This window comes from Streptomyces sp. Q2, assembly GCF_056820935.1.
On the sequence record NZ_JBXEJE010000056.1, the window covers coordinates 1 to 56168 of the forward strand.

General features: G+C 70.4%; 42 protein-coding genes, 2 tRNA genes and 3 pseudogenes. 39 read left to right on the plus strand and 8 right to left on the minus strand.

Annotation, left to right across the window (positions count from 1 at the left end; genetic code table 11):
- The 6 genes and pseudogenes from ACWBNA_RS41600 to ACWBNA_RS41625 form a co-directional block, all read left to right on the plus strand.
- A pseudogene (locus tag ACWBNA_RS41600) lies at positions 1 to 777 on the plus strand (Rne/Rng family ribonuclease); the annotation flags it as partial.
- 217 nt (positions 778 to 994) lie between these two features.
- Positions 995 to 2062: a glucose-1-phosphate thymidylyltransferase gene (locus ACWBNA_RS41605; protein ID WP_482709789.1), complete on the plus strand. Its 1068-nt coding sequence runs from the start codon at positions 995 to 997 to the stop codon at positions 2060 to 2062.
- On the plus strand, positions 2059 to 3054 hold the full coding sequence (gene rfbB, locus ACWBNA_RS41610) for a dTDP-glucose 4,6-dehydratase (protein WP_482709790.1): 996 nt from the start codon (positions 2059 to 2061) through the stop codon (positions 3052 to 3054). The genes ACWBNA_RS41605 and rfbB overlap by 4 nt, the downstream gene beginning before the upstream one ends.
- Positions 3051 to 3941: a dTDP-4-dehydrorhamnose reductase gene (rfbD, locus tag ACWBNA_RS41615; RefSeq protein WP_482709791.1), complete on the plus strand. Its 891-nt coding sequence runs from the start codon at positions 3051 to 3053 to the stop codon at positions 3939 to 3941. Before rfbB ends, rfbD begins: the two co-directional genes overlap by 4 nt.
- 114 nt (positions 3942 to 4055) lie before the next feature.
- On the plus strand, positions 4056 to 5465 hold the full coding sequence (locus ACWBNA_RS41620) for an FG-GAP repeat domain-containing protein (RefSeq protein ID WP_482709792.1): 1410 nt from the start codon (positions 4056 to 4058) through the stop codon (positions 5463 to 5465).
- A 126-nt stretch (positions 5466 to 5591) separates the two neighbouring features.
- A complete protein-coding gene (locus tag ACWBNA_RS41625; RefSeq protein WP_217239946.1) occupies positions 5592 to 6386 on the plus strand; it encodes a class I SAM-dependent methyltransferase in 795 nt (264 codons plus the stop codon).
- A gap of 63 nt (positions 6387 to 6449) precedes the next feature.
- Here ACWBNA_RS41625 and rfbC read toward each other — a convergent pair whose 3' ends face one another.
- Both rfbC and ACWBNA_RS41635 read right to left on the minus strand, forming a co-directional pair.
- The gene (gene rfbC, locus ACWBNA_RS41630; protein ID WP_482709793.1) at positions 6450 to 7043 is read right to left on the minus strand and encodes a dTDP-4-dehydrorhamnose 3,5-epimerase; all 594 of its coding nucleotides are present in this window, start codon (positions 7041 to 7043) and stop codon (positions 6450 to 6452) included.
- 70 nt (positions 7044 to 7113) lie between these two features.
- A complete protein-coding gene (locus ACWBNA_RS41635) occupies positions 7114 to 9144 on the minus strand; it encodes a glycosyltransferase family 2 protein (RefSeq protein WP_482709794.1) in 2031 nt (676 codons plus the stop codon).
- A 358-nt stretch (positions 9145 to 9502) separates the two neighbouring features.
- Here ACWBNA_RS41635 and rplU point away from each other — a divergent pair, with 358 nt between their 5' ends.
- The 9 genes from rplU (at position 9503) to ACWBNA_RS41680 (ending at position 21717) form a co-directional block, all read left to right on the plus strand.
- Positions 9503 to 9823 (plus strand): 50S ribosomal protein L21, encoded by a 321-nt coding sequence (rplU, locus tag ACWBNA_RS41640; protein WP_006374708.1) that lies wholly within the window; start codon positions 9503 to 9505, stop codon positions 9821 to 9823.
- Positions 9824 to 9837: 14 nt separating this feature from the next.
- A complete protein-coding gene (gene rpmA, locus ACWBNA_RS41645) occupies positions 9838 to 10092 on the plus strand; it encodes a 50S ribosomal protein L27 (protein ID WP_482709795.1) in 255 nt (84 codons plus the stop codon).
- Positions 10093 to 10205: 113 nt separating this feature from the next.
- Positions 10206 to 11642 (plus strand): GTPase ObgE, encoded by a 1437-nt coding sequence (gene obgE, locus ACWBNA_RS41650; protein ID WP_482709796.1) that lies wholly within the window; start codon positions 10206 to 10208, stop codon positions 11640 to 11642.
- 156 nt (positions 11643 to 11798) lie between these two features.
- Positions 11799 to 13283, plus strand: coding sequence for an FG-GAP-like repeat-containing protein (locus tag ACWBNA_RS41655; RefSeq protein ID WP_482709797.1), 1485 nt, complete (start codon positions 11799 to 11801; stop codon positions 13281 to 13283).
- Between the two features lie 137 nt (positions 13284 to 13420).
- Positions 13421 to 14971 carry an alkaline phosphatase D family protein gene (locus ACWBNA_RS41660; protein ID WP_482709798.1) on the plus strand — a complete coding sequence of 517 codons (1551 nt, stop codon included), beginning with the start codon at positions 13421 to 13423 and terminating at the stop codon, positions 14969 to 14971.
- 113 nt (positions 14972 to 15084) lie between these two features.
- Complete coding sequence (locus tag ACWBNA_RS41665; protein WP_482709799.1) at positions 15085 to 16275, plus strand: hypothetical protein; 1191 nt, start codon at positions 15085 to 15087, stop codon at positions 16273 to 16275.
- A gap of 183 nt (positions 16276 to 16458) precedes the next feature.
- Positions 16459 to 17958: an SDR family NAD(P)-dependent oxidoreductase gene (locus tag ACWBNA_RS41670; RefSeq protein ID WP_482709800.1), complete on the plus strand. Its 1500-nt coding sequence runs from the start codon at positions 16459 to 16461 to the stop codon at positions 17956 to 17958.
- A 191-nt stretch (positions 17959 to 18149) separates the two neighbouring features.
- A complete protein-coding gene (locus ACWBNA_RS41675) occupies positions 18150 to 20264 on the plus strand; it encodes a hypothetical protein (RefSeq protein ID WP_482709820.1) in 2115 nt (704 codons plus the stop codon).
- A gap of 226 nt (positions 20265 to 20490) precedes the next feature.
- A complete protein-coding gene (locus ACWBNA_RS41680) occupies positions 20491 to 21717 on the plus strand; it encodes a glycosyltransferase family 2 protein (RefSeq protein ID WP_482709801.1) in 1227 nt (408 codons plus the stop codon).
- A gap of 13 nt (positions 21718 to 21730) precedes the next feature.
- Here ACWBNA_RS41680 and ACWBNA_RS41685 read toward each other — a convergent pair whose 3' ends face one another.
- Positions 21731 to 23719 carry a hypothetical protein gene (locus ACWBNA_RS41685; RefSeq protein ID WP_482709821.1) on the minus strand — a complete coding sequence of 663 codons (1989 nt, stop codon included), beginning with the start codon at positions 23717 to 23719 and terminating at the stop codon, positions 21731 to 21733.
- A 271-nt stretch (positions 23720 to 23990) separates the two neighbouring features.
- On the minus strand, positions 23991 to 25397 hold the full coding sequence (locus ACWBNA_RS41690; RefSeq protein ID WP_482709802.1) for a polysaccharide pyruvyl transferase family protein: 1407 nt from the start codon (positions 25395 to 25397) through the stop codon (positions 23991 to 23993).
- A 206-nt stretch (positions 25398 to 25603) separates the two neighbouring features.
- On the opposite strand from ACWBNA_RS41690, the gene proB reads away from it, so the two are divergent.
- The 6 genes and pseudogenes from proB to ACWBNA_RS41720 all read left to right on the plus strand — a co-directional run bounded on the left by proB (position 25604) and on the right by ACWBNA_RS41720 (position 30921).
- Positions 25604 to 26710 (plus strand): glutamate 5-kinase, encoded by a 1107-nt coding sequence (proB, locus tag ACWBNA_RS41695; RefSeq protein WP_482709803.1) that lies wholly within the window; start codon positions 25604 to 25606, stop codon positions 26708 to 26710.
- A gap of 364 nt (positions 26711 to 27074) precedes the next feature.
- Positions 27075 to 27536, plus strand: coding sequence for a hypothetical protein (locus ACWBNA_RS41700; protein WP_482709822.1), 462 nt, complete (start codon positions 27075 to 27077; stop codon positions 27534 to 27536).
- Positions 27537 to 27597: 61 nt separating this feature from the next.
- On the plus strand, positions 27598 to 28884 hold the full coding sequence (locus tag ACWBNA_RS41705; protein ID WP_482709804.1) for a glutamate-5-semialdehyde dehydrogenase: 1287 nt from the start codon (positions 27598 to 27600) through the stop codon (positions 28882 to 28884).
- A 145-nt stretch (positions 28885 to 29029) separates the two neighbouring features.
- Positions 29030 to 29158 (plus strand): annotated as a pseudogene (locus ACWBNA_RS41710) (SCO2584 family spore wall biosynthesis protein); the annotation flags it as partial.
- Positions 29159 to 29174: 16 nt separating this feature from the next.
- Positions 29175 to 29750 carry an SCO2584 family spore wall biosynthesis protein gene (locus tag ACWBNA_RS41715; RefSeq protein WP_482709805.1) on the plus strand — a complete coding sequence of 192 codons (576 nt, stop codon included), beginning with the start codon at positions 29175 to 29177 and terminating at the stop codon, positions 29748 to 29750.
- A 100-nt stretch (positions 29751 to 29850) separates the two neighbouring features.
- Positions 29851 to 30921 (plus strand): SCO2583 family membrane protein, encoded by a 1071-nt coding sequence (locus ACWBNA_RS41720; RefSeq protein ID WP_482709806.1) that lies wholly within the window; start codon positions 29851 to 29853, stop codon positions 30919 to 30921.
- A 96-nt stretch (positions 30922 to 31017) separates the two neighbouring features.
- Here the strand turns inward: ACWBNA_RS41720 and ACWBNA_RS41725 are convergent, their stop codons facing one another.
- The gene (locus ACWBNA_RS41725) at positions 31018 to 32154 is read right to left on the minus strand and encodes a M48 family metallopeptidase (RefSeq protein ID WP_482709807.1); all 1137 of its coding nucleotides are present in this window, start codon (positions 32152 to 32154) and stop codon (positions 31018 to 31020) included.
- A gap of 80 nt (positions 32155 to 32234) precedes the next feature.
- On the opposite strand from ACWBNA_RS41725, the gene ACWBNA_RS41730 reads away from it, so the two are divergent.
- The 7 genes from ACWBNA_RS41730 (at position 32235) to ACWBNA_RS41760 (ending at position 36635) form a co-directional block, all read left to right on the plus strand.
- Positions 32235 to 32432: a hypothetical protein gene (locus tag ACWBNA_RS41730; RefSeq protein ID WP_482709825.1), complete on the plus strand. Its 198-nt coding sequence runs from the start codon at positions 32235 to 32237 to the stop codon at positions 32430 to 32432.
- Positions 32433 to 32541: 109 nt separating this feature from the next.
- Complete coding sequence (locus ACWBNA_RS41735) at positions 32542 to 32706, plus strand: hypothetical protein (protein ID WP_031051387.1); 165 nt, start codon at positions 32542 to 32544, stop codon at positions 32704 to 32706.
- 79 nt (positions 32707 to 32785) lie between these two features.
- Entirely contained in the window at positions 32786 to 33496 is a 711-nt protein-coding gene (nadD, locus tag ACWBNA_RS41740) for a nicotinate-nucleotide adenylyltransferase (RefSeq protein WP_482709808.1), read from the plus strand.
- 16 nt (positions 33497 to 33512) lie between these two features.
- The gene (locus ACWBNA_RS41745; protein ID WP_482709809.1) at positions 33513 to 35255 is read left to right on the plus strand and encodes an LCP family protein; all 1743 of its coding nucleotides are present in this window, start codon (positions 33513 to 33515) and stop codon (positions 35253 to 35255) included.
- A gap of 106 nt (positions 35256 to 35361) precedes the next feature.
- On the plus strand, positions 35362 to 35805 hold the full coding sequence (gene rsfS / locus ACWBNA_RS41750; protein ID WP_217239929.1) for a ribosome silencing factor: 444 nt from the start codon (positions 35362 to 35364) through the stop codon (positions 35803 to 35805).
- Positions 35802 to 36470: a histidine phosphatase family protein gene (locus tag ACWBNA_RS41755; RefSeq protein ID WP_482709810.1), complete on the plus strand. Its 669-nt coding sequence runs from the start codon at positions 35802 to 35804 to the stop codon at positions 36468 to 36470. The genes rsfS and ACWBNA_RS41755 overlap by 4 nt, the downstream gene beginning before the upstream one ends.
- A gap of 92 nt (positions 36471 to 36562) precedes the next feature.
- Positions 36563 to 36635, plus strand: a tRNA-Ala gene (locus ACWBNA_RS41760).
- Between the two features lie 99 nt (positions 36636 to 36734).
- On the opposite strand, the gene ACWBNA_RS41765 is transcribed toward ACWBNA_RS41760, so the two are convergent.
- Positions 36735 to 37565, minus strand: coding sequence for a helix-turn-helix transcriptional regulator (locus ACWBNA_RS41765; RefSeq protein ID WP_482709823.1), 831 nt, complete (start codon positions 37563 to 37565; stop codon positions 36735 to 36737).
- A gap of 109 nt (positions 37566 to 37674) precedes the next feature.
- Between ACWBNA_RS41765 and ACWBNA_RS41770 the strand changes: the two genes are divergently transcribed.
- The 3 genes from ACWBNA_RS41770 (at position 37675) to ACWBNA_RS41780 (ending at position 39894) form a co-directional block, all read left to right on the plus strand.
- On the plus strand, positions 37675 to 39147 hold the full coding sequence (locus tag ACWBNA_RS41770; RefSeq protein WP_482709811.1) for an MFS transporter: 1473 nt from the start codon (positions 37675 to 37677) through the stop codon (positions 39145 to 39147).
- Between the two features lie 246 nt (positions 39148 to 39393).
- Entirely contained in the window at positions 39394 to 39627 is a 234-nt protein-coding gene (locus ACWBNA_RS41775) for a hypothetical protein (protein ID WP_007492859.1), read from the plus strand.
- Between the two features lie 194 nt (positions 39628 to 39821).
- Positions 39822 to 39894, plus strand: a tRNA-Ala gene (locus ACWBNA_RS41780).
- Positions 39895 to 40010: 116 nt separating this feature from the next.
- Here the strand turns inward: ACWBNA_RS41780 and ACWBNA_RS41785 are convergent.
- Positions 40011 to 41624 (minus strand): NADH-ubiquinone oxidoreductase-F iron-sulfur binding region domain-containing protein, encoded by a 1614-nt coding sequence (locus ACWBNA_RS41785; protein ID WP_482709812.1) that lies wholly within the window; start codon positions 41622 to 41624, stop codon positions 40011 to 40013.
- Positions 41621 to 42910: a ferric reductase-like transmembrane domain-containing protein gene (locus tag ACWBNA_RS41790; RefSeq protein ID WP_482709813.1), complete on the minus strand. Its 1290-nt coding sequence runs from the start codon at positions 42908 to 42910 to the stop codon at positions 41621 to 41623. Before ACWBNA_RS41790 ends, ACWBNA_RS41785 begins: the two co-directional genes overlap by 4 nt.
- Before the next feature lie 450 nt (positions 42911 to 43360).
- On the opposite strand from ACWBNA_RS41790, the gene leuS reads away from it, so the two are divergent.
- The 8 genes and pseudogenes from leuS (at position 43361) to ACWBNA_RS41830 (ending at position 56158) form a co-directional block, all read left to right on the plus strand.
- Positions 43361 to 46249, plus strand: a complete 2889-nt coding sequence (gene leuS / locus ACWBNA_RS41795; protein ID WP_482709814.1) for a leucine--tRNA ligase — start codon at positions 43361 to 43363, stop codon at positions 46247 to 46249.
- A 136-nt stretch (positions 46250 to 46385) separates the two neighbouring features.
- Positions 46386 to 47138, plus strand: a complete 753-nt coding sequence (locus ACWBNA_RS41800) for a hypothetical protein (RefSeq protein ID WP_482709815.1) — start codon at positions 46386 to 46388, stop codon at positions 47136 to 47138.
- A 71-nt stretch (positions 47139 to 47209) separates the two neighbouring features.
- Positions 47210 to 48055, plus strand: a complete 846-nt coding sequence (locus ACWBNA_RS41805) for a DegV family protein (RefSeq protein WP_482709816.1) — start codon at positions 47210 to 47212, stop codon at positions 48053 to 48055.
- A gap of 1129 nt (positions 48056 to 49184) precedes the next feature.
- Positions 49185 to 49898, plus strand: a complete 714-nt coding sequence (locus tag ACWBNA_RS41810) for a ComEA family DNA-binding protein (RefSeq protein ID WP_482709824.1) — start codon at positions 49185 to 49187, stop codon at positions 49896 to 49898.
- Positions 49895 to 51937: pseudogene (locus ACWBNA_RS41815) on the plus strand (ComEC/Rec2 family competence protein); the annotation flags it as partial. The gene ACWBNA_RS41810 and the pseudogene ACWBNA_RS41815, both read left to right, overlap by 4 nt.
- Positions 51938 to 52056: 119 nt before the next feature.
- Positions 52057 to 53520, plus strand: a complete 1464-nt coding sequence (locus ACWBNA_RS41820) for a hypothetical protein (RefSeq protein WP_482709817.1) — start codon at positions 52057 to 52059, stop codon at positions 53518 to 53520.
- Positions 53520 to 55457 carry a hypothetical protein gene (locus ACWBNA_RS41825; RefSeq protein WP_482709818.1) on the plus strand — a complete coding sequence of 646 codons (1938 nt, stop codon included), beginning with the start codon at positions 53520 to 53522 and terminating at the stop codon, positions 55455 to 55457. The genes ACWBNA_RS41820 and ACWBNA_RS41825 overlap by 1 nt, the downstream gene beginning before the upstream one ends.
- Positions 55454 to 56158: a hypothetical protein gene (locus tag ACWBNA_RS41830; RefSeq protein ID WP_482709819.1), complete on the plus strand. Its 705-nt coding sequence runs from the start codon at positions 55454 to 55456 to the stop codon at positions 56156 to 56158. Before ACWBNA_RS41825 ends, ACWBNA_RS41830 begins: the two co-directional genes overlap by 4 nt.
- Positions 56159 to 56168 lie beyond the last annotated feature (10 nt).

A 56168-nucleotide genomic window follows, 5' to 3' on the forward strand; every position in this document is an offset into this window, starting at 1 on the left:
CGGGCGAGCCGGCGGGCGTCGGCTCCGGCGGGCGCGCCGAGGCGGGACGACCGGCGCGGTGAGCAGCGGGACGGGGCCGGGGCCGAGGCTCCCACGGCTCAGGACGTGACGGCCGAGGAAGAGGTCGAGCGTCCGGTGCAGCCGGAGCAGGCCACCGTCGCGCAGACCGTGCCCGTCGCCGCCGAGGACCCGGTCGTCGAGGCTCCGGCCGCTGAGCCGGTCGCCGAGGAGGCCGCGCCCAAGGGCCGTGTCCGTCGCCGGGCGACCCGCAAGGTGTCCGCGCCTGCCGGTTCGCCGGCGGGGGCCGAGGCGGCCGTGGTGACGGTCGCCGAGACCGCGCCGACGGCTGAGGAGGCTGTGGCCGCACCGGCGGCCGAGGCCGCTGCCGAGGCGCCCGTCGAGAGCGCCGCTCCGGCCCGTCCGCGGCGCCGTGCCGTGCGCAAGGCCACCGCGCCCACCGCGTCCGAGGAGGCGGCCGTCGTGGTCGTCCCGTCGGCCACGGAGGAACCGGTGGACGCTCCTGCCGAGGCCGAGCCCGACGTAGAGGCCGCCGCCGCTGCCGAGGAAACGGCGGCTCCGGCCAAGAAGACGGCCCGTAAGACGGCCAAGAAGGCCACGGCGAAGAAGGCCGCCACCAAGAAGACGGTGGCCAAGAAGACGGCCGCTAAGAAGACCGTCGCCAAGAAGACGACCGCCAAGAAGGCGACGTCGAAGAAGACGGCGGCGGCCGAGCAGCAGTCGCTCCGGTCCGTCTCGGCACCTGCCGACGAGGCCTGACAGCCCGCTGTACGAAGAAAGTGATCCGCCCCCGGCCCGACCGGGGGCGGATCACTTTTTTTGCCGCGTCGTGAGCCCTCACGTAAGAATCGGGTATGTGAATGGAAGGTGAATCACCCATCTGGCCGCAGGGTTATGATGTGAGCCGAGATTGACGCTAAATTCAGACAAATTGGGATTTTACTTCCTGTATGGCCACAGTATTGGGGCGCAATTCGTGAAGGCTCTCGTGCTCTCCGGGGGAGCGGGCACCCGCCTCCGCCCGATCACCCACACCTCGGCCAAGCAACTGGTACCGGTCGCCAACAAGCCGGTCCTCTTCTACGGCTTGGAGGCGATCGCCGAAGCCGGTATCAGCGAGGTCGGCATCGTCGTCGGCGACACCGCGGACGAGATCCGCGAGGCGGTCGGTGACGGCTCCCAGTTCGGGATCAAGATCACCTACATCCCCCAGGAAGCGCCGCTGGGCCTGGCCCATGCCGTGCTCATCGCCCAGGACTTCCTCGGGGACGACGACTTCGTCATGTACCTCGGCGACAACTTCATCGTCGGTGGCATCACCGGTCTGGTGGAGGGCTTCCAGGCCGAACGGCCCGACGCGCAGATCCTGCTGACCAAGGTCCCCAACCCCACCTCCTTCGGTGTCGCGGAACTCGGCGGCGACGGCCGGGTGGTGGGCCTGGAGGAGAAGCCGAAGAAGCCGAAGAGCGATCTGGCGCTCGTCGGCGTCTACCTGTTCACCCCGGCCATCCACGAGGCCGTCCGCTCCATCGTGCCCTCCTGGCGCGGCGAGCTGGAGATCACGCACGCCATCCAGTGGCTGATCGACGAGAAGCGTGACGTCCGCTCCACCACCATCTCCGGCTACTGGAAGGACACCGGCAACGTCACCGACATGCTGGAGGTCAACCGGTCCGTCCTGGAGACCGTGGAGCCGCTCGACGCCGGCACGGTCGACGAGACCAGCGAGATCATCGGCCGCGTGCGCATCGAGCAGGGCGCCCGAGTCAGTGGCAGCCGGATCGTCGGACCTGCCATCATCGGTGCCGGCACGGTGGTCAACGACGCGTACATCGGCCCGTTCACGTCCGTCTCCGAGGACTGCCGGATCGAGGACAGCGAAATCGAGTACTCCATCGTGCTGCGCGGTTCCTCCGTGACCGGCGTGCGCCGGGTGGAGGCCTCGCTCATCGGGCGCGACGTCGAGGTGACGCCCGCCCCCCGTAACCCCAAGGCCCACCGGCTCGTGCTCGGTGATCACAGCAAGGTGCAGATCTCTTCATGACGACCCCCGTTACCCGGATCCTGGTGACCGGCGGTGCCGGTTTCATCGGCTCGCACTACGTCCGTACGCTGCTCGGCCCCCAGGGCCCAGGTGATGTCGCGGTCACCGTCCTGGACAAGCTGACGTACGCGGGCAACCCGGCCAACCTCGACGAGGTGCGCGCGCACCCCGGATTCGCCTTCGTGCAGGGCGACATCTGCGACCCGGAGCTGGTCGGCAAGCTGATGGCCGAGCACGACCAGGTGGTGCACTTCGCCGCCGAGTCGCACGTCGACCGTTCCATCGACGGCGGCGCGGAGTTCGTCCGCACGAACGTGGTCGGCACGCACACGCTGATCGACGCGGCGCACCGGGCCGGCATCAAGACCTTCGTGCACATCTCCACCGACGAGGTCTACGGCTCGATCGACGAGGGCTCCTGGCCCGAGACGCACCCGCTGGAGCCCAACTCGCCCTACTCCTCGGCGAAGGCCTCCAGCGACCTGATCGCGCTGTCCTACCACCGCACCCACGGTCTGGACGTCCGCGTCACCCGCTGCTCCAACAACTACGGGCACCACCACTTCCCCGAGAAGGTCATCCCGCTCTTCGTGACCAACCTCCTCGACGGCAAGAAGGTCCCGCTGTACGGCGACGGCGGCAACGTCCGCGACTGGCTGCACATCGACGACCACGTCCAGGGCATCGAGCTGGTCCGCACCAAGGGCCGCGCGGGCGAGGTCTACAACATCGGCGGCGGCACCGAGCTCTCCAACAAGGAGCTCACCGGGCTGCTGCTCAAGGCGTGCGGCGCCGACTGGGAGACCAGCGTCGAGTACGTCGAGGACCGCAAGGGCCACGACCGCCGCTACTCCGTCGACTGCACGAAGATCCGCGAGGAGCTCGGTTACGAGCCCCGCAAGAGCTTCGAGCAGGGCCTGGCGGAGACGGTCCAGTGGTACCGCGAGAACCGCGCCTGGTGGGAGCCGCTGAAGGAGCGGGCGGCGCTGTGACCGACAACCGGACCTGGCTGGTCACCGGCGCGGGCGGGATGCTCGCGCAGGACGTCCTCGCGCGGCTCGCCGCCGCGGGACTCCCGGCCGTCGCGGCCACCCGTGCCGAGCTGGACATCACCGATCCGGCCTCGGTGGGCGCGGCGGTGGCCGCACACCGTCCGGCAGTGGTCGTCAACTGCGCCGCCTGGACGGCCGTGGACGACGCCGAGTCCCGTGAGGACGAGGCGCTGCGGATCAACGGCGACGGCCCGCGCCACCTCGCCGAGGCGTGCGCGGAGACCGGGGCCGTACTCCTGCAGGTGTCCACGGACTACGTGTTCGCCGGTGACGCCGAGAAGCCGTACGCCGAGGACGCGCCCACCGGGCCGCGCGGCGCGTACGGGCGGACCAAGCTGGCGGGCGAGGAGGCGGTCCTCACCGTGCTCCCGGAGAGCGGCTACGTGGTGCGCACGGCCTGGCTGTACGGCGCGGGCGGCGGCAACTTCGTCCGGACGATGATCAAGCTGGAGGGCGTCAAGGACACCCTCGACGTGGTCGACGACCAGCGTGGCCAGCCCACCTGGACCGCGGACCTCGCCGACCGTCTGGTCCGCCTCGGGCAGGGCGCCCTCGCGGGCACCGCACCGGCCGGCGTCTACCACGGCACCAGCGGCGGCGAGACGACCTGGTTCGGCTTCACGCGGGCCATCTTCGAGCGGCTGGGCGCCGATCCGGAGCGGGTCCGTCCCACCACCAGCGCGGCCTTCGTACGGCCGGCGCCCCGGCCCGCGTACAGCGTGCTGGGCCACGACCGCTGGGCGGCGGCGGGCATCGAGCCGATCCGGGACTGGCGCGAGGCGCTGACCGAGGCGTTTCCCGCGCTGCTCGCGGCGGAGCGCGGCTGACCGGAGCCGACCGGACGACCGCGGTGGCCGGGTCCTGCCTTCGGGCGGGGCCCGGCCACCGGCTTTCCCGGAAGTCGCGTGCAACCGAACGCGAGGTCGGGTGGTCCAACTCCCATGAGGAAAAGGCTCGGCGTCGGCGTGGTCCTGGTTCTCCTGCTGTCCGCCTGTGGCTCGAGCGGGTCGGACGCGGACGGGAAGGACAAGGAGACGCACACGCCCGCCGTCCCGTCGGACTCCCCGGAGAGAGGGACGGGACGACCTGCCGTCCGGTCGGACTTCGACGGGGACGGGTACGGGGACTTCGTCTTCAGCGACAGCACCGCGACCGTCAACGGGAAGTACGCCGCCGGGTACGCGGCCGTGATCCGCGGCTCCTCGAAGGGCCCGGTACCTGAAGGGCAGCAGGTCGTGACCCAGGACGACCTGGGGCTCGGCAAGGCGGGCGAGGGGGGCGGATTCGGAAGCCGGGGCGTGACGGCCGACCTCGACGGTGACGGGCGGGCCGACTTCGTCACCCAGGCGGGCAGGAGCACGGTCTTCGTCGTCTGGGGAAGCGCCGAGGGGCTGTCCGAGGCGGCCCGGCTGACGGGTACCGCCCCGCTCTCCGGTGACTTCGACGGTGACGGACGGGCCGACCTCGTCGTCACCGGGACCGAGGACAGCACCGCACGCGTCCTCCTGGGGCCGTTCAGCCGCGACGGCGCACCCCGCCGCACGGTCCCGCTGGATCTGACGCCGAGCGCCCCGGGGTACTCCGTCGCGATCCCGTCCGCCGCCGGTGACGTCACGGGGGACGGCAAGGACGACCTGCTGGTCACCTGGGCGCTCCTCGCGGACGGGTCGCCCGTCGCCCGCGCCACCCTCGTGTACCGCGGGGCCGCCGAAGGGAAGCTGGTCAAGGGCCCGCGCCTGAAGGACGACCAGGGCGAGGACTTCCACGGCGCGCCGCTGCGGACCGGGGACCTGAACAAGGACGGTTTCGCCGACGTCGTCGCGGGACTCGCCTGCGAGATGCTCGGCGATCCCATGATCCCGGCCGGCGGCAGTCGCGTGGCCGTCCTGTACGGCGGCCCCTCGGGGACGAGCGAGAAGCAGGGGCCCTCGCGCATCACGGCGAAAACACCGGGGCTGCCTGTACAAGGACCCTTCTCCTACTGCACCTTCGGCTACGAACCCGCGGTCGGCGACATCGACGGCGACGGATACGCCGATGTGGCGTTCTCGGTCGTGGCCGGTACGGCACGGGACGGCGCGGGCAGTCTCGTCCTGCTGAGGGGGAGCGCCCGGGGCCTCACGTTCGAAGGAGCGCAGTCCCTGCCCGGCGGCCGTGCCGCGATGCTGGACACGAACGGGGACCGAGCGGCCGAGATCGCCGTCGCAGGCCCGGGACAGGGCGAGATCCGGGTGCTGCGCGGTGGGCGGGAGGGGGTCTCACTCACTCCGGCGCTGGTCGTCACCGAGGCCGATCTCGACCTGGGACCGGAGATATCGAGCGCGGGGCGCGGCTTCGGGGTGGTCGGATGACACCCGGTTTCCTACCGGCGAGTACGTAAACCTCCAATGAACTTCCGAGAAAGCTTACGCCAGAGCCTTTGAATGAGTAACTTCGCCGGAAACAACGAAAGCCGAACCCCTCGAAAGGCCGCTTCAGTGGACCGTCATGAACTCCTGCGTGGACTGCACCGTATCTACCGGCCGCGAAACTACCTGGAGATCGGCGTCAACGACGGCCGCAGCCTGGCACTTTCGCGCGTCGCGTCCGTCGCGATCGACCCCGCCTTCAAGGTCGTGACGTCGATCAGCTGCGACGTCCACCTGGTCCAGTCGACCAGTGACGACTTCTTCGCCCGCAAGGACCCGCTGGTGCACCTGCGCCGGGGCCGCAACCCCTTCCGCGCCCTCGCCCGCCGCGACCCGCTGGGGATGCTCGGCGGCGACCCCACGCTGGAGCTGTCCTTCATCGACGGCATGCACCTCTTCGAGTACGCGCTGCGCGACTTCATGAACGTGGAGCGCCACTCGCGCTGGTCGAGCGTGATCGTGCTCGACGACATGCTGCCGCGCGACGTCGACGAGGCGGCCCGCGACCGGCACACCAAGTTCTGGACGGGCGACGTCTACAAGCTGGTGACCGTCCTGCGGAAGTACCGTCCCGACCTGACGGTGCTCGAGATCGACACCGCGCCGACCGGTGTCGCCGTGGTCTTCGGGGCCGACCCGCAGAACACGGTGCTCAAGCAGAACTACGACGACATCATCAAGGAGTACGTCGTCCCGGACCCGCAGGCGGTTCCCGAAGAGGTCCTCGTGCGCAAGCACGCCGTGCAGCCCGAGGCGCTGCTCGGGGCCGACTTCTGGCCGGCCCTGGTCAAGGCCCGGAACCTGCGCCGCCCGCGCGCGGGCTTCGAGAAGCTGCGCGGCCAGATCGCGGCGCTGGGCGGCTGACCTTTCCGCACGACAGCGAGAGGGGCCCCGCGGACAGATCCGCGGGGCCCCTCTTCGTCGCTCTCAGGCGCGCAGCTGCGCCGCGTACGCCTGGCATGCCTCGTACGACGGCAGCAGGCCCTGGGCCTCGGCCTCGGCGAGGGTCGGCGCCGCGGAGTCCTTCTCGGACAGCACCGGCGTCAGGCCCGACGGCCACTCGATGCCCAGCTCGGGGTCGAGCGGGTGGATGCCGTGTTCGCGCTGCGGGGCGTACCCCTCGGAGCACAGGTAGACCACGGTCGCGTCGTCGGTCAGCGCCATGAAGGCGTGCCCGAGCCCCTCGGAGAGATAGACGGAGTGGTGGTCCACGTCGTCCAGTCGCACCGCTTCCCACTGCTTGTACGTGGGGGAGCCGGTGCGGATGTCGACGATGACGTCCAGCACCGCGCCGCGTACGCACTTGACGTACTTGGCCTGGCTGGGCGGCACGTCGGCGAAGTGGATGCCGCGCAGGGTGCCGCGGCTGGAGATCGAACAGTTGGCCTGGGCGAGGCTCAGGCCGTGGCCGGTGGACTCCTCGAAGTCCGCCCCCTTGAACCACTCGTGGAAGCTCCCGCGAGCGTCGGGGAAGACCTTCGGTTCGTGCACCCAGGCGCCCGCGATGCTGAGCTCCCGCATGGTGATCACATCCTTACTGTGGTGCTGTTGTGCCGTGTGCCTGCGATGTGTGTCCGTGGTGGGGGGCCGGTCAGCCGATCAGCTTCGCCGCGAGCCGGCGGAGCTTCTTGCGGGCCGGGGACGGAAGCCTGCGGACGACCGGCCCGCCGACGGCGCGCAGCCTGCGCCGGACGGCCGCCTTGCGCCGCCTGGCCAGTTCCGTCTGCACGAGCCCGGCATCCACCATGGCGACATCATCGCCGAGACGCAGCCGTCCGCTGCCGTCGACCGTAGCTTCGCAGAGCGCGAGGGCCGGGCTCTCCTCCCCGTCCAGTCGCGCCGAAAGGTTCCAGCGGCCGGAGGGCACCGATGTCGCGCGCTCGGAGAAGGAGATGTGGGCGCGCCCGGCGACGTGGCGGACCTCGGCGGGCAGCGCGAACGTACGGCCGTCCTCGGAGGTCAGGACCAGCTCGGTCTTCATCGGCGCGGTCTTCGGCCGGGTGAAGACGTCGAGCCGGAGTTCCGGCCGGCTGCCGGGCATCCGCCGCACGGGGCGGTTCTCGAGGTACGGCACCAGCTTCTTGCTGCGGCGGCCGACATCGAGGGTGAGATTGCCGTGCGGGTCGGTGAAGTACGGAATGACCGGGCGGGCGGGCGAACCGAGCAGCGCGGGGCGGCAGTCGGCGTCGACGTGCGCCGCGCGGTCGGCACCCAGGCGGGCCTTGCGGACCACGCCGAGACCGCGGACCGGAACCCAGATGTCCCAGAACCCGCGGGAGACGGGGCCGCGCCCCTTGGCGCCCTGCGTGCCGACCTTGCCGGTGCCGCGCAGAACGACCTCGCAGGCACCGTCACCCAGGTCCTCGACGGTGGAGGTGTACTCCGAGGGGCAGGGCCACTCGACGGCCGTCTCGCGGTTGCGCAGGGACATCTCGGCCTTGAAGCCGTTCAGCTCGTCCGTGACGTCGACCAGCTCGCCGTCCTCCAGCACGCCCTCGGTGAACTCCGGGTGCAGGAAGAGGCGGCCGTCGCGGCGCAGCAGCTTGAGCGGCTCGCCCGTCTCTCCCTGGACCAGCCGGGCGGTGACGGTGACGGCCAGCTTGCCGTCGGACTGCCAGGCGACGTCCTCGAGCCGGGCCACGCCCTTGATGGAGGCGGCGAAGCGGGCGATCCGCACCAGGCCCTGCCGGTCGTCGCGGCGCAGCAGCGTGGAGCGGACGCGGCTGAGCGCCCCGAGCCCGTCGTGTACGCCGTCCCCCATGAAGTCCTCGGCCAGCGGCTTCACCGCGTCGCACATCTCGTCCAGGTAGGCGGCGTCGTACTTGAGGACGGAGGGCTCGCTGAGCCGGCCGAGCATCTCCACCCGGTAGAAGCGGCGGAGGAGCAGGTCCCGGAATTCCCCGGGCTCGGTGTTGTCGACGACGACGTCGAGTACCTCGCGGAGGTTTCCGTAGTAGCCGGACGGGACGATTTTGGCGGATCCCGCGTTGTTCCCGTCGTCGCGCTTCGAGTAGTAGTAGCAGGTGTAGCTGCCGAGGATGGAGACGACCTTGGCGGGGAAGTACGCCTGCATCATGTACAGCTGGTCCTCCAGGCGCCGCTTGCCCTCGGGATAGGCGATGCTGTTCTCGCGGAGGAATTCCGCGCGGAACATCTTGTGCGGCGTGAGGCTGTCGTACAGCGGCGCGTCCCGCAGGTCGCACTTCTCCCGGTCCACGCGGAAGACGCCGTGCGGAACGCCGCGGAAGTTGCTGGCCACCTTGCCGATGACGATGTCGGAGCCGTTGCGGTGGCCCATGTCGTACATCCGGCGCAGCGCGTCGGAGGCGAGGTAGTCGTCCTGGTCGAGGAACTGGACGTACTCACCGGCGGCCTCGCCCACGCCGATGTTCCTGGGTTTTCCGGGCCAACCGGAATTCGGTATGTGAATCACCCGGAAATGCGGGTGCTCCTTGGCCAGGGCGTCCAGCTCGGCGGGCGTGTCGTCGGTCGAGCCGTCATTCACGAAGAGAACTTCGAATTCGTCGGACGGCAGGGTCTGCCTCAACAGCGAGTCAATGCAAGGCTTGATGTACTTACCTGGGTTGTACACCGGGATGATGACGCTCACCTTGGTCGGCATCTGTTGAACCTGTCTCCTGTCGAGAAGCCCTGTGGGGAGTGACCGGCGTGTGTACGGCCAGTGGCCGTAGTGTGTATGGCCGGGCTCACAGAGTATCCGCAGGGGTTTCGGGTACACGTAAGGGTTTCGTGACGTCGGGGCGTCGCCCGTCACGGAGCCGGGCGGGCCCGGTTTGACCAGGCCTGGGGCGGCCCGTAACCTTGACCCTCGGTGTGTCTTGGTACCCACCCACCCCTGAGCACCCACCTCCTGCTCACCGAGCAGGGGAGGCCGCTCGTCCGAATCCGGATCATCGGGCCCTCGGGTCCGTGTGAACGGCTGGCATCAGGGGTCCGTCCCGAGTGAGAGAGAGATCCGCGTGTACGCCATCGTGCGCAGCGGTGGTCGCCAGCACAAGGTTGCTGTCGGCGACATCGTTGAGGTTGACAAGATTTCCACTGCCAAGGTTGGCGACACCGTAGAGCTCTCTACGCTGCTCGTTGTCGACGGTGACGCTGTGACCAGCGACCCGTGGGTGCTGGCCGGCATCAAGGTCCAGGCCGAGATCGTGGACCACCACAAGGGTGTGAAGATCGACATCCTTCGCTACAAGAACAAGACCGGTTACCGCCGTCGTCAGGGCCACCGCCAGCAGTACACGGCGATCAAGGTCACTGAGATCCCCGCGGCTGCGAAGTAAGGGACTGAGGAGAGATGGCACACAAGAAGGGCGCATCGTCCACCCGGAACGGTCGCGACTCCAATGCCCAGCGGCTCGGCGTGAAGCGCTTCGGCGGTCAGGTCGTCAACGCGGGTGAGATCCTGGTCCGCCAGCGTGGCACCCACTTCCACCCCGGCGCGGGCGTCGGCCGTGGCGGCGACGACACGCTGTTCTCGCTGCAGCCCGGCGCGGTGGAGTTCGGTACCTACCGTGGCCGCAAGGTCGTGAACATCGTTCCGGTCGCCTGATCGGAAGCTTTCGCGAGGCGGACCTCACTTCCCTCACGGGAAGCGGGTCCGCCTTTCGCGTGTTACCCAGAGACAGACTCTTACGTATTTCCCAAGTGCTGGAGGCACCCCCCATGACCACCTTCGTGGACCGCGTCGAGCTGCACGTCGCCGCGGGTAACGGAGGCCACGGCTGTGCCTCCGTACACCGGGAGAAGTTCAAGCCCCTCGGCGGCCCGGACGGCGGCAACGGCGGCCGTGGCGGCGACGTCATCCTGACCGTCGACCAGTCCGTCACCACGCTGCTCGACTACCACCACTCCCCGCATCGCAAGGCCACCAGCGGCAAGCCCGGTGAGGGCGGCAACCGCTCCGGCAAGGACGGGCAGGACCTGGTCCTGCCCGTGCCGGACGGCACCGTCGTCCTCGACAGGGCGGGCAACGTGCTCGCCGACCTGGTCGGGCACGGCACGTCGTACGTCGCGGCCCAGGGCGGCCGGGGCGGCCTCGGCAACGCGGCGCTGGCGTCCGCGCGGCGCAAGGCCCCGGGCTTCGCGCTGCTCGGCGTGCCGGGGGGTACGCAGGACATCGTCCTGGAGCTGAAGACCGTCGCCGACGTGGCGCTGGTCGGTTACCCGAGCGCCGGAAAGTCCTCGCTGATCTCCGTGATGTCGGCCGCCAAGCCGAAGATCGCGGACTACCCCTTCACCACGCTGGTGCCGAACCTGGGCGTGGTCACGGCCGGCTCGACCGTCTACACGGTCGCCGACGTGCCGGGCCTCATTCCGGGCGCCAGCCAGGGCAAGGGCCTCGGCCTGGAGTTCCTGCGGCACGTGGAGCGGTGCAGCGTGCTGGTGCACGTGCTGGACACGGCGACGCTGGAGTCCGACCGCGACCCGCTGTCCGACCTCGACATCATCGAGGCGGAGCTGCGGGAGTACGGCGGGCTCGACAACCGGCCGCGGATCGTCGTCCTCAACAAGATCGACGTACCGGACGGCAAGGACCTCGCCGAGATGGTGCGGCCGGACCTGGAGGCTCGGGGCTACCGGGTCTTCGCGGTGTCGGCGGTGGCGCACACCGGGCTGAAGGAACTGTCCTTCGGGCTGGCGGAGATGGTCGGCGCGGCCCGGGCGGCGAAGCCGAAGGAAGAGGCCACGCGGATCGTGATCCGGCCGAAGGCCGTCGACGACGCGGGCTTCACCGTGACGCCCGAGGCGGACGGTCTGTTCCGGGTGCGCGGCGAGAAGCCCGAGCGCTGGGTACGGCAGACCGACTTCAGCAACGACGAGGCCGTGGGCTATCTCGCGGACCGCCTCAACCGCCTCGGGGTGGAAGAGGAGTTGATGAAGGCGGGAGCCCGTTCCGGTGACGGCGTCGCCATCGGACCCGAGGACAACGCGGTCGTCTTCGACTGGGAGCCCACGGTCATGGCCGGCGCCGAGATGCTCGGCCGACGGGGCGAGGACCACCGCTTCGAGGCACCGCGGCCCGCGGCGCAGCGGCGTCGGGACAAGCAGGCGGAGCAGGACGAGGCGGCCCAGGAGTTCAACGACTTCGAGCCGTTCTAGCCGCTCCGGCCGTTTCAGCAGGACCCGCTCCAACAGGCCGCGCTCCCGCGGCCTGGGGGAACCACGGGCGAAGACGTGGCGGACGCGGGGCAACCCACAGCTGCTCCGGCGAGTCGTACCGGGTAATCAACACCCCGTTCGATTCCCGGAGTAGCCGTGCCCCAGCCCATGCCGCGCAGCCTGCGTCGTACCGTTGTCGTCGCGCTCGCCCTGCTCGCCGCCACCGGCACCGCACTCCCGACGGCCCAGGCCGGCCCCGCCACCACCGGGTCGCGGGACGACTTCAACGGCGACGGCTACGCGGACCTCGCGGTGGCCGCGCCCGAGGCCACCGTCGGAGGGAAGACGAAGGCCGGTTACGTGGCCGTGCTGTACGGCTCGGCGAAGGGCCTCGCCACCTCCTCCAGGCAGGTCTTCAGCCAGAACACCGCCGACATCCCGGGCGCCGCCGAGACCGGCGACGAGTTCGGCAGCGCGCTCGCCACCGCTGACCTCGACCGGGACGGCTACGCGGACCTGGTCGTCGGCGTGGCAGGCGAGGACACGGCCGCCGGGGGCGTCGACTCCGGGTACGTCCAGGTCGTCTGGGGCGGTCCCCAGGGGCTGTCGGGAGGCTCCTCGCTGGTCACGGCCGGCGATGCCGCGTACGGCAGGCTCGGCGGCCGGGGGAGGCTGACGGTCGGCGATGTCGACGGCGACGGGGCGTTCGACGTGGTGGCCACGGCGAGCGACTGGAGGCTCCGGGTCGCCAAGGGCCCCTTCGGGCGGGACGGCGCCTCGCACGGCGGGGAGCAGTTCGTCGGGATCGACGACTCCGACCCCCGCGTGCTGGACCTGGCCGTCGGTGACGTGAACGGCGACGGCGTCGACGACATCGTGGGCACCATGAACGACGGCGACGAGTACGACTTCCGCCGCATCGCGTACTGGCAGGGCACCCCGGACGGGCTCGCGCGGCGGACGGTGGTCCTCGGCGCCGACGGCCACCGGCTGCAGGGCGGCGAGTCCGTCGACCTCGGCGACGTGAACGGCGACGGGTACGAGGACATCGTCGTGGGCCGTCTCGACGGCTACGACAGCGACACCGTGACCCCGCTCGCCAAGGGCGGCCGGGTCGCCGTGGTCCCCGGCACCGCGTCCGGTCCCGACGGGACGCGGCCGACGTACCTCAACCAGGACAGCGCCGGGGTGCCGGGCGCCGCCGAACCCGGCGACGTCTTCGGCTCCGACGTCTCGGTCGCCGACGTCGACGGCGACGGCTACGACGACGTCGCGGCGGGCGTGCCCGGCGAGGACTTCGGCAGGCTGACCGGCGCCGGAAGCGTGGTCGTGCTGCGCGGTGGCGCCAAGGGCCTGACCGGTACCGGCGCCCAGGTGTTCAGCCAGGACACCGCGGGCGTGCCGGGCGCGGCGGAGAACTCCGACGCCTTCGGCCGGACGGCCCGTCTGCTCGACGCGAACCACGACGGCCGGGCCGAGCTCGCGGTGGGCGCGCCGGGCGAGAACGCCAATGCCGGATCGGTGTGGGTGTTCCGGTCGACGTCCTCCGGCATCACACCGACCGGTTCGTTCTCCTTCGGGGCCGGCACGCTCGGCGCGGTGGCGGCCGGCGCCCGGCTCGGGGCCGGGTTCGCGTACTGAACCACCGTGCGTCGTCACGGGTCTCCTGTTGTCCCTCATCTGTCATGCACGCGATGGCCCCCGTTCAGCGGGCGGACCGACCGAAGGCGTGAGCTTCCCCGTGTCCAAGAGACAAGCGAGGCAGGGGAGTTCGCCCGATGACCGGAGCAGTTACGTCCGACCGACGCCGTTTTCTGACGGCCGGCGCCGCCGTGCTCGGCGCCGCGGCCTCCGCCCAGCTGTGGCTGCCGCACACCGCCCGGGCAGCCGAAACCCCTCTGCCCGACGGCGTGTTCAGCCTCGGCGTGGCGTCCGGCGACCCGCTGCCGGACGGCGTCGTGCTGTGGACGCGGCTCGCCCCGGACCCGCTGAACGGCGGCGGCATGCCCAACGCGGTGGTGCCGGTGCGGTGGGAACTCGCCGAGGACGAGCGGTTCACCAAGGTCGTCCGGCGGGGCACCGCCCAGGCGCAGCCCGCATACGGGCACAGCGTTCACGTCGATGTACGGGGACTGCGCGCGGGCCGCACGTACTGGTACCGCTTCCGCACCGGCGGACAGCTCTCCCGCACCGGCCGCACCCGCACCGCGCCCGCCCGGCACAGCTCCGGCGGCGACCTGAGGATCGCGCTCGCCTCCTGCCAGAACTGGCAGCACGGCTACTTCACGCCGTACGCCGACATGCTGGCCCAGGACCCCGACGTGGTCCTCTTCGTCGGCGACTACATCTACGAGTCGACGCCGTCGGCGACTGCCGTACGACGTCACGAGGGCACCGGCGAGCCGTACAGCCTCACCCAGTACCGCAACCGGTACGCCCAGTACCGCACCGACCCCGACCTCGCGGCGATGCACGCGAACGCCCCCTTCGTGGTCACCTTCGACGACCACGAGGTCGACAACGACTTCGCCGGCGAGATCCCCCAGGACCCGGACAAGCAGACCCACGACGCGTTCGTGGCCCGGCTGACCGCGGCCTACCAGGCGTACTACGAGCACATGCCGGTGCGGGCGACGGCGGTCCCGAGCGGCCCGCACATCCGGATGCACCGCCGCCTGGAGTTCGGCCGGCTGGCCCGGCTCAACGTGCTGGACACCCGGCAGTTCCGCAGCGACCAGGCCACCAGCCAGGCCGGCGCCCAGGACCCGTCGCTGACCATGCTCGGCGCCGGCCAGAAGCAGTGGCTGCTCGACGGACTGCGCGACTCGCCCGCCCGCTGGAACCTGATCGCCTCTCAGATCATGATGGCCGAGACCGACCTCAAGGCCGGCGAGGGCAAACTCTGGTTCTACGACGCCTGGGACGGCTACCAGGCCGAACGCAACGCGTTCCTGAAGGAGTTCCGGACCGTGCGCAACCCGGTCGTGCTCACCGGCGACCGGCACCTGACGATGGTCAGCGACCTCAAGGAGGACTTCGCCGACCCGGACTCCGCCGTCGTCGGCGCCGAGTTCGTCGGCACCTCCGTCTCCAGCAACGGCGACCAGGACCAGGCCGCCTTCCACCAGGAGTGGGACCCGCGCCTGCCGGACAACCCGCACTGGAAGCTGCTCGACGCCCACCGCGGCTACCACCTGCTCGACGTCCGCCGCGACGGCATCGACGCGCGGGTGAGGATCGTGGACACCGTGGTGAAGCCGCAGGCCACGCCGAGCACGCTGGCCCGGCTGCGGGTCGACGCGGGCCGGCCCGGCGTCCGGCTGGTGTGACAGCCACGTGTGACCAGGCCGTAGGAAGCCTGTGTGACGGGAGCCCGGGACTCATCCGTGTCCCAGGTCTCTCTCAGCGCGGTCTCAGGAAGCGCTCTTACCGTCCTCTGACTATGGAGACGGACTGTACGAGACACGACGATCCGGTGAACACCGCGACCCTCCCGCTGCCCACCGGCACCCGGCTGCTGCACATAGGCCCGCACAAGACCGGCACGACCTCGATCCAGGGCGCGCTGTTCGCGGCGAAGGACGCGCTGCCCGAGCACGGCGTCGTCTTCCCGGCCTCCACCAGACACCCCATGGAAGCGGCCCTGGCCGCCTGCGCCCTCCCCGGCATGATGGGCAACACCAAGCCCACCGAGCGGCACTGGCGGCGCCTGGTGGACCAGGTGCACGCCACCGGCAGGCACACCGCGGTGATCAGCAGCGAGTTCTTCGCCGACGCCCCCGACGGCGAGACCGTCGCCCGGGTCGTCGAGGAACTCGGCGGCGACCCGGTGCACGTCCTGATCACCCTGCGCCCGCTGACGCGGATCATGCCCTCGCAGTGGCAGCAGTACGTGCAGAACGGCCTGCGCATGGGCTACGAGGACTGGCTGGAGCACATGCTCAGGAAGGCCCCGTACGAGAAGCCCAACCCCAGCTTCTGGCGCCGCCACCGGCACGACCGGCTGGTGGAGCGCTGGGCCCGGGTGACCGGCCCGGAGCGGGTCACCGTGGTCGTCGTCGACGACCGCGACCGGGACGGCCTGCTGCGCACCTTCGAACGGCTCCTCGGACTGCCGGCGAATCTCCTGCGGCCGGTTCCGGACGCGGTCAACCGTTCTCTTACCCTCGCCGAGACCGAAATGCTGCGGAATCTTAATGTGGAATTCCGCGGCAATGGGCTCCCGGACGAGCTCTATTCACAACTCGTCCGATACGGCGCCGTGATGCACATGAAGAACTCGTGCACCCCCGGTCCCGAAGACGTGAAGATCAGAACTCCCCGGTGGGCCGTCGAGGCCGCCGCCGGGATCGGCGCGGAGATGGCGGAGCGGATCGTTGGGGCGGGCGTACGCGTCCTCGGCGATCCGGCGCTGCTCTTCGCCGTGCCCGAGCCCGCCGGGCAGACGCCCGCTCAGCCTCTGCTCGGGCCCGAGGTGGCGGCCCAGGCGCTCTACGGCGTACTCGCGGCGGCCGCCGCGGCACCGGTCGGGCACACCGCGCCGGCGAAGGCGCGCACGGTTCACCAGACGTCCACGAAGGAGCTCGTGAGAGTGCTCGGGCACCGCTGTCTGAAGAAGCTGCGGCGCCGCTGAGTCCCTGTGCAGTTACTCACAGCAATTCCGTGGAGTCCATGGAAAGGTGCCTCTCAATCACCAGGAGTGCGAGGTGAATGACAGGTTGCGCGCACATATGCGGTGGACGGCGCTCACCTTGCACTGCGGTAACCCGAAGTGGGACCATTTCCACGTTCCCTGTCGTCCCGAGGTAGGTCACCTGTGTCCCAGCACTTCGCCAAGCCCCGTACCACCGCAGTGATCCTGGCCGGTGGCACCGGCCAGCGTGTGGGTCTTTCGATCCCCAAGCAGCTGCTGAAGATCGCCGGCAAGGCAGTCATCGAGCACACCCTGACCACTTTCGAGAAGGCCGACTCGATCGACGACATCATCGTGCTGATGGCACCGGGTTACGTGCCCGACATCGAGAAGATCGTCGCCAAGGCCGGGTTCCAGAAGGTCAAGAAGATCATCGAGGGTGGCGCCACCCGGAACGAGACCACCGAGCGCGCCATCGCCGCCCTGGGCGAGGGCCTGGCCGACGGCGAGGACGTGAACGTCCTGTTCCACGACGCCGTACGCCCCCTGCTGTCGCGGCGCGTCATCGACGACTGCGTCACGGCGCTCGAGCGCTTCCAGGCCGTCGACGTCGCCATCCCCTCCGCGGACACCATCATCGTCACGCGCACGCACGGCGACGACGGCGAGTTCATCACCGAGATCCCGGACCGCTCCCGCCTGCGCCGCGGCCAGACCCCGCAGGCCTTCAAGCTGTCCACGATCCGCCGCGCCTACGAGGTCGCCGCCGGCGACCCCAACTTCCAGGCCACGGACGACTGCTCGGTCGTGCTCAAGTACCTGCCGGACGTGCCGATCCACGTCGTCGCGGGCGACGAGTACAACATGAAGGTCACTCAGCCCGTCGACGTCTTCATCGCCGACAAGCTCTTCCAGCTGGCCTCCACAGCGACGCCCGAGCAGAAGAGCGAGGAGCTGTACCGCGAGCTCCTCACCGGCAAGACCGTCGTCGTCTTCGGCGGCTCGTACGGCATCGGCAAGGACATCGCCGAACTCGCCGAGTCCTACGGCTCCAAGGTGTACGCGCTCGGCCGCTCCACCACCGGCACCCACGTCGAGAACCCGGAGGAGGTCGACGACGCCCTCTCCAAGGCGTACGCCGAGACCGGACGCATCGACTACGTGGTGAACACCGCGGGCGTGCTGCGCATCGGCAAGCTGGCCGAGACCGACAACGCGACCATCGAGGAAGCGCTGAAGGTCAACTACCTGGCCCCGGTACAGATCGCCCGCTCGTCGTACAAGTACCTCGCCGAGACCAAGGGCCAGCTGCTGCTGTACACCTCCAGCAGCTACACCCGCGGCCGCGCCGAGTACAGCCTCTACTCCTCGACCAAGGCGGCCATGGTGAACCTCACCCAGGCCCTGTCCGACGAGTGGGCCGGCGACGGCGTCCGCGTCAACTGCGTCAACCCCGAGCGCACCGCCACGCCGATGCGCACCAAGGCGTTCGGCCAGGAGCCGGCGGGCAGCCTGCTCTCCTCCGAGGCCGTCGCCCGCACCTCGCTCGACGTGCTCCTGTCGGAACTGACCGGGCACGTCATCGACGTCCGCCAGCAGGACCCGACCGCGTCCGCCGGACAGGCGACCGGTTTCGAGCAGGCGCTGGCCAGTGTCCTGGATCGTCAGGACGGCGTGGCATAATCAACATCAATTAGTCGTCTGTCATTCAGGCCTCTGTGGCTGCCCGTTCGCGGAGCATTCGCAGGGGCCTGAATCCGTAAAATTCCCGGACCGTGCACAAGCTTTTTTCCGGATTTTTTCGACTTTCACAAACCGGCCCCCCTCCAAGAGCAGGTTCCTCCGTGATAAGCACCGCTATTCGCGTCGCCCGGGTGGGCAGCGCGGCAGAGCTGGCCGCGGCGGCCCTCATGATCCTGGGCTACCCCGCCCTCATGCTGGCCGCACTCGTTCCGAGCGTCCCCGCCTTCGCGGCCGCGACCGCCGTGACGTACCTGGCGGACCACTATCTGCACCGCAAGGGCAGCTATCTCATCAACCGCCTCAGCAAGGTGCGAGCCGGCCTGTCGATCCGCTTCCTGATCAGACAGCTCCTGCTGATCCTGCTGCTGGCCCGCCTCTCCCTCTCGGACGGCCTGGTCTTCTACGGAGCGACCGCCTGCTTCATCGCCTTCTACGGTCTCCAGGCCCCGCACGGCGCGCTGGTCACCCTGATCCGCAACCGCCGCCGGATGCCGGTCGCCACCCGCAACGTCGACCTCGCCTCGCGCGTGCGCATCCCGGACGCCCCGCCGCAGCGACTGCTGAACCGCTCGGCCGAGAAGATGCTCCACCTCGACCTCGCCGCCGTGATCGGCATACTCGTCTCCGCCGCCCTGGACTCCGCCCTCGCCGGTTTCATCGGCATCGGCGTCACCCTGGTCCTGGGCTCCCTGTACGTGGCGGCGCTGCTGCCCTACGTGCGCGGCCGGAAGATCCCGCCCACCGCCGAGAAGGTGCTGGACGCGGTCGACGACTGGCTGCGCGAGTACCGGCCGGAGACGGTGCTGTACTTCTCCGGCTCCAAGGACTCGGCGTACCAGGTCAACATGTGGCTGGAGACCATGGAGCAGCTGGACTCCAAGCCGCTGATCATCCTGCGCGAGCGGGTCATCCTGGCCAACCTGGCGCCCACCACGGTCCCCGTCATCTGCGTGCCCGGAGGGGTGCACCTGATGAACATGGACCTGTCCAACGTGCGGGTCGCGCTGTACGCGGCGAACGTCGGAAAGAACATCCACCTGCTGCGCGTGCCGACCATGAAGCACGTCTTCATCGGCCACGGTGACAGCGACAAGCTGGCCAGCGTGAACCCGTTCAGCAAGGTGTACGACGAGGTGTGGACCGCCGGCCGCGCGGGCCGCGACCGCTACGCCATCGCCGACGTCGGTGTCCGCGACGAGGACATCGTCGAGGTCGGCCGCCCGCAGCTGGCCCCGATCCGGACCTGGCAGGGCACACCGGACGGCGCTCGCGGCGCGGCCGCCGACGGAGACTGCCCCACGGTGCTCTACGCCCCCACCTGGGAGGGCTGGGACGGCAATCCGGGCAACACCTCGCTCGTCCTCGCCGGCGAGAACATCGTGAAGAAGCTGGTGAAGGCCGACCCGCCGGTCCGCGTCCTGTACAAGCCGCACCCCTTCACGGGCACCGTCAGCGCCGAGGCCGGTGCCGCGCACCGGCGGATCACCTCCCTGGTCAAGAAGGCCGCCGCCGCGCGCGCCGCCGACCCCCGCTTCACGACCGACGCCGCCACCCAGGCCCAGGCCAAGGCGGATCTGGTCCGGATCGAGGCCCGGATCGCCGAGCTGGTTGGCAACGGCGGCGAGAAGGGCGACGAGGCCGAAGCCACCCGCGACGGCCTGGTCGACGTCAAGAAGCACGAGGAGATCGCCCGGCTGCGGGGCGAGTGGAACGACGCGTACTGGCGTTCCTTCCCCACCTGGGAGCACCGGGTGGTCACGGGCGCCGAGCCGCGCCTGTACGACTGCTTCAACGTCTCCGACGCGATGGTCTCCGACATCTCCAGCGTGGTCTCCGACTTCATCGCGAGCGGCAAGCCGTACGCGGTCACGGACTCCGCCGAGCTCGGCGTGGAGGAGTTCAAGCGGCAGAACACCGCCGTGCGCGCCGCGGTGATCCTGTCCAACAGCGCGGCCGAGCTGGGCGCGCTGCTCGACGCGGTCCGCGACCCGGCGGCCGACCCGCTGGCCGAGGACCGCGGCGAGCTGAAGCAGTACCTGCTGGGTCCGGACGAGCCGACGTCCATCGAGCAGTTCAACACCGCGGTGGCCAACCTCGCGATCAAGGCCGAGACGCGCAATGTCGGCCAGGAGTCGCGGGCGGTGACCGGAGCGGCGGAGGCCGCTGAGGCCGAGGCGGAGCTGGCGAACGCGGTGCCCGCGCCCGGCACCTCGCCGGCCGGCGAGGCGGACGGTCTGACGGCGTGAGCGTGGACTGACGGCGCCCTTGCCGAAAGGGCCCGGCTTTCGAGGGAGTGATCCTCGAAAGCCGGGCCCTTTTGCGTATGTCCTGGTGTGCGCGTCGGCGCGTGGACCGGCGCCTGTGAGCTGGCTCACGAAACCAGGTTGCCGAGGCAACCGCTTGACCTGGTCGTCCGTCTACCAAGTAGCCAATGAGGCGATACGGGGGAAATGTCTGTGACGAGGGGGAAGTGTGACCGTGACGCAGCCTGATGTGAGCGTGATCATCGGGGCGTACGAAGCGATGCCGTACCTGGTCGACTGCCTCGCTTCGGTCGAGGCGCAGACCATCGGTCCGGAGCGCATCGAGGTCATCGCGGTCGACGACGGTTCGACGGACGGGACCGGGGAGTACCTGGAGGAGTTCGCGGCCCGCGCGGCCATGCCGGTCACGGTGATCCGGCAGGACAACTCCGGAGGCCCCAGCGGCCCGCGCAACGTCGGCCTCGGCAAGGCCGCCGGGCGCTACGTCTTCTTCCTCGACGCCGACGACCGGCTCGGCCCCGAGGCCCTGCGGAGCATGGTCGCCATGGCCGACGAGAACGGCACGGACGTCGTCCTCGGCAAGGTCGAGGGCGTCAACCGGTCCGCGCCGAAGTCGATGTGGAACAGCTCGGTGGGGCGCACCGACGTCTTCTCCTCCAACATCAAGTTCACCCTGAGCGCGCAGAAGCTGTTCCGCCGCGCCCTGCTGGAACACCACAGCATGCGCTTCGACGAGTCCCTGTGGACCGGCGAGGACGCCCTGTTCACGCTGGAGGCCTACCTGCGCGCGGACGGCGTCTCCGTGGTCGCCGACCACACCTGCTACTACCTGGTGGGCCGCGAGGACGGCAAGCACGTGACGAAGAGCGGCGGTTACGCCCTGCGCTTCGACTCCGCGCGGGCCCTGATGACCCTGATCGCCGACATGCTCCCGCCGGGCCCGAAGCGGGACGTGCTCATGGTCCGGCCCTTCCTCGTCACGCTGTTGGCGCAGTTCGGCCCCCGCTACCTCAAGGACAGCGAAGAGGTCCGGCGGCACAAGTTCGAACTGGCGAAGCCGCTGATGGACGCCTACTGGAACGAGAACGTGGCCCGCCGCCTCAGAGTCCACGAGCGGCTGCGGCTGCACCTGGTCGCCGCCGGGCGGCCCGACCTCCTCAAGGAGGTCGTGGAGTTCGTGCGGGCGAAGAAGGAGGCGTCGGCCGTCCTGGAGAAGAAGGGCCGCCGCCTCTACCTCGCCTACCCCCACTTCCGCGACCTCTCGGCCGGCATTCCCGACGCGGTCTACCTCGCCGACGCCCGCGAGGCCCGTACCTTCCCGGGCTATCGCGAGGGCACCGTCGACAGGTTCGTGCAGCGGGCGGCACGCAAGGTGCGGCGGGTGCTGCCGGCCCGGGAGGGTGGCGCGCCGGGCGGGCGGGCCGCGGCGGCCTGATCTCCCGGGGAGTTCACGCGGACGGTGCGGCGGGCTCGGCCACGCTCTCGTGACGCGGCCTCGGGATTTCCGACGCCGGCCGGTCCGCCATCCGCACCTGGTGCCGCCGCGCCGCCGCGCACAGTTCCCGTGCGGCCTTGTTGAAGCGCACCTGTGAGGCCGGCTCGTCCGGCCCCAGCAGATGCCGCTTCAACTCGGCGCGGGCCTCGGCCAGTTCGTCCTTCTCCGGGTGCCGTACGGCCTCCAGCAACTCGGGCACCCCGCCCGCGTCCGGTGCCAGCACGGTCGCCGCCCGTACCGTCGGGAAGGTCTCGCGGAACGTCTCCCTGGGCAGCCCGCTGGTGTTGGCCACCGCGTACGGTTTTCCGCTCGCCAGGAAGTCGCTGACCACGCTCGACACGTCACTGATCAGCAGATCGGCACGGTTGAAGCAGGAGTACAGCGCGGGCCGGACGTCCGTCACGACCTGGTGCTCCCACTCCGGCAGCGAGGCCCAGTACGCCTCCTCCCAGGCCTCCGTCGCCCGTGCCACCGCCTCGGCCCGCCCGGGCTCGGGCGTGGACTGCAGCAGCATCCGCTCGACCTGGTCGGCGGCGGACCGGCAGTCGATCGAGATGAGGGTGTCCAACTCCTTGGTGCGACGGCCCAGTTCGCCGTCGTCGACCGGCCGGGCCCCGGTGCGCTCCCGGTTCGCCGCCCGGACCAGCTCACGGATGCGCAGGTCCGCCTCCCCGGCACGCGGGTCCACGGAACCCGTCAGCGGGTGCGGCTTGTACAGCAGCCGTACGCCCGGGTCCGCCAGCAGCGCCCGTACGAGGTTCTCGCCGGCCTCGACCACCGACGTGTTGCCGGGGTTGCCGTCCCAGCCCTCCCAGGTGGGCGCGTACAGGACGGTGGTGTAAGTCCCCGTCGGCGGCCCCGCGTAGGGCCGTACGGCGTCCAGCTGCGGGCGGCCGATCTCCACCACGTCCTTGTCCTCGACGCCGACCTCGGCCAGCGCGTAGCGCTCGCGCGCCGCCGGACCGGCCACCCACACCTCGTCGTACGCCTTCGCGTACGGGTTGCAGGAGGACAGCTTGTCGCTCTCGCCGTGGTTGACGAAGGTGTGCTTGAGGGTGGGGATGCGCAGGACCTGGGAGGTCTTGCCGGAGTTGGAGGGATGCACGAGGACCTGGAGCGTGGACTGCTCCAGGCGCATCAGCGTGGACACCTTCGGCAGGCAGACGATCGGCACGTCGGTCGCGGCGATCTTCTGCACCATGAAGCGTTCCCGCAGCACGATCAGCGGGCGGCCCTCCAGCTGCGCGAGCGGCTCCAGCCACATGTTCGCCTGGTACGCCGAGGACGCGCCGCCGGAGAAGTAGAGGCCGATGGTCGGCTTGTACTCGGCCAGCCATGCGTCGAACCAGTCGACCACCTCCTGCTCGCCCACCGGACGGCGGCTCGGCAGCAGCCGTACCAGAAGGTCGAACAGGCCCATCACCGCGAGCCCGAGGGACAGGGCGATCCCCAGGGCCGCGCAGCGCAGGTCGTCGGTGGCCACCGTGGCCAGCAGGCCGGCCGTGGACGGCAGACCGAAGACCAGCAGGCGGTGGCCGGGGCGGCGCAGCAGGACGGGCGGGGCCGAGGACAGGCGCAGCGCGGAGGCGTCGATGTTGCGGGTGACCACCGGCAGGGTGCGGGTGCGGCGGACCAGGACGGAGAGCGCCTGGATCGCGCAGTGCAGCGCGTAGAAGGCGAGCAGGCCGGCGACGAGCGGGGCGTAGACCGTCTCCCGGTGCTGCTCGCCCAGCCGCAGCAGACCGAAGACCAGCAGCAGGTCGCGCAGGACGTGCCGCACGGTGAGGTCGGCGTGCGACTTGGCGAGCACCGTCACCATGCCGCGCTGCCACCGGTGCAGCACGCCCTCCGCGGCCACCGAGGCGACGGTCGCGACGAGCAGCAGCGGCAGGTGGGGCAGGAGCGCCCCGACGGCCTGGACGGTGAAGGCGGCCGCGAACAGGGCGGTGAGCAGCGCGCGGGGCGCGTGCCGGCGGAGGAGGAGCCCGGTCGGGGTGGTCAACCGGGCGCGGAACAGTCCGGCGAGCCGCCGACGGGGGCGTTCCGGCGTCGCCCGGCGAAGCCGGAGTCTCGCCGTGCGGCGGCGGGGGAGGGGTTCGGACACTGCGGTCACTCCAAGGTTCGGCGCAGGACGTCGTGCGCCCGGGTTAACGCCCGCCGACCACCGGACGACACGCACGTGTCCGACAGCCCCTGGAGTGACGCGGGGCGCGTTACCCCCGCCCCGACCCGATCACCTTCCGGATCGGCCCGCCCACCATCCGCCGGGCCCGCCGGTACACCGACGTCGACGCTCCGGTCGCCGCCGCCCCCGGCCTGGTTCGCGCCAGCTCCCGCTTCAACGTGTCGTTGTCCTTGGCGAGTTCGCCGATACGGCTGTGCAGCCAGCCGAAGCGCGTGGTGAGCGAGGCGAGGTCGGTGTCGTTCCAGGGGCGGATGCCGGCCGGGAAGGACAGCGAGCGCATGCGGTCGTCGAAGGCGGTGCCGCCGTCGCCGTGCGTGAAGGTGTTCTGCAGGCCGTTGCGGTCGAGGAACTCGGTGAAGCGCTCGAAGCGCTCGTGGTGGCCGCTGACCAGAGAGGTGAAGTCGGCCTCCTCGTACAGCTGCGCCGGGTCCAGGTCGGCGGGCAGTTTGTTGATGGGGCGGTGCGGGATCCCGAAGTAGCGGCACAGCTCCAGCGTCCGCGAGTCACCGCACAGCACGGTCGCGGGCGTGCCCGCCAGCAGCGCGGCGATGTTGCCGTGGATGCGGGAGCCGAAGGAGAAGTCGAAGCCGCGCAGGTCGTCGATCCAGGTGACGGGGTCGACGTAGACCCGGGCCTTGCCCTCCTGGTACATCGGGTGGTCGGGGTGCGTCGGCATCGACGTCACCCGGCCGTTCGCGTCGGACAGGTCCCGCCAGTGCAACTGCCGTGCGTCGCTGATGTTCTGGCCGATGAAGCGCAGGTGCGGATAGCGCTCGTGGGTACGGCGGATGATCCGGTCCAGGCCCTGCTTCTGCACCGCGCTGTGCGAACCGTTGACCGCGATGCGGGAGTCGGCGGTCAGCGCCGGCACCCGCTTCTCCACGGTGAGTTCCTTGCCGTACAGGAACAGTGACGGGCAGCCGATCACCTCGACGTCCCGGAATCCCATGTCCGACAGGTACTTCTCGGTGAACTCGCCCCGGACCCCGATCGAGGCGCTGCGGTCGAGCACCGCGGAGACGAACTCGCGCACCGACGGCTCCATGGCCTTCAGCCGTGCCGGGTTGTAGTCGAGCCCGGACTGAGCGCCGACGCCGACCACCACGACCGGGATCCGCAGCTTGCCGATCAGCCGGGTCAGCCGCTTCAGCTGCGTCTCGAACGACGGCCGGAACGCGTTCGCCAGCGGGACGACGAAGGCGTCGTACTCCTCGTTGATCCGGCCCGCCGCGGCCACCTCGGTCCTGATCCCGTTGGAGACCACCTCGGTCCCCGGTACTTCGAGGATCTTGTGGGTGGCGTCACTGAAGATCAGATTGCCGGAGTTGGTGGCGATGACGTCCTGGTCAAGGGCTTCCTCGAGGGGGACGACGTCGTAGGGGCTTTTGCCCGACCTGAGGAGTATCCGCTTCGAGCGGCGAACAGAGTGCGACACAGAGTTCAATTTAAGTTTTGCAAGACTTTCATTTCTAGAAGCAACCAGCACAACCTTTTTGCCGTATGCGAAGCGTGAGCAAAGAGTGACGTTGCCGCATGTCCGGGGGCTGGACCGACGCGCGCCGCCCGGCCCCGTTCGCGTAGATTGCGCAGGAGCCGAGGTGCGAGGGGACGGAACGCAAGGTGGCAGGGGCAAGGCAGGCTGTGAGCGAGGCCCGCAGGATCGTCGTCAAGGTGGGTTCCTCGTCGCTGACCACCGCCTCGGGCGGCCTGGACGCCGACCGGGTGGACGCGCTCGTCGACGTCCTCGCCAAGAGCCGCAGCGGCGGGGAGAAGGAGATCGTCCTCGTCTCCTCCGGCGCCATCGCCGCGGGTCTCGCCCCGCTGGGGCTGCGCCGCCGGCCCAAGGACCTGGCCCGCCAGCAGGCCGCCGCCAGCGTCGGCCAGGGGCTGCTGGTCGCCCGCTACACCGCCTCCTTCGCCCGCTACGGCGTGCGCGTCGGCCAGGTGCTGCTGACCTCCGACGACATGAGCCGGCGCGCCCACCACCGCAACGCCTCCCGCACCCTCGACAAGCTGATCGCCATGGGCGCGTTCCCGATCGTCAACGAGAACGACACCGTGGCCACCGACGAGATCCGCTTCGGGGACAACGACCGGCTCGCCGCGCTCGTCGCCCACCTCGTCCACGCCGACCTACTGGTGCTGCTGTCCGACATCGACGGCGTGTACGACGGCGACCCCAGCAAGCCGGGCACCTCGCGGATAGCGGAGGTGCGCCGGCCCGCCGACCTCTCCGGAGTGGACATCGGCAGCGCCGGCAAGGCGGGCGTCGGCACCGGCGGCATGGTCACCAAGGTCGAGGCGGCCCGGATCGCGGCCGCCGCCGGCATCCCCGTCGTGCTGACCAGCACGATCCACGCCGCCGACGCGCTGTCCGGCGGCGACACCGGCACCTACTTCCACCCCGCCGACAAGCGCTCCGCCGACCGGATGCTGTGGCTCCAGCACGCGTCCACCCCGCAGGGTTCCCTGACCCTGGACGACGGGGCGGTACGGGCCGTCGTGGACCGCCGCAAGTCCCTGCTGCCGGCCGGGATCGCCTCCGTCGAGGGCGAGTTCACCGCGGGCGACCCGGTGGAACTGCGGGACGGCGAGGGGCACGCCGTGGCCCGCGGACTCGTCAACTTCGACGCCAAGGAGATTCCCCGGCTGATCGGCCGCTCCACCCGGGAACTCGCCCGTGAGCTGGGCCCGGCGTACGAGCGCGAGGTCGTGCACCGGGACGACCTGGTGATCCTGCACCCCTGAACACCGCTCGCATCGGGCTGCCGCACCCCACGGCGGGGCCGGCACTCCCCTCACGAGGTCCTCGCACTCCGGGGCGAGACCGCGCGGCGGCGGGAGGCGTAGCCACGCCCCATGGAGGGGTCGTCGCACCCGGAAACACGGGCGTCGCATCCGAAAACTTGGGCGTCGCATCCGAAAACGGCGTCGCCGTACCCGAAAACGGGGTGAACGCCCTGACAATGGCGTCGCCCTCAGGTGGACGTTCCGCAAAACCGCCACGCGGACGCCCCCGGCCTGCTCAACTTTGTCTTCAGGGACACGTTCCGCAGGACCACGAGCGCGAGCACTGCTCGGCCATGGGGTAAAGGAGGCCGTCGTGAGACGAGTGCGCCCTGGGGCGTCGGCGGCCCGCGGGGATACCGGCGGTGCCTCCTCGCGCGCTGTCGGCGAGGAGCGTGCCCTGACCAGCGTCGCGGCGGGCGACCGGTACGAGGAGCCGGAGGACCTGCCACGTCTGTGGCACGTCACCCTCAGCGTCTCCGGCAAGGAGGCCCCGCTGAAGGAGGTCCGGCGCGGCCTCGAACAGCTGGCCCACGACCATCCCTTCCTGCTGACCAGCCGGTATGCCAACGACCATGCGGAGATCCGCTACTGGGAAGAGGCCCGCGACCTGCACGACGCGGCCGCCGTCGCCCTGCGCCTGTGGGGCGAGCACCGCCAGACCGCCAAGCTCCCGCCCTGGGAGATCGTCGGCCTGGAGGTCATCGATCGCGAGACCTACCACCTGCGCCTCGCCGAGGGGTTCGGACCGGCCCCGGCGACACCGGTGGGGGTTCATCCCTTTTGACCGTGTCTCGCGGTGTGGAATGCCCGGTGGACGTGCCCGCCCGGCGCACTACGCTTCCCTCATGACCACGCTTTCTCCGTACGACTCGATGTCCCCGGTCACCCAGGCCGCCTACCGCGCCAAGGCCGCCGCCGCCGACCTCGCGCCGCTGCCGCGGGCCGACAAGGACGACGCGCTGCTCGCCATCGCGGACGCGCTGGAGGTCCGTACGAGCGAGATCGTCGAGGCCAACGCCAAGGACATCGCCACGGCCCGCGAGGCCGGCACCAGCGAGGCCATCATCGACCGGCTGACGCTGACGCCGGAGCGCGTGCGGGCCATCGCCTCCGACGTGCGGGACGTCGTGGCGCTGCCCGACCCGATCGGCGAGGTCGTCCGCGGCTCCACCCTGCCCAACGGCATCGACCTGCGGCAGGTCCGCGTCCCGCTCGGCGTCGTCGGGATCATCTACGAGGCCCGCCCGAACGTCACGGTCGACGCCGCCGCCCTCTGCCTGAAGTCCGGCAACGCGGTACTGCTGCGCGGATCGGGCTCCGCGTACGAGTCGAACAGCGCGCTCGTGCGGGTGCTGCGCGACGCCGTGGGCGGGGCCGGGCTGCCCGCCGACGCCGTGCAACTGGTGCCCGGCGAGAGCCGCGACAGCGTGCGCGAGCTGATGCGGGCCCGCGGCCTGGTCGACGTGCTCATCCCGCGTGGCGGCGCCTCCCTCATCCAGACCGTCGTCACCGAGTCGATCGTCCCGGTCATCGAGACCGGCACCGGCAACTGCCATGTCTACGTCGACGCGAACGCCGACCTCGACATGGCGATCGACATCCTGATCAACTCCAAGGCGCACCGCGTCAGCGTCTGCAACGCCGCCGAGACGCTTCTCGTCCACCAGGACATCGCCGCACGGTTCCTGCCGCGGGCCCTGGACGCCCTCGCGGAGGCCGGAGTGACCGTGCACGCCGACGAGCGGGTGCTGGCATATGCCAAGGACTCCAAGGCCACCGTCGTCGAGGCGACGCCGGAGGACTGGGAGACCGAGTACCTCTCCCACGACATCGCCGCGGCCGTCGTCGACTCCCTGGACCGGGCCGTCGAGCACATCCGCCTGTGGACGTCCGGCCACACCGAGGCCATCGTCACGACCTCCCAGCAGGCCGCCCGCCGCTTCACCCAGCTGGTCGACTCCACCACCGTCGCGGTCAACGCCTCCACCCGGTTCACCGACGGCGGCCAGTTCGGTTTCGGCGCGGAGATCGGCATCTCCACGCAGAAGCTGCACGCCCGCGGCCCGATGGGTCTGCCCGAGCTGACCAGCACCAAGTACATCGTCACCGGCGACGGGCACGTACGGCGCTGAGGCGCCCGGCCCAGGCGCCCGACACGGCGCGGGCGCCCGGCACACACCTCGGGCGCCCGTCCGTGCCGCAGAAGAGATGTCTGAACGACCGGATGAATTTCCATACCGTCTGCCCAAATTGACCCCCTCGGTCTACTCTGGGTCCGTGCCGGAGGACGTGGGGGGCACGCCGTTCCCTGACGGCTGGGAGCCCGACGACGACCACGACCGCGGGGTGTCGGACGAAGAGTTCGCCTCCGTGGTCTTCGACGAGGCCTTCGTGCAGGCGGNCCTCGGTCTACTCTGGGTCCGTGCCGGAGGACGTGGGGGGCACGCCGTTCCCTGACGGCTGGGAGCCCGACGACGACCACGACCGCGGGGTGTCGGACGAAGAGTTCGCCTCCGTGGTCTTCGACGAGGCCTTCGTGCAGGCGGCCGTGGTGCACGAGCCGACCGCCGTCGAACGCCTCCTTGCCGCCGCACAGGCGAGAGCGGAGGCCTCCGAGGCCGAGGCCCGCCGAGCGGCACTCGGCAGGGGCGAGCACTACGATGACGGGTACGGCCCCGACGGTTCCGCCGGATTCGGCCATGATCCGGAACTCGACGACCTGGACGACGCCGACGTCCTCGAAGGCCGCTACGGCGCCCCCGGGGCCTACGGCAAACCGGCCCGCTGGCACCGTCCCGTCGCCTGGATGCTCGCCCTCGTGATGGGGATCGGCATGGTCGCGCTGGCCTTCGCGGCGGTCTACCGCAGCGCCTCCTCCGGCGGTGACCAGGTTCCGCCGCCCGCCTCGACCGGCCTGGAACAGGGCACCGCGGCGGCGCCCTCCGCCTCCGCCGACTACTCCCAGCCGGCCGTCTCCGCAATCCCGCGCACGCCCTGAACGGCGGGCCGGAGCCCGGGGCCGGTTCTGGTGAGGACCTGTCAGAAGTTGTCGCGCAGCGGGGCGTTTACCCGAGCGCCCGGCGACCTACCCTGAAGGTATGGGCGGGCCTGGAAACCCACCTGAGGGGACACCCGAGGGCGGCCCCGGAGGTGGAGAGGACGAGTACCGATCCGTCGTCTTCGACGAGTCGTTCGTCCGCGCTGCCCGCCTCCAGGAGTTCTCCGCGCAGGAGCGCATCGCCGACCACGCGCCCGCCGTCCGCCGCCGCCCCCCGCTGCGCCGCGGCCTGTCCCGGCAGGCGCTGATCCTGGTCATGCTGATCGCCGTCGCCTTCGGCACCGCCGTCTACATGGGTGTACGGCACCCCTACCAGGCGCCCGCCGCCCGGCAGCCCGTCGAGCCCCTGCGGATGACCGTCATCCCGCTCGCCCCCGAGGGCAAGGTGCCCGGCCACGCCGACCCCGAGCACCTGTACGCGCACAGCCCCGCCGCCCAGTACCGCATCGGTGCCGAGGGGATACCGCTGCCCGCCTCCCGGCGCACCGCGCACTTCTCGGACAGCCAGGTGGTCGCCGCGCTGACCACCGCCAAGGACTACATCGTCCGCTCCTCGCTCTACCCGGAGGTCCTCACCGGAGAGCAGGTCCGTCCCGTGCGTGTCCTGCTCGACGCCGACCAACTCGACCAGTTCGACGAGGGTTTCGACCGCCCGGCCGCCGACGGACGGCACGCTCCCACCGGATGGCTGGTGCGCTTCGACCCGTCCGCCGCCGAGCTGGCCGACGCCAGGATCCGGGTCCAGGGCACGCTCCAGGCCGCCGAGACCGACTCGTCCACGCTCGAGGTCACCGCCGACCACACCTTCGTGTACGCGCTACGGCCCACCGGCTCCGGCGACAAGGCCCAGGCGTCCTTGTTCACCGTCCGCCGCGAGCTGCACTTCCGCTTCGACACCGACGACCTGCGCCTGCACACGGCCCAGCTCGTCGTCTCCTACGTCCAGGCCGGGCCCTTGTCCTGCGCCGAGGACTCCACCGACCACCTGCGCCCGCTGCTCGCGGGCCAGACCGCCAAGGAAGGCGGCCCGGCCGGCACGGACCCCTACGCGACGGGCGGCGCGACGGCGCTGTGCGGGTCGCTGGCGACGAACGCGCAGCCGAAGGTGTGAGCGGCCGGGGGTGAGCGCTGACGGGGGTGAGCAGCCGGAGGGCCCTGTGGTGGCCTTCCCGGTGGTTCGGTCCCGTCGGCCGCGGTGAACCCGCGGTCAGTCGTCGTCCCTGGGGGGCGTGTCCGTCCCGCTCCCGTTCGCCGGGCCCGGCCTGTCCGTCGGCGGCTGGTCCTGCGGTGCCGGACTCGCGAAGCCGCCGAAGCCGCGCCGCACCCTTCCGCCCAGGTCTCCGGCCCCGCCGGCGAGGTCGCTGACCAGCTTCATCAGCGGGTCCTTGGAGGTCTTGACGTTGCTGGCGTAGCTCGCCGCCGACTCGCGGAACGAGTCCGTGACCGAGGTGTCCTTGTCCTCGCTGCGCCGCGGGTAGTGGCCGTCCATGATCCGCTGGTAGTCCCGGGACTCGGACCACTTCTTCAGCTCGGCGGCCCGGATGGTGGTGAAGGGGTGGGAGCGCGGCAGCACGTTCAGGATCTTCAGCACGGAGTCGCGCAGGTCGCCGCCGGCCTCGTACTCCTCGGCCTGCTTCAGGAACGAGTCCACGTTCATCTCGTGCAGGTGGTTCCCGCCGGCGAGCTTCATCAGGCCGCGCATCGAGGCCGTGAGGTCCTGCCCGACCAGGAGGCCCGCGCGGTCGGCGGACAGCTCCGACTTGCGGAACCACTCGCGCAGCGCGGTCACGATCGCCATGATCGCCAGGTTGCCGAGCGGGATCCAGGCCACCTTGAGGGCGAGACTGGTCAGGAACAGCAGGATGGTGCGGTAGACCGAGTGGCCGGACAGGGCGTGGCCCACCTCGTGCCCGATCACCGCCCGCATCTCCTCCTCGTCGAGCAGTTCGACCAGGCCCGTGGTGACGACGATGATCGGCTCGTCCAGGCCGATGCACATCGCGTTGGGCTGCGGGTTCTGGCTGACGTACATCGGCGGGACCTTCTCCAGGTCCAGGATGTAACAGGCGTCCCGCAGCATGTCGTTGAGGTGCGCGAACTGCTGGTCGGAGACACGCACCGAGTCCGAGAGGAACAGCAGCCTGAGGCTGCGCTCGGGCAGCAGACCGCTGAGCGCCTTGAAGACCGTGTCGAAGCCGCTCAGCTTGCGCAGTGCCACCAGGGCGGAGCGGTCGGCCGGGTGCTCGTACGCCCGCGAGGAGATCCCCGGGAAGCGCCTGCGCTGCCTGCTCGGCACGTTCTCGTGCCCGGTGTGCTGGTGGCCGTCGGACATGTCTTCCCCCATGTGCGTGTGAGTGGCCCTTTGCGGACCCTTGTGCGGTCCTTTGCGCCCCCGAAGCGGAGCCCAGCCTAGGCGGAGTTACCGTGGACGGGCACTACAGCGAGAAGGAGTTCCGCGCCATGGAGCACAACCCCCGGGCCGCCTGGCTCGCCGAGGCCGCGCGCGCCGCCGAGCAGCAAGGGGCCGGGAATCTGCTCCGGGTCGTACTGATCGTGATGGTGCTGGGCTGTGTGCTGACCGCGTGGTTCCTGCTGCGGGGATACAAGCGGAAAGACGACTGAGCCGGGGCGAAGGTTCCCAATGCCGGAGTCGGCGTGATCGGCGTCGGACCGCCCGCTTACGATGAGCCGACGTCTTTATCCCGCCCACACCGGATAGGTCCTGCCGAAGATGAGCTTCCACAGCACCGCTGCCCAGTTGGTCACCCTCGCCGCCGAGGGAGAGGAGCACGGTGGCAACCACGAGAGCCTCGACCCGCTGGTGACCGGCGGCGCCGCCTTCCTCATCCTGCTGCTTCTGCTGTGGATCACCACCCGTTTCAACCGCGACCGCTGAGGCCCCCGGTGCCCATAGCCGGGCACTTCGGGCATCCTCCGACCGGCGCCCTCAGGCCGGGCCGGTAGGGTCTGCACGCATGGGAGAGCAGGACATGCCTACCGGTCCGGCGAACGACACGCCGAACGGCACGGAAGACCGCCCGGTGAACGGTGCCGACAACCGTCCGTCGAGCGCCCTCGGCAACGGACCGTCGGGCTCCGGCAAACGCCGTCTCGGCGTCATGGGCGGAACCTTCGACCCGATCCACCACGGGCACCTGGTGGCGGCCAGCGAGGTCGCCGCGCAGTTCCACCTGGACGAGGTGGTGTTCGTCCCGACCGGCCAGCCGTGGCAGAAGAGCCACCGCAAGGTCTCCCCGGCCGAGGACCGCTACCTGATGACGGTCATCGCGACCGCCGAGAACCCCCAGTTCTCGGTCAGCCGCATCGACATCGACCGCGGCGGCGCCACCTACACCGCGGACACCCTGCGCGACCTGCGCGCGCTCAACCCCGACACCGACCTCTTCTTCATCACCGGCGCCGACGCCCTGGGCCAGATCCTGACCTGGCGGGACGCGGAAGAGCTGTTCTCCCTCGCGCACTTCATCGGGGTCACCCGGCCGGGCCACGTCCTGTCCGACTCCGGTCTCCCGGAGGGCGGCGTCTCGCTCGTCGAGGTCCCCGCCCTCGCCATCTCCTCCACCGACTGCCGGGCGAGAGTCGCCAAGGGCGACCCCGTCTGGTACCTGGTGCCGGACGGAGTCGTGCGTTACATCGACAAGCGCGAGCTGTACCGCGGCGAGTGAGCCGAGAGGGGCACCGGTGAACGACCGATACGACGCGGGATACGGCGGCAATCGCGACGACCAGTACGAACTCGTCGGCTACGACGAGTACGGCCGGCCGATGTACCGGCCGGTCCCGCCGCAGCAACACCAGCAGGCCCCCCAGCAGCCGTACGACCCGTACGCGCAGCAGGGTTACGGCTACGACCCGTACGCCTCGGGCGGGCAGCAGCAGGCCCCCGCGTACGACCCGTACGACACCGGCAGGCAGGCACCCGTGCCGCCGCCCTACGACCCCTACGGCACCGGTGTCCAGCAGGGCGGCGGGCCGGCGCCGTCGTACGACCCCTACGGCCAGACCGCCACCAGCGGGCAGCAGCCCCGCGTCGCCGAGCAGACGGCCTACATCCCCCCGCAGGCCGGCCCGGCCGTGGAAGCGGACGCCCCCGGGCAACGCCGCCGCTCCGGCGCCGACGAGGATTACCGGCCCGAGCGTGAACGGGAGTTCCACACCGAGCAGTTCGCCTTCGTCGAGGAGCCCGACGGCGACTCCGAGGACGTCATCGACTGGCTGAACTTCACCGAGAACCGCACCGAGCGCCGCGAGGGGGCCAAGCGCCGCGCCCGCAGCCGCCTCGTCGCCCTCGTGGTGGTCCTGGCGCTGGTCGCGGTCGGCGGTGTCGGCTACCTCTGGTACGCCGGGAAGCTGCCCGGAGTGTCCTCGTCCCCGGACGCGAAGACCGGCACGGCCACCGCCGTCGGAGCCCAGAACCGCGACGTGATCGTCGTCCACCTGCACAACACCGCGCAGGGTGGCACGTCCACGGCCCTGCTCGTCGACAACACCACCACCAAGCAGGGCACCACCGTCCTGCTGCCCAACTCCCTCGTCCTCACGGACGACGGCGGCACCACGACCACCCTCGCCAAGTCGGTCGAGGACGACGGCTCCTCCGGTACCCGGGACTCCCTCGACGGCGTCCTCGGCACCGACATCGAGGGCACCTGGCGCCTCGACACCCCCTACTTGCAGAACCTGGTCGACCTCGTGGGCAACATCGAGGTCGACACCAACGCCGACGTGCCCGACCCGGAAGCCAAGAAGGGCCAGGCACCCCTGGTGAAGAAGGGGAAGGCCCAGACGCTCAGCGGCAAGACGGCCGTCGCCTACGCCACCTACCGGGCCTCCGGCGAGGCCCAGAACGCACAGCTGGAGCGGTTCGGCCAGGTCATGCAGGGTGTGCTGCGCAAACTGTCCTCGGACCCCACGGCCGCCACGACCACCGTGCAGACGCTGGCGCAGATCCTCGACCCGTCGCTCACCGACAAGGACCTCGGCACCTTCCTCGCCAAGCTCGCCGACCGGGCCAAGGGCGGCGACTACAAGACCGCGCTGCTGCCCGTGCGGACCGACGGCACCCTGAGCGCACAGGCGAGCGACAGCGTCGTCAAGGACGTGCTCGGCGGTACCGCGAAGAGCCCCGACAAGGACGCCGCGGTCAGCGTCTCCGTCCAGAACGCCACCGGCGTCAAGGACAACACCGAGAAGGCCCGTGTCGTCCTCCTCAACGGCGGCTTCAGCTTCCTGGAGGGCGGCACGGCCTCCTCGGCCCGGGCCACCTCCAAGGTCGTCTACGCCGACGCCGCCGACAAGGAGAACGCCACCGAGGTCGCCAAGACCCTGGGCCTGGACGCCGGCTCCGTCACCAAGGGCAAGGTCTCGGGGAGCGCGAACGTGGCCGTGGTCCTCGGCCAGGACTACGAGCCGGCCTCCTCCTGACCGAGCCGGCCGGGGCCCGCCCCACGTGATCCCCTGATCGCGTGGGGCGGCCTGGGCGGTCCGTGAGACCCTTGGTGTCAAGTGTCCGCCGACCGAAAGCCTTGTAGTGACCGCGACTGACCGCTCTCTCGAGCTCATCACCACCGCCGCTCAGGCGGCCGCCGACAAGCTGGCGCACGACGTCATCGCCTACGACGTCAGCGACGTCCTGTCGATCACCGATGCCTTCCTGCTGGCCTCCGCCCCCAACGACCGCCAGGTCAAGTCGATCGTCGACGAGATCGAGGAGCGGCTCTCGAAGGAGCTCGGCGTCAAGCCGGTGCGCCGCGAGGGCGACCGCGAGGCCCGCTGGGTCCTGCTCGACTACGTGGACATCGTCGTCCACGTCCAGCACAGCGAGGAGCGTGTCTTCTACGCCCTGGAACGGCTGTGGAAGGACTGCCCCGAGCTCGACCTGCCCGCCGACGCCAAGGCGACCCGCGGCAAGGGCCAGGAGCACGCCAAGCTGCGCGCCGAGGAGGACGCCGCCGAGTTCGGGGACGCGCGGTGAGCGCCCCCGCGGGAGCCGGTCGCAAGCCGGGCCGCGGCCGCCGTGTCATTCTCTGGCGGCACGGCCAGACCGCATGGAACGTGGAGCGCCGCTTCCAGGGCACCACGGACGTCGCTCTCACCGAGACCGGCGTCTCCCAGGCCCGGCGTGCCGCCCGGCTGCTGGCTTCCTTGAACCCCGACGCGATCGTCGCCTCCGACCTTCAGCGGGCCGCCAACACGGCTGCCGAGCTCGCCGGGCTCACCGGCCTGGAGGTGACCCACGACGAGGGGCTGCGGGAGACCTACGCGGGCGTCTGGCAGGGGCTGACGCACGAGGAGATCATCGCCCGGCACGGCGAGGAGTACGCGGCGTGGAAGCGCGGCGAACCCGTGCGCCGCGGCGGCGGCGAACTGGAGACCGAGGTCGCCGACCGCGCCGCCCCCGTGGTGCTGCGGCACGCCGAGAAGCTTCCCGACGACGGCACGCTCGTCGTCGTCAGCCACGGCGGCACGATCCGGACGACCATCGGACGCCTCCTCGGCCTGGAGGCGCACCACTGGGAGAGCCTCGGCGGACTCTCCAACTGCTGCTGGTCCGTCCTCGGCGAGGGGGCCCGCGGCTGGCGCCTCCTCGAGCACAACGCCGGCACCCTCCCGGAGCCGGTGCTCGGCGACGACGACTGAGCGTCGCATCCGGCCCGCGACCCGGATTTCACTTTCCGGCAGGTCGCAGGCTAAAGTTCTTCTTGTTCGCCCGCCGAGCGGGAAGAACGCAAGGGGCTATAGCTCAGTTGGTAGAGCGCCTGCATGGCATGCAGGAGGTCAGGAGTTCAATTCTCCTTAGCTCCACAGATCGGCAGTCTCACGTCGCACTCTTGAGTTGTCAAAGATCGTGACCTGTCGAAGATCGCTTGGTGAAGATCCCGTCCCGTTGGGGCGGGATTTCTTTTATGCCCTCCTCAAAAGGGCCGTGCGCCGGGCCGTCTCCTCGTCGACCGGTGTGTAGACGACGATCCGGATTTCCGGCATCCCGTTGACCGACAGCGACACCGACGTCATCCGCAGCTCACCCGTCTCCGCGTGCCGGAAGGTCTTCACCCGCCGCCCGGGCTCCGCCACGTCGCCGCTCTCCCACAGCCGCGCGAACAGCGGGCTCGCGGCCGACAGCCTGCGTATGAAGTCCTCCCAGACCGGTTCCCCGGCATGCAGCCCGTAGGCGGCGCGCAGCGTGGCCACCATCACCGGCAGCTCCTTGTCCCGGAACACCAAGGGGCAGTCCTCCTCCGGCACCGTGAACAGCGCCCACAAGGCGTTGGGCGGACGCTCGGCGGGTATCGGCCCGGAGAGGAACAGGTCGCCGTAGACGGAGTTGGCGGCCAGGATGTCGTACCGCGAGTTGTAGACCACCGCCGGGCGTGGTTCGAGGGCCTCGATGATGCCCAGGACCTCCGGTCCCACGGTCTGCGCGAGGGTCTCCGGAGCGTGCGCGTACGGCACTTCGGCGAGGTGGTACAGGTGCTCCCGCTCCGGCGGGTCGAGCCGCAGCGTGCGGGCCACGGCGTCCAGCACCTGTGCCGAGGCGTTGATCGGCCGGCCCTGCTCCAGCCACGTGTACCAGGTCACGCCCACGCCCGAGAGCTGGGCGACCTCCTCGCGACGCAGCCCCGGGGTGCGGCGCCGGAAGCCCGGCGGCATGCCCACGTCCGCCGGTGTCACCCGGGCCCGCCGCGTGCGCAGGAAGGCGGCCAGCTCGGGCCGGCGGCGCTGTGTCGTCCGCATCGTCACGTCCCCCATCGTCGACGCCGGACCTGCCCCCTGCCAGGTGCTGTCAGTACCAGCATCAGCGGGCACTCGGCACCCGTACCGGAGCTGCGCCAGGCTCGACGGCATGACGACAACGCCCCGGACGGGGCCGGGTCCCGCACCCGTTCCAAGTCCTGCCATCAGTAAAGCGCCCGCCACTGACAATCGGGCCCGGCCGCTGCTCGCGCTCGTCCTCGCCGCCCAGTTCATGGCCCTGCTCGACGTGTTCATCGTGAACGTCGCGGCCCCGACCATCGCCACCGACCTCCACGCGTCCGGCGGGGACCTGCAGCTGGTGATCGCCGGGTACGCCATCACCTACTCCGTGCTGCTGATCACCGGGGCACGGCTCGGCGACCGGTTCGGCCACGGCCGGGTCCACCTGGCCGGGCTCGCCCTGTTCACGGTGGCCTCGCTCGCCTGCGGTCTGGCGCGGGGCCCCGCCGAACTGATCGTGTTCCGGCTGGTCCAGGGCGCCGGCTCGGCGGTGATGATCCCGCAGGTGCTCAGCCTGATCCAGCGCAACTTCACCGGCGAGGCCAGGATGAAGGCGCTCGGCGCCTACTCGGCGGTCCTCGCCGTCGGCGCCGCCGCCGGGCAGGTCCTCGGCGGAGTCCTGGTCGGCGCCGACCTGTTCGGCACCGGCTGGCGGCCGGTGTTCCTGGTCAACGTGCCGGTGGGCCTTGTCCTGCTGGCCGTCGGCAGCCGCGTACTGCTGCCCGGGGACGGTGCCGCGGTTCGGCGGCGGGCACGTGGCCTCGATCTGCCCGGCCTGGTGCTGCTCGGCGCGGCGGTGTCGCTGTTCACGGTGCCGCTGGTGCTCGGGCAGGAAGAGGACTGGCCGCTGTGGTCCTGGCTGTCGCTGGCCACGTCCGTGATCGTGTTCGTTCTGTTCTGGTGGTACGAGTCCCGGCTCGCCCGGCGTGGCGGTGTCCCGCTGATCGCGCCCCGGGTGCTGCGTCATCCGGGCATGGGCCTCGCCGTCTTCCGGATCCTGGCGGTGATGGCCGTCAACGGCGGCTTCCTGTTCGCGCTCACCCTGCACGTCCAGGGCGGCCTCGGCTACAGCGCGCTGCGGGCCGGACTCACCTTCGCGCCGACCGCGGTCGTCTTCGGCCTGGTCGGACTGACCTGGCGCCACTGGCCCGCGTCCTGGCAGCGTGCCCTGACCCCGGCCGGGTTCGTGATCACGGCGCTGGCGGTCGCGGGCGTGGGCCTGGCTCTGAAGGGCGGCGACGAGGGTGGTGCGTCGCTGTACGTCGCCTACGCCGGCGTGGGGGTCGGACTCGCGCTCGCCTTCAGTCCGACGCTCACGCGGGCGCTGGCCACGGTGCCGCCCGAGAACGCGGCGGACGCCAGCGGTCTGCTGGCCACGGTCACCCAACTCGGCCAGCTGACCGGTGTCGCGGTGTTCGGCACACTGTTCTTGAACCGGCTTGAGTCACTTGGGGGCTCGCAGGCGTATACCTCTGCGGAAGCGCTTCTGGCGTGCATGTTCGCGCTGGCCGGGACCGCCGCGGTGGGTGCCGTGTCCGGACTGGTACTGAGGCGTCGCTGACCGTATTGGTCCGGCCGTGGCAGAATCAAACGGCCGGAAGGGGGCGCGGCCCGACGGGAGGGAGTAGTGATGCCTGCGAGCATCCTCGCGGAGGTCGGCCACCTCCGTGAAGCAGCATCGACACGGGACACGGTCACCCGCCTCAGCTGCCCTTCCTGTGGTTCCGTCCATGTAGCCCAGGTCCTGGGGGACAACGGCGGGATTTCCTACGTGTGCACGGCCTGCGGCCACAGCTGGAGCTGATCGATGGGTGCACACAGGCGAAAGTGCGACTGGTGCGGCAGCGGTACGCCGATCGTCCGTGACATGGAGCCGGTCAACTCCGAGTACCAGTACTGGTGCGAGGAGTGCGCGCGGGCGCTGATCATAAAAGGCGACCCGATCGAGACGTACCGGGAACTGGAGGGCGAGCCGATCTACGGGCGGCTCCTCGAAGAGCACTGCACGCTCAAACGGTTCTATTCGTTCGTCACCGCGTGAGCCGTCACCGGATGGGCCATCACCGGATGGGCCATCACCGGATGGTCCGACACCGGATGAGCCGACATCAACTCCCGTATCCGGACAGAACGGAAACGATTTGGTGCTCCACGCGGTCGGCCGGTAAAGTTGGCGTCGCCGCCAGGGAAACCTGGCGACGCGGTCAACATGCGGCTTAGCCGCACGGCCGGCGAGGGGCTATAGCTCAGTTGGTAGAGCGCCTGCATGGCATGCAGGAGGTCAGGAGTTCAATTCTCCTTAGCTCCACAGCAATCGAAGGCGGGTCATCCGTGAGGATGACCCGCCTTCGACGTGTGTGCGGGGTGTGTCCGCCGATGACGGTCGAACGGCGGGCCGCCCCGGAGGGCAGCCCGCCGCGGTGTTCAGCGGCCCAGGGCGCGGCGGCCGCGGCCCTGGGAGAGGACCGGGAGATTGTTGCGGGTCGCACCCTGCGAGCGGGTGTCCTCCTCGAGGCGCAGCGCCAGCGCGGGGCAGCGTCGCACCGCGCGCAGTGCCTTCGCCTCCGCGTAACGCGGCACCTGGGCCTGCGCGACGGTCGGGAAGCCGTCGGCGCCCAGTTCGAAGACCTCCGGGAGGATGTCGGCGCACAGCCCGTGGCCCCGGCACAGCGTCCAGTCGACGTAGATCTTCTGGCGGCTGGGACCGTTCTCCTCGGACTCGCCGCCGCCGGGGATGCCCGTGGGCGTCTGGCCGCCCTCGAAGAGCGGCAGAACGCCCTCCACGGGCCTTCCGCAGCCGTTCCCGAGGACGTGCGCGGCCAGGTCGTCCGTGAACGCCTTGATCGTCGACTCCAGGAACATCGCGGACCCGTCGGGGTGCGAACACGCCCCGCGCCGCTTCACGTTCTTGGCGACCTGCTTGAGGGCCTCCAGAGCGGCCGGGCCACCGCCGTTGATGATGTCCTCCATGCCGCGCGCGGCGGCCGGCAGGCCGAGATAGCAGGGACCGCACTGTCCCGCGCTCTCCTCGGCCAGCCACTGCGCCACCCGCAGCGACTCGCCCAGCGGACAGGTCTCCTGACTGATCGGCAGGATGGCTCCGGCGCCGAGCGAACCGCCCACCGCGTCCAGGGAGTTGCGCGAGACGATCGCCTCGTTGACCGTCGCCGCGTCGATCCACTTGCCGTGGTAGCCGCCGGTCAGCACGCCCTGCGGGACCGGCGGGGCGCCGGCGAGCTGGAGGACGTACCGCAGCGGCACGCCCGTGGGGACCTCGATGACCATGGGGCGGGCGACCGCGCCCGAGACCGTGAGCATGACGGTGCCCGGCTCGTCGTACAGCCCCGTGTTGCCGTAGCGCTCCGGGCCGATGCGGGCGGCGATAGCGAGCTGGGCGAAGGTCTCCGCGTTCGACAGCAGGGTGGGCGCTCCGCCCACGCCGGTCTGCGAGGCGCTGACCTTGCGGCCGGGCGGGATCGCGGGGCCGCCGTCGATGGAGCGGATCAGCGACGCCGCCGCTCCGGTGACCATGCGGACGGGATTGCGCTGCACGCGCGCGCGTAGCGCCGACCGACGGCCGTTGCTGAGGCCGCGTTCGGCGAGCGCGGCCTCCATGGAGCGTTGCGTGGACTCACGGGTGACCCCCACCACGAGCGTGCGGGCACCCAGCGCCTCCGCGACCAGCAGAGCGCCGTCCAGGATGAGGTGCGGGGCACGGTTGATGAGCACCGTGTCCTTGCGGCAGGCCGGTTCGTCCTCGCTGCCGTTGACGACGACGACCGGCCGTACGCCGCGCTTGATCGCCGATTCGGCGACCGAGCGCAGCTTCTTGTGGAAGGGGAAGCCCGCGCCGCCGCGGCCCTTCAGGTTGATGGCCTCCGAGAGCTTGGCCAACTGCTCTCCACCCATGGGTTCGAGCGGCCCGTGCACCTTCAGGTGCATGGGCAGATCGAGCCTTTCCACAAGGTCGAAGCCCGACGTGAGCTGGGGAAGTCCGACCACGCGGACTTCTGGGACGTCCGGCAGGGCCTCGTTCACTTAAAGCCTCCGGAAGGCGTGTTCCAAGGTTCGCCCGAACCCGGTGCGTCGAAGTCGTACGAAGCACCGGGCAGTGTTTCAGTGGCGGGACCGCTGTTGTACGTGTCGTTCGGGTTGTACGTGCCGTAGAAGGTGTTCGACTCACCGGTGTCGTACACGTCACTCGTGCCGTACTGCCCCGCGCCCGGATTTCCTCCGTAGGCGGGGATGTTGTATCCGGTGTCCTGGAGCGGGTCGTAGACCGACGGGGGTGCCTCGCCGACCGGCGGCGGTGACGGGATCGGCCAGCTGCCCGACGTGCTGCCGCCGTTGTCGACGCGCGGGATCGCCTCCGTGGGCTGCATGTCCGTCGGCAGGTCCATGCGCGCGGTCTGGTCGGCGTAGGGCTGCCGCTGGCGCGGCGTCGACACGGCCCGGTAGGCGGCCGCGAAGCCGTTGGCGGGCTCCTGTGACGCGGGGGCGCCCGGGGGCGTGTCGTACGAGGCAGACGTGCTCGGCCGGGAGCGGGGCCCGCGCTGGTTCTCGTAGCCGGGCAGCGCGCCGCCCTCCGCCATCCGGGCCCGGCTCGCGTCGAGCTCCTCGCGGCCCGGCCGGTCCTCACCGGTCCCCAGGACCGCGGCGATCTTGTCGGCGACCCTGCGCTTGACCGGGCGCGGAGCCGCGCGCAGGGCGAGGGCCGCGGTGACGCCGAGCAGGGAGAGGCCGTACAGGATGACGAAGATCGGTTTCGCCGTGCGGCCCGCGTAGAGGCCGTGGATGAGCGCCGCGCACCAGGCCGGGTAGGCCAGCATGTGCATGGCACGCCAGCGGGCCGCCACCGGTGCGGGGGAGGCGAAGGCGCTGCGCATGGCGCCGGTGATGCCCACGAAGATCATGAGCAGGCCGGCGAGGGAGCCGAGTCCGATCAGGCCGGCGCTTCCGGTGACGCCGAGCGAGAAGGGGATCAGCGCCGAGATCAGACTTGTGTGGTCGAGCGCGATCTTGGTGGTGATGTGCAACAGCAGGAACGCGATCGAGGCGACCGCGGTCGACCGGTGCACCGCCTGTCCGATGATCCGTTGGCGTGTGTTCAGGAAGACCCGGTCCTGGGCGACCAGTCCCCAGATCACCGAGCAGCTGAGCGAGACGAGGGACAGGACGCCCGCGCCGAAATTCAGGAAGTCCCGGACCCTGTCACCTCCGACCAGCACGAATACGGGTATGAGGAGCAGGAAGGCAGCCGACGCAGCCCCATAGGCCGACCGGCCCGGCTTGGGGAGCGAGCTGTTACTACGACGAGCGTTCATGGGGGCAACTCCGAGCAGTTTCGGGAAAGCGGTCCCGCTGCCGCACTCTAAGTGGCTCCATACCGATGGGTACGAGGTTTGAGTTATTGCGTTGTTATCAAACGACAATGTGGCCGTTGTGATGTCCCTTAGTGGCTGTTACGCGAAGTAACCTTTGACGTTGGTTCGGCTGGTGTCGGGTGTCACCGGTGCCCTGGACAGAATCCGTGAGAGGCAGCACCGGTGCCAATGAGGCATACGTAAGCGCGTCGCATCGTGCTCAACGGCTGCGGTACCCTAACGCCATGCGTGCCGTACGCCTTCTGCTTAGCGAGCCGCGCTGATCAGTCCCGACCACCGGGCGAATCGGATGGTCGGAATCGGCGCGGCGTCCCCTCCTGTGCGAGGGGATTTTTCGTTTCTTGGATGTCACAGCCGCTGGCAGAGACGATCGATGGAGCTTTGAGGACCATGAGCGAGACGAACCCCGCTGCCACCGCTGCCATGTCGGCGGAAACAGCGCCGCACCGCTACACGGCCGCCATGGCGGCCGACATCGAGGCACGCTGGCAGGACTTCTGGGACGCCGAGGGTACCTACGCGGCGCCGAACCCGAGCGGTGACCTGGCCGGCGACCCGGAGCTGGCGGCCAAGCCCAAGAAGTTTCTCATGGACATGTTCCCGTACCCGTCCGGTGCGGGCCTGCACGTCGGCCACCCCCTGGGCTACATCGCCACCGACGTCTTCGCCCGCTTCCACCGGATGACCGGCCACAACGTCCTGCACACCCTGGGCTTCGACGCCTTCGGCCTGCCCGCCGAGCAGTACGCCGTGCAGACCGGCACCCACCCGCGCGTGTCCACCGAGGCCAACATCGAGAACATGAAGGTCCAGCTGCGCCGGCTGGGCCTGGGCCACGACAACCGCCGGTCGTTCGCCACGATCGACCCGGACTACTACAAGTGGACCCAGTGGATCTTCCTGCAGATCTTCAACTCCTGGTACGACGACGAGGCCGGCCGGGCCCGCCCCATCGCCGAGCTGATCGCCCAGTTCGAGACCGGTGAACGTGCCGTACCGGGGCACACGCGCGCGTGGCAGGAGCTGAGCGACACCGAGCGCGCCGACGTCCTGAGCGGGTTCCGCCTGGCGTACGCCTCCGACGCACCGGTCAACTGGTGCCCCGGGCTGGGCACCGTGCTGGCCAACGAGGAGGTCACCGCCGACGGCCGCTCCGAGCGCGGCAACTTCCCCGTCTTCAAGGCCAAGCTGCGCCAGTGGAACATGCGGATCACCGCTTATGCCGACCGGCTCATCGACGACCTGGACGCGCTGGACTGGCCCGAGGCCATCAAGCTGCAGCAGCGCAACTGGATCGGCCGCTCCGAGGGCGCCCGCGTCGACTTCCCGATCGACGGCGAGCGCATCACGGTCTTCACCACGCGCCCGGACACCCTGTTCGGCGCGACCTACATGGTGCTGGCGCCCGAGCACCCGCTGGTCGAGAAGTTCACGCCCGCCGCCTGGCCCGAGGGCACACACGAGGTGTGGACCGGTGGCCACGCGTCCCCGGCCGAGGCCGTAGCCGCCTACCGCGCGCAGGCCGCCGCCAAGTCGGACGTCGAGCGGCAGGCCGAGGCCAAGGACAAGACCGGTGTCTTCATCGGCGCGTACGCGACCAACCCGGTCAACGGCGAGCAGGTCCCGGTCTTCATCGCCGACTACGTGCTGATGGGCTACGGCACCGGCGCGATCATGGCCGTCCCGGCGGGCGACCAGCGCGACTTCGAGTTCGCGCGCGCCTTCGAGCTGCCGATCCACTGCATCGTCGAGCCGACCGACGGCCGCGGCACCGACACCTCGACGTGGGAGGACGCCTTCGCGTCGTACGACGCGAAGATCATCAACTCCTCCAACGAGGAGGTCTCGCTGGACGGCCTGGGCGTCGCCGACGCCAAGGCGCGCATCATCGAGTGGCTGGAGTCGAAGGGTGTCGGCGAGGGCACCGTCAACTTCCGGCTGCGCGACTGGCTGTTCAGTCGGCAGCGCTACTGGGGCGAGCCCTTCCCGATCGTCTACGACGAGGACGGCATCGCCCACTCCCTGCCCGAGTCGATGCTGCCGCTGGAGCTGCCGGAGGTCGAGGACTACTCGCCGCGCACCTTCGACGCGGACGACGCCGACACCGAGCCCGAGACGCCCCTGTCGCGCAACGAGGACTGGGTCAACGTCACCCTGGACCTGGGTGACGGACGCGGCCCCCGTCCGTACCGCCGCGAGACCAACACCATGCCCAACTGGGCCGGTTCCTGCTGGTACGAGCTGCGCTACCTGGACCCGCACAACGACCGCAAGCTGGTCGACCCGGAGATCGAGCAGTACTGGATGGGCCCCCGCGAGGGCCAGCCGCACGGCGGCGTCGACCTGTACGTCGGCGGCGCCGAGCACGCCGTACTGCACCTGCTGTACGCGCGTTTCTGGTCCAAGGTCTTGCACGACCTGGGGCACATCTCCTCGGCTGAACCGTTCCACCGGCTGTTCAACCAGGGCATGATCCAGGCCTACGTCTACCGCGACAGCCGTGGCATCGCGGTGCCCGCCGCCGAGGTGGATGAGCGCGACGGCGCGTACTACTACCAGGGCGAGAAGGTCTCCCGACTGCTGGGCAAGATGGGCAAGTCCCTGAAGAACGCGGTCACTCCGGACGAGATCTGCGCGGAGTACGGCGCGGACACCCTGCGCCTGTACGAGATGGCGATGGGTCCGCTGGACGTGTCCCGGCCGTGGGACACGCGCGCGGTGGTGGGCCAGTTCCGGCTGCTGCAGCGGCTGTGGCGCAACGTCGTGGACGAGACGACCGGCTCCCTGTCGGTGTCCGACACCGAGCCCGACGACGACACGCTGCGTGCCCTGCACAAGGCGATCGACGGGGTGCGCCAGGACCTGGAGGGCCTGCGGTTCAACACCGCCATCGCCAAGGTCACCGAGCTGAACAACCACCTGACCAAGGCGGGCGGCGCGGTGCCGCGCTCCGTCGCCGAGCCGCTGGTGCTGCTGGTCGCGCCGCTGGCCCCGCACATCGCCGAGGAACTGTGGCGCAGGCTGGGGCACACCGACTCGGTCGTCCACCAGGACTTCCCGGTCGCCGACCCGGCGTACGTCGTGGACGAGAGCGTGACCTGCGTCGTCCAGATCAAGGGCAAGGTCAAGGCGCGGCTGGAGGTCTCCCCGTCCATCTCCGACGACGAGCTGGAGAAGGTCGCGCTGGCCGACGAGAAGGTCGTGGCGGCGCTGGACGGCGCGGGCATCCGCAAGGTGATCGTGCGGGCGCCGAAGCTGGTGAACATCGTTCCGGCATAGGTACGACGGCGTCCTGCCGCTGCTCGGGGTAGTCCCCTACGGGCAGGTTCGGGGTTTTTCTGGAACTCCGGACCTGCCCGTAGCGTTTACCGTTGAAGAGCGGCGCGGAGCGTGCCGACGGTCGGAGGAGGAGCTGGTGGAAGCAGTGATCGCAGTGGTGGCCCTGCTTTTCGTGCTCTTTGTGGCACTCGGTGCCTACGCCACGGTGAAGGTGGTCGGTGCCGCCAAGCGCGGAGTGGACCGCACCATCACCCAGGCCCGACGTACGGTCGAGGACCACACACTGCGCGCCAAGTCCTTCGCCCAGCTCGGCCCGTCGGGCGAGATCGCCCAACTGCGCCTGAAGCTGCGCACGTCGATGCGCGCCACCCAGGACGCGCTGCACGCGGGCGTGGCCGAGGACGAGTCCCTCAAGGAGTCCATCGGCCTCTTCGAGCGGCTCAGCGCGCACGGACACGAACTGGACGCCGAGCTCAGGCGCCTGGAGTCCGAGCCCGACAAGTCCACGCTCGGTGAGCGGATGCCCGCCCTGCGCGAGCGCACCGAGCGGATCACCCAGTCGGCGGACTCGCTGCGCTGGGCCGCCCGCGACCGGGCCCGGCGCTTCGCCGACGACGACCTGGACTCGCTGAGCACCCAGATCGACGTCGAAGCCGGCGCCCTGCGGCACTGGACGACCGCGGAACCCGGCCCCGGCTCCGCCACACCGCCGCCTCCGTGGCCGGAGGCCCCGGCCGCTGCCGACGCCGGCGGTACGCCCCAGCAGACCTGGCCTCAGACGCCTCAGGCACGCACCGCCGAGGAGCCCACACAGGCGGCCATCACCCCGCCGAGTGCGTGCCCGACGTACCCCTGGCAGAAGAAGACCCGCCCCGAGACCACGACTTGATCCGGACACGGGCACCCAGGTGAGAGGGCCCGGGCTGCCGCCGGGGCGCTACGCCAGGTAACCTCCAGCTCATGTCCCGCCATGTCGCGATCGTCACCGATTCAACGGCCTACCTGCCGCCGCGGACGATGGAGCGCCACGGCATCACGGCGGTGCCGCTGACCGTGGTTCTCGGCGACCGGGCGCTCGAAGAGGGCACCGAGATCTCGACCCGTTCCCTGGCCCAGGCGCTGCAGAAGCGGCGCTCCGTCACCACCTCGCGTCCGAGCCCCCAGGTGTTCGCGGAGACCTACCGCAAGGTCGCCGAGGCCGGCGCCACCGGCATCGTCTCCCTGCACCTGTCCGCCGAACTCTCCGGCACGCACGACGCGGCGGTCGTGGCGGCGCGCGACGCTCCGGTTCCGGTACGGGTGGTGGACACCGGGATGGTCGCCATGGCCCTCGGGTTCTGCGCGCTCGCCGCGGCCGAGGTCGCGGAGACGGGCGGCACGGTGGACGAGGCCGTCACGGCCGCCGAGAAGCGGGCCGCGGGGACCTCCGCCTACTTCTACGTCGACACCCTCGACTATCTGCGTCGCGGCGGCCGCATCGGCGCCGCGCAGGCCCTCTTCGGTTCCGCGCTCGCGGTGAAGCCGTTGCTGCAGCTCCAGGGCGGCCGGATCGAGCCCTTGGAGAAGGTGCGGACGGCGTCGAAGGCCATCGCCCGCCTCGAGGAGATCGTGGCGGACCGGGCAGGCAGCGCGCAGGTCGACATCGCCGTGCACCATCTCGCCGCCCCCGAGCGGGCGTCGGCCTTGGCGGACCGCCTGCGGGTGCGGGTGCCGGGACTGGCCGACCTGCACGTGAGCGAGGTCGGTGCGGTGATCGGGGCGCATACAGGGCCTGGGTTGTTGGGGGTTGTGGTCTCGCCGCGTTGAGGTTGGCGGCTGGGGGTCTTGGGATGCGGTGTGGGGAGAAGTGTCGGCCGCCGAAGGGTTGTCGCTCGTGTGGGTGACGGAGTTTTCCACAACCGGGCGGTAGTCCCCGGGAATTGACCAAGATCATCGCGGCAGGGCCGATGTCCCCGATCCTCGGCGCATGGCACTTCGATCACGCTCACGCACAGCGAATCCCACCAGTGGCCCCGGACGGGGCCCCTCCTCCGACGGGCGCACCCGTCATCGTCGGGCCCCCGCCCGCAGTGGCCGCGCCCGGCACCGGCAGGCCTCCGCGGACGAACTCCGGCGGCGGGCCGAGGCGTTGTTCGCCGAACGCGCGGGAGAGTGGCGGGAGTCGGGGAAGAGTCCGCCGGGCGGGGAAGCGCGGGCTGCGGACGGTGTCGACGCGAGTGCGGGGGTAGGTCCGGCTGCGTCGGGTGCTGACGTGGGCGGGGAACGGGTGGACGGGGTCTTGGGGGGTTTGGCGGGGCCGGCGCGTTTGGCGAGGCCGATGGGTTTGGTGGGTTCGGTCGGGGACGGGGGCGGGGATGTCGGATTGACCGGTGGGCCTGGTGGGTCTGGTGCGTGCGGTGGGCCAGATGGGGCCACTGGGCTGGTCGGCGCTGTTGGGTCGGGTGGATCTTCGGGACCTGCTGGATCGGTTGGGGCGGCGAGGGCCGCTGGGGCGGCTGGAGGGTCAGCGTTGCCGGGAGCCGCCGGTTCGGCTGGACCGGTTGGAGCAGCAAGGGTGGCTGGATCGGCTCAGTTGCTCGGATCAGCCGGACCGGTGGGATCGGTTGGATCGGTTGGGACGGCTCAGCTAGCGGGACCAGTCCGACCGGTGGAGGCGCCCGGATCGGCTGGACAGGTTGGTTCAGCCGGACTGGTCGGGCCGGTCGGGGCGCTGGGCTCGGCTGGAGCTGTTGGCTCGGTCGGAGCGGTCGGAGCGGTCGGAGCGGTCGGAGCGGTCGGAGCGGTTGGCTCGGCTGTGGGGTCCGCCGAGGCAGTCAGGAATGCCGAGGCAGTCAGGAACGCCGAGGCAGTCAGGGATGGTGAGGCCGGTCTTGACGTGGGGCTCGGCGCTCTGGGGCGGCGGCGGGTGTGGGCCGGGCTGGCTCTGTGGGAGCGGATGCCGGTGTGGGTGCAGACGAGGTGTGGTCTGGAGCGGCGGAGCGTGCTCGCGCTCTCCGTGGTGCTCGTGGTCGCCGCGGTCTTCGCCGTGCAGCATTTCTGGGTGGGCCGGACCGAGTCCGTTCGAGCGCCCGAGGTGGTGCGCGCGGCGGCCCCGTATGAGGAGGAGGGACAGCACCGCGCCGAGCAGGCGGCGCCGACCGTCTCGGCCGGTGCGCCGAACGCCGCGGGGACGGCCGGGGTCGAGATCGTCGTGGACGTCAGCGGCAAGGTTCGTGAGCCGGGCATTCACCGCCTGCCTGCCGGTTCGCGGGTCGCCGACGCATTGCGCGCGGCCGGTGGGGTGCGTCCGGGTACGAACACCGACTGTCTCAACCGTGCCCGGTTCCTCGTGGACGGAGAACAGGTGATCGTCGGCGCTCCTGCCGCCGCCGTGATGCCCGGCTCGGGAGGTACGGGAGGTACGGGTGTGGGCGGCCCGGCCGGCTCGGTCGGCGCGGTGGGGGGAGGTGCTCCGGCTGCCCCTGTCTCCCTCAACACCGCCACCCTGGACCAACTCGACACGTTGCCGGGCGTCGGCCCGGTGCTGGCGCAGCACATCATCGACTACCGCACGCAGCGCGGGGGCTTCCGCTCGGTGGACGAACTGCGTGAGGTCAACGGCATCGGCGACCGCCGCTTCGCCGACCTGCGGAATCTCGTACGGCCATGAGGCAGACCCCCCACGTGCCGACCGAGCCCGACACACCCGACGACGGCCCCGGCAATGAGCCCCGGCCCGGCCTTGAAGCTCACCTCCCCGAGCCCCGACCCGGCCGCGCCTTCGCCGTCCACGGCGCCTCCGGGAAACGGCTGGGAGACGCTCATCCCCGAGAGGAAGGACCAACAGATCTACGTCTCGTACCGCCAGCCCTCGCGGCCTGGGCGACGGCCGCGCTGACACTGGACGTCCCGGGGCAGTGGGTCACCGTCCTCGCGGTGGGGTGTCTGGCGGTAGCAGGTGTACTCCTCGTGTCCGCGCGGGCACGCTCACGGCCCGCGGGCGTCACCTGGCCCCGTGCCTCGGTCGCCGCCGTGCTGCTCTGTGTCGGAGCGGCCGCCGTGTCCGCCGGGCTGCATGGGGCCGATCTGCGGCGGGGTCCGGTGCCCGCGCTGGCCGGGCAGTACGCCACGGCGACCGCCGAGGTCGAGGTGACCTCCGATCCCCGGCTCACCCGCCCCCGCATCAGGGGAAACCACGCGGCACCGGTCTCGGTGCTGATCAACGGCGAGGTACGACGCGTCGAGGCGGCGCACGGGGCGGCGGTGGCGACGCGCACGCCGGTGCTGGTGATCGTCGATGTGGCTTCGGGGCCCGGCCGGCCTGTGGGCGGGGGGTCGGGAGCGCGGGCCTCCGCGGACGGGCCGGGCCGGTCGCCCTGGCTCGGGCTGTTGCCGTCAACGCGGCTGCGAGTGACCGCGCGGCTGGCGCCCGCAGCGGTGGGCGGAGACAGAGTCGCGGCCGTGTTGCGGGTGCGGGGCCGGACGGCGCCGGACGTGGTGCGGGAGCCGTCGGCGGCGCAGCGGTTCGCGGGCCGGCTGCGCGCGGGGCTGCGGGAGGCCACGGACGGGCTGTCGGCGGACGCGCGGGCGCTGTTGCCGGGGCTGGTCGTCGGGGACACCGCACGGATCACCCCGGAACTGGACGAGGCCTTCAAGGAGACCGACCTCGCGCACACCCTGGCCGTCTCCGGGAGCAACCTCACGATCATCCTCGCCCTCCTCGTCGGCCCGCCCGGCCTGGCCCAGCGCGCCGAGCGTCGCGGTCTCGCACCCCGCCTGGGCATCTCGCTCCGGACGACCGCGCTGCTGGGCGGCGTGCTCACCCTCGCGTTCGTCGTCGTGTGCAGGCCGGACCCGAGCGTGCTGCGGGCCGCGGCCTGCGGAGCGATCGCGTTGCTCGCGCTCGCGACCGGCCGCCGGAGGTCACTGATCCCGGCGCTGGCGACGGCCGTCCTGCTGCTCGTGCTGTACGACCCGTGGCTGGCCCGGAGTTACGGCTTCCTGCTCTCCGTCCTGGCCACCGGGGCCCTGCTCACGCTGGGGCCCCGCTGGAGTCTCGCGCTGCGACGGCGCCGGGTTCCGCCGCGACTGGCCGAGGCGCTGGCGGCCGCGGCTGCCGCGCAGGCCTTGTGCGCGCCGGTCGTCGCCGTGCTGTCGGCGCGGGTGAGCCTGGTGGCGGTGCCGTGCAACCTCCTTGTGGAGTTCGCGGTCGCGCCGGCCACGGTGCTGGGCTTCGCCGCGTTGGCCACGGCGCCCATGGTGATGCCGGTGGCGAAGACGCTGGCCTGGTGCGCGAGTTGGCCGGCGGAGTGGATCGCCGGTACCGCTCGTACGGGGGCGGCACTGCCCGGCGGCGGAGTGGACTGGCCGGACAGCTGGGCCGGGGCGGCGCTGTTGCTCCTCGTCACCGTGCTCGTCCTGCTGGTGGGGCGGCGGCTGCTGGGACATCCCTGGCTGTGCGCGGCGTGCGGGCTGCTGGTCCTGCTGGCCGTCGTGCAGCCGCCGCCGCTGACCCGGGTGATCACGGGATGGCCGCCGCCGGGTTGGCGGCTGGCGATGTGCGATGTGGGCCAGGGCGACGCGACGGTGCTCTCGGCGGGCGACGGCACGGGCGTGGTCGTGGACGCGGGGCCCGATCCGGCGCTCGTCGACCACTGTCTGCGAACGCTCGGCATCACCAGGATCCCGCTGGTCGTGCTGACCCACTTCTTCTTTCAGCTGTTCAAATCTGTCTCATGAGATGTGTGGTTCAGTCTCGACTCGTTGCGGTGGTACGAGACAGGTGAGCTGATGGGAGTTTCCTCTCCAGCCCCTGGGGAGGGGCGAGTGTGGATCTTGCCTTTGTGCAGTCCGGGCTGCTGGAGAAGTACCTGGACACCGATGTGATCTCTGCTGCGAGGGTGGTCGCTTTGCTGAAGCGGCGGGGCATCCTCGATGGGACTCCGGTATGGCTCGATGAGGAGACGCAGACGCCGGTTCCACCCTTCTGCGAGTTCGGCAGGTATCTGTCAACGGCGTTGCTGGACGAGACCACGCTGAAGGACTACGGGCGGGTGATCGGTCGGCTGGACGACCATCTTGCTGGTTTGGACAGCGATGTGTTGTCGGCGGCGGAGTCCGATCTCATTTCGTACCGTGGCCATCGGACCCAGTGGCAGGAGAAGCCTGTCGGCGCGTCGGTTTGGAGCCGGGAGTCGTTCGTCCTGGACGACTTCTATGGCTTCCTCGTCGACCGGAGGATCTTGCCGCATCGCCCGGCGAGACTGGCTGCGCGGGGACGCAACGCCTTGGCGCCACGAGTGCGGTCGGGCATGGATATCCGGCACCTCACGTTTGAGCAGTACCGCTACTTCCGGGACGTCGGGCTGGGCGGGCAGCTGCCCAATGCCGAGGTGGATTCGGCCTTCCGCGGATGGTCGCCACTGCGCGGCCGCGCGGGCAGCGACATCGCTCTGGGCACGGGGGCACGCTGGCGGGAGTGGGCGACCGTGCTGCTGCCCGAGATCGGACTCTGGCCAGGAATGCCGGGCGGGGCGGCGGAGTACATCGTCCAAGCCTGCGCGAAATACGGCAAAGCCCGCCCGATTTATGTCCCTGAGGACGCCGTCGCGTCCGCCGACCTGTTCTGCCTGCTCGAGCGTCCGGACATCGTCCGCAGGGCGGCCCGAGGGCTGGAGCGCAAGGCCCGCGACCTGTTCGTGGTGGGTGAGGTCGACGTCGCCGGCGGCCGGATAAAGGGGGTCCTGGACGGTGTCGTGCGCGAGTTCCAGATGTCGGCGATGGACGCCAAGCTGCGCCGGATCACCGTCTACGAGGGCGAGTTCGGCCTGGAGGCCCTGTCCTTGTTCGTCTGCCGCGGCGGTCTGATGCCGGGGGCGGACGCCTGGAAGAGCTACCGCCACCGGGCCTGGACACGCATGACCAGCCTCGCCGATCGGACCACGCCACTACTGCCGGGCCGACGCTGGCGCTGGCACGACCTGCGGCACACCTACGCTCTGCGGCTTTTGACCTATCTGGAGAACATCATGGATGGCGAGGAGCCGGACATGCAGGCTCGCCGTCGCCGGCACCGGTCGTACTTGACCGGGCACATCCGGCACAACCCGCTTCTGATCGTCAGCCGGAGGCTCGGGCACGCGAATCCGGGAACCACCTACGAGTACCTCCAGTACACGGACGACTTGATCAACGAGTTCGAGGCTGCATTTTCCAGCTGGATTGGCGACGACGAGGCGTCCTACGCCGACATCGCGTCCCACGCGATCAACGGCGCGAAGGGCGGCCGCTGATGCCGAAGGCACGCCGGAAGGGCCGGAGCAACGAGGAACGCGACCGCTTGCGGGCAGCCCTGGCGAACCCTGCCCCGCCCGGCGGCATCGGCCCTCGGGTCGTCGAGGTCCCCCGACTGCTCATGGCGGTGGACCCCTCAGACTTCGGCTGTTCGCGTTTGGCCATGCAACTGGCCGATGAATGGGTTGAGTACGTGGCCGCCACCGCCATCACGACCCACGCGAAGGCCTACCGCCTGGCGATCACCCGGCTCTGCGCTTTCGCGGACAGGGAGCTCGGGTCGGCGGCGGAGACGGCGAGCTTGACCGACCCAAACCTCCTTGACCTGCTGGTGAAATGGGAGCTGTCACTGCCCGAGAGTTACGCTCCGAGTTCCACCTACCCTTGGGTTTTGGCGGGCGCCCTGCGGGTGTTGATCATCCGCCGGGACGACCACCCCGACCGTCTGGTCGCCCCGGACCTGGCCCGGCTGGCCCGCGGTCCCGCACTGCTGGGCAGCGGGGAGAAGACCGAACGGGACGAGTTCACTCGCCAGGAGAAGCAGGCCCTCGTCCGCGCCGCCTGGCAGAGCGTTCACGCCACCCGCAAACGTCTGGAGGAGGGGTGGGCCCTGGCCAAACAGGGACGTCACCCTGACCAAGGCAGCTGGACCAGCGTCCCCGATTTGCTCTGGGGCCTCGCCCACGAGCAAATCACCCCAGAAGACATTCACGGGGTCGTGCCTGCGCCCCGTACTTGGCCGCCGGAACTGCAGACGTTCGCCGCAGGCCCCGGAAGGGCTTTTGTTCCGCAGACGGCACGCCAGCAGCTGGCTCGCAAGCTATTCGCGAGGTTGTATCCGCACAACCTCGACCTCCACGCGTTCCGCATCCTGCTGATGGACGCCACCGGCCACGCCTCGGAAGAGGTCACCGGCTTTGGAGAGGCGGATGTGGAGTTCCTCCCCAAGGGCGTCCGGCTGACCCTCCTGAAGAACCGGGCCGAACACCGGCGACACCGCGCTTTTCGAGATCAGATATCTGGGTCCTGGGAGCAGGCCCCGGACGAAGACACCGACGGGCACCTCACGGTGAACTGGCCACGGCGCGAGGCCAGCGAGGTGGTCCGCCAGCTCATGGACACGACCGCTCGGGTCCGGGCCAAAGCACCGCACGTCACCCACACGCTCTTCGTCAGCGCCATGGTCCGCAGCGACTTCACTGCGGTCTTCGACGAGTGGAGGCCTGTGACCCAGAGCTCGTTCAAGAGCTGGCTGGACGCCACGGGCATCCAAATCAAGGGGGACCAGCACATCGGCCGGATGCGGAAATCGGTCAAGGTCGAGAAGGCCATCGTGAGCGAAGGACGCATCAGCGCCGCAGCGGATGACCACACCGAGGAAACCTTCGCCACCCACTACGCGCAGGGCACCACGCTGCGAATCCTGTCCGGGCGGACCATCGCCACGGCCCAGCAGCACTGGCTCGACAAGGCTCTTGCCCGCGTTGACGGACCCACCGTCGTCTCCGGCTCCACCGGAGAAGTCGACCAGGCCGTGTTGGAGGACGCGGGACTGTCCCCGCAGGAGGCCGAGGACATCATGGCCGGTCAGCTCGACATGGGCGTCTCCCACTGCAAGAACCCCTACCAGGGACCCTACAGCCGCCCCGGCGAGCTCTGCGCTGTCGCACCCCTGCGCTGCCTGGAATGCCAAAACGCCTGGATTCTTCCCTCCAACTTGCCTCAACTCCTGCTGTTCAAAGCGCACCTGGAACGGCTTCGCACGCTTCTCACCCCACAGGCGTTCGAGCGGCTATGGGGCCAGAGCTGGGTGAACCTCCGAGCCGTCCTGGAGGACCGCACGCCCGAGGAACTGGAACAGGCCCGCAAGCACATCGAAGCCGGCCAGGTCGTCCTGGACCTGCCGCTCGCCGCGAACACGGAGTTCGACGCATGATCCTGTCTCTGCCCGAGCAACGACGCCCCTCTCTGTTCCGGGACGATGAACCCGTCGTCCAGGGACGTTCGTTGCTCCCCGAGGCCCGTCAGCCCGGCGCCCGCATCCCCCGGTTCGGCGACAGGAACGTCTGGAACTTCAACGGGATTCTCAAGCGGCCGGCCAACTGCAAGGCCGCTGCGTGGAGGGTGCACTTCAGCTACGAGCTGGAGGATCCGTACTGGAACCTGCTTGCCCGCGAATTCCTGATGGTGACCTTCAACCCGCGGCACCCCGAAGTCCTCCGAAGGGGTGTCGTTCTCGAAGGCTACGGCGCTCCTAGCACCTTGATCCACGTTGCCTCACGCTTGCGGACGGCAGCGAATTGGGGCCACGAGAACGGACTTCCGGCCCATCCGGACGCATGGACCGTCGACGACCTGCGGCAACGCATCATCGACCTAGCCGCATCCGGAACTGCCCCGGACACGGTCAGAGCGCACGTGACCACCCTCAAGAATCTGGCGGCAGCCGTTTCTGTCCTGAGCCTGCCCTGGCCTGCCGGTGATCCCTGGCCTGGTCAGAGCGCCCGCAGCGTCGCCCAGTTGGGCACCAGCAAGGCTCTCGCTACCTCCACGGTTCCCCCGGCGACCTGGTGTCGGCGTACAAGCGAACGTGCACCACCTCGTACGGATGAAAGTGCACCATTTCTGATGCGGTGACGGGGTGTCG

Excerpts from the sequence above, each read along its gene's own strand:
- rfbB (WP_482709790.1), top strand. The coding sequence starts at position 2,059 with ATGACGACCCCCGTTACCCGGATCCTGGTGACCGGCGGTGCCGGTTTC.
- ACWBNA_RS41620 (WP_482709792.1), top strand. The coding sequence starts at position 4,056 with ATGAGGAAAAGGCTCGGCGTCGGCGTGGTCCTGGTTCTCCTGCTGTCC.
- rfbC (WP_482709793.1), bottom strand. The coding sequence starts at position 7,043 with ATGCGGGAGCTCAGCATCGCGGGCGCCTGGGTGCACGAACCGAAGGTC.
- ACWBNA_RS41635 (WP_482709794.1), bottom strand. The coding sequence starts at position 9,144 with ATGCCGACCAAGGTGAGCGTCATCATCCCGGTGTACAACCCAGGTAAG.
- rpmA (WP_482709795.1), top strand. The coding sequence starts at position 9,838 with ATGGCACACAAGAAGGGCGCATCGTCCACCCGGAACGGTCGCGACTCC.
- obgE (WP_482709796.1), top strand. The coding sequence starts at position 10,206 with ATGACCACCTTCGTGGACCGCGTCGAGCTGCACGTCGCCGCGGGTAAC.
- ACWBNA_RS41660 (WP_482709798.1), top strand. The coding sequence starts at position 13,421 with ATGACCGGAGCAGTTACGTCCGACCGACGCCGTTTTCTGACGGCCGGC.
- ACWBNA_RS41665 (WP_482709799.1), top strand. The coding sequence starts at position 15,085 with ATGGAGACGGACTGTACGAGACACGACGATCCGGTGAACACCGCGACC.
- ACWBNA_RS41705 (WP_482709804.1), top strand. The coding sequence starts at position 27,598 with ATGACCACGCTTTCTCCGTACGACTCGATGTCCCCGGTCACCCAGGCC.
- ACWBNA_RS41720 (WP_482709806.1), top strand. The coding sequence starts at position 29,851 with ATGGGCGGGCCTGGAAACCCACCTGAGGGGACACCCGAGGGCGGCCCC.
- ACWBNA_RS41725 (WP_482709807.1), bottom strand. The coding sequence starts at position 32,154 with ATGGGGGAAGACATGTCCGACGGCCACCAGCACACCGGGCACGAGAAC.
- ACWBNA_RS41735 (WP_031051387.1), top strand. The coding sequence starts at position 32,542 with ATGAGCTTCCACAGCACCGCTGCCCAGTTGGTCACCCTCGCCGCCGAG.
- nadD (WP_482709808.1), top strand. The coding sequence starts at position 32,786 with ATGGGAGAGCAGGACATGCCTACCGGTCCGGCGAACGACACGCCGAAC.
- ACWBNA_RS41765 (WP_482709823.1), bottom strand. The coding sequence starts at position 37,565 with ATGCGGACGACACAGCGCCGCCGGCCCGAGCTGGCCGCCTTCCTGCGC.
- ACWBNA_RS41770 (WP_482709811.1), top strand. The coding sequence starts at position 37,675 with ATGACGACAACGCCCCGGACGGGGCCGGGTCCCGCACCCGTTCCAAGT.
- ACWBNA_RS41775 (WP_007492859.1), top strand. The coding sequence starts at position 39,394 with ATGGGTGCACACAGGCGAAAGTGCGACTGGTGCGGCAGCGGTACGCCG.
- ACWBNA_RS41790 (WP_482709813.1), bottom strand. The coding sequence starts at position 42,910 with ATGAACGCTCGTCGTAGTAACAGCTCGCTCCCCAAGCCGGGCCGGTCG.
- leuS (WP_482709814.1), top strand. The coding sequence starts at position 43,361 with ATGAGCGAGACGAACCCCGCTGCCACCGCTGCCATGTCGGCGGAAACA.
- ACWBNA_RS41805 (WP_482709816.1), top strand. The coding sequence starts at position 47,210 with ATGTCCCGCCATGTCGCGATCGTCACCGATTCAACGGCCTACCTGCCG.
- ACWBNA_RS41810 (WP_482709824.1), top strand. The coding sequence starts at position 49,185 with ATGCCGGTGTGGGTGCAGACGAGGTGTGGTCTGGAGCGGCGGAGCGTG.
- ACWBNA_RS41825 (WP_482709818.1), top strand. The coding sequence starts at position 53,520 with ATGCCGAAGGCACGCCGGAAGGGCCGGAGCAACGAGGAACGCGACCGC.
- ACWBNA_RS41830 (WP_482709819.1), top strand. The coding sequence starts at position 55,454 with ATGATCCTGTCTCTGCCCGAGCAACGACGCCCCTCTCTGTTCCGGGAC.